The organism is Clostridium paraputrificum AGR2156, from assembly GCF_000424025.1.
In the GTDB taxonomy this organism is placed as follows: Bacteria; Bacillota; Clostridia; order Clostridiales; family Clostridiaceae; genus Clostridium; species Clostridium paraputrificum.
The window spans coordinates 137346-195016 of record NZ_KE384122.1 but is presented as its reverse complement, the minus strand read 5'-3'; the positions used below and the strand labels follow the sequence as shown (position 1 = coordinate 195016).

The following is a 57671-nucleotide window of genomic DNA, read 5'->3' as shown; positions in this document are numbered from 1 at the left end:
GTACTTATATATAATAAAAATATTAATGTTACTGTATATACTATTGCTACTCCTAAAGAATACTTTAATATCATCAACAAACCTAAGGGAATAAAGCTTAAAATCACTCCATAAATCATTCCTTTTTTTGTATCCCATTTAATATCTTTAAAAATTCCTACTAATGAAATTAAGAATATATTAACTGCTAAATCTCTTACATTAATAGATATTGGTCCAATATTAATCCAACTATTAATATTATTTACAGGACTATTAAACAAAAATAAAACTATAAATAAAGCTATTGATAATATATATAAATGCGCAGACTTATTTTTTATTTTTCTATAGTCAAAAAATGATATTAATAGAAATGCTCCTATCCCCAAAGTAGTGTAAATAATCATCTTATTTATAAAAAAATATTCATTTCCCCAATAATTATATGCATTTCCTCTTAATGAATACATAGTAATTATCCCTGTTATAATTAGAAAGGCAACTGTAATTAATATTCTATAATTAAACTTTTCCTTATGAACCTTGTTCAATTCTTCTCCCAAGATATCAGAACTTCCCATATCTCTTAATGCTTTTTCTTCTGCTATTTTTTCACTATCACCACATTTAATATAATCCTTTTTCTTTTCTTCTATATGAGCATATAATTCTTCCTTAATTTGATTGTGTGCTCTCTTACTTTTAATCTTAAGGCAAACAGACTCTAAATATTTAATTATATTCTCTTCTCCCTTTACTTCCATCCCATACCCTCCAAGTTCAACGCTCTTCTTGTGCTTTTATTATAATCAGTACTCTCTTCCTTTTTGGACATATACTCTCTTCCTATATCAGTTAATCTATAATACTTTTTATTAATCTCATCCTCTATCCAGTAAGAGGTAAGTAACCCTTCCCCCTCTAGTCCATGAAGTATTGGATATACTCCTCCTTCTTTTAAAGTAAAACTCCCCCTAAATTTAATTTCAATTTCCTTCAATATTTCATATCCACACATATCTTTTCTGCTAATCAAAGTTAATATCATAATATCTATATCACTATTTGTAGTTATTCTTTCTTCATTAACTCTTTTTAAAATATTAGTTAATATTTCGTCTTTAGAAATTAAGTTTTCATCTATTGATTTCTTTATTAAATCTTTTTTATTCATAATTATCACCTACAAATTAAATTCCTTATTTATTTCTTTCATAGTTCTATAGAGCCTATTTTTTACAGTAGACTCATTAACCTTTAATATATTAGCTATATCTTTTATTTTTAAATCCTTGCTAAAATATAAAATAAATATTTTAAGAGTTAATGAGTCCTTATCCTTTAAATATTTCCATATAGAATCACAAAGTAGCTTTTCATCATAGTTGTGTTCAACCTTTAAATCTGTTTTTAAATTAAGAAACTCTTCCTCGCTCTCTGAGGAAAAAACAGGAATAAAATTTTGACTGAGCTTTAAAATACCGTAATGTCTATATACCTCATTTCTTGCAATCCTAATAAGATACTTTTTATAATCTTTTATATTTTTATTTGATAATGCTCTATAAAACTTTAGGTATGTATTTTGAACCAAATCGCCTACATCATCTATATTTCTACATTTCGATAATATATATTTAAAAATATCCTCATAGGTTTCGTTATAAACTGATACTAATATCTCTTCTGAACTTACTTCACTCATAGCTTTAATCTCCACGCGCGTTCCCACCCTTCACTTATAATGATGATAAAATTGTATATTTAGTTTCATTATAAAATAAAATTGTGATAAAATATTATTTCATATTATAAAATCCTAATTAAGGAGGATAAAAATGATAATAAAAGATATATTATATGGAGAATTCCAGGTAGAAGACATATTTGAGATTTTAATAAATACAAAGGAAATTCAAAGATTAAAAAAAATTCATCAAGGTGGAGCTAGTTTTTTAGTTAATCCAAAATTGAATATTACTAGATATGATCATTCTATTGGAACTATGCTATTAATTAGATTGTTAGGTGGAAGTATTGAAGAACAGATTGCAGGACTTTTTCATGATATTTCACATACTGCTTTTTCTCATGTTATTGATACTGTTTTAGATAATAAAAAGGAAGACTACCATGAAATTATTTTAGAAGATGTAATAAATAACTCAGATATCCCCAAAATATTAGAAAGCAATGGTTACAATTATAAAGATATTTTGCTTCATCATGAAAGGTGGAACATATTAGAAAAATCAGCTCCTAAACTTTGTGCAGATAGAATAGACTATACTCTTAGAGATATGTATAACAATGGGATAATTACTATTGAAGATATAAAAAAATTTCTAACTAATATTAGGGTTATTAATGATGAAATAGTAGTTACATCCCTTGAAACAGGCGAATGGTTTGTAGAAACTTATTACAAAGAAGTTCTTGATTTCTTTATGGACCCTTTAAATATATATTCTAATTATAAATTTGCAGAAGTTTTGAAATTAGCCTTAAATAAAAAAATAATAACCTTAGAAGACTTTTTAAAGGATGACAATTATTTATTAACTATTTTAAGTTCCTCAAGAAACTCTGAAATAATTAATTTACTAAATTCTATTTCTCCAAATACAAAAGTAGTAGAAGATGACTCAAACTATGATATATACAAAGTCAATAAATTAAGAATAATTGACCCTACTATCTATATAAATAATACACTAAATAAAATATCTAATTTATCTTCATACATTAGACAGACAAATAAAGACGCAATCAAAAAGTCCCTTAAGGGATCTTATATAAAAATAGAAAGGAGTTAGTCAATTGGCTAACTCCTAAAGGCTATTTATTATATTTTTTTAAAATTCTTATATAATGATTAGCTTCTCTTATAACATGGTCAGAAAGAAGAGGCAATATTATTGATCTAATTTTACATTCTAATATTCCCTTTGTTCCATCCTTCTTAAAATCTCTTAGCTTAATAGTTTGTGATAAAGTATCATCAGTAACACTTAACTTTGTATCATCTGTAATACTTTCAGCTCTCTTTATTAACTTTTCAAATTCATTAGCAAATTTATTTGATTTAACAATTAATTCATTTTCGCTAGGATCTAGTAAACCTCTAATAAACAACGCATGTTCCATCATAATCTCATCCCAAAATAATTCTGTTTTTCTAATATCGCTCTTTTCTATATCTTTATTATTTTCTAATTCTTTTATGTATGCTCTATAAGTCTTTGCTTCCTCTATTAAATGTTCATTGAACATTGGATAGTTTAGTGTAAATAGTTCGCAACATAAAACATCACTTAATATCTTTATCTTAAACTCAATTAATCCATCTAGTAATTTTATAGCTCTATTATTGATATTCTTTATATAACTTATAATTCTGTCATTATCATTTTTATTCACTTTGCATTCAAGCTTATTTTCCATCAAGGTAATTTTAGTATTTATATCTATTCCTGTATAATATCTTGTTTTCTTTTCTGCATCCAAAGTATATTTAGTAATAATTTCTCCAGAATCTAATAGCTCTTGTCCAATTCGCCCATTACTTACTTTTACTACATCCTGTAATATCTTTTCAAACTTAAACTTATAGTTATCAGCTATCTTTGCTAACTTTTTATTTTTATCTGTAAATCCCACCTCTAAAAAAATTGAATGCTCTTTCATAATTCTAGCCCAAAAAAGATGCAATTCTAGTGATAAGTCAATGTACTTTTCCTTACTTATCATAATTCTCCTCCAAATAATTTTCTTATAATATATTTATTAAAAAATCTTATTTTTGTGTTAAGAAATAAAAAATAAAAGTAGCCTAACTCTACGTTAAGCTACTTTCATTTTTTTTGTATCGTTTTATAATATAAGCCCTAAAATAATTGCAATAATAAGTAGTCCATATATACCTAAACTTAATCTAAGGAAATTGTTTTTACTACTCCCCCTATACTCATTAACTTCTAATTCACTGTTCTTACCCTCTATATAATGGATAAATTCCTTTACTTCAATAGGCAAAGATTTACTTGGAATAAATATATCTTCCTTAATATCTCTTAACTTAATAATTAATCCAGAATGGATCTTTATTATCTCTGTTATTGATTTAAGTGGTGCTTCAATATAGGAATATTTATTTTCTCTACATATTTTATTCTCATCCACTTTAAAAGAATATATAGTATCTATATCAACAAATTGCTTTTTATATTTTTTCATACCTATCTTTTTTCCTAATAAACATATAAGAATTACTATAACTGTTATTCCTAAAAATAATAATAAAATAGCTGTAGTAATATTAGATGCAAATTTATATTTATTAAAAAGCTTAAATACGTTTATAAATACCAGTATATACCCTAATAACTTTACACAACAGGACATATAGATTTTATTAACCACAGCACTACCTACCCTATAGTTAATATACTCCCTATATTCAAATTCATTTTCAGAAGGTGAAAATTTAAAATTCATTGTAGTACCACCTCACCTCTTTATATTTTTCTATATCATAAATTATTACATCTCTTTCAACATTAAAACCATCAAAAGTCATAATACGGTTTAATACACAAGAATTTTTACTAACAAATATTATATAGCCATCATATATTCTAACTTCTTTAATTCCTTCCCATGAAATTTCTATTAATGTTTCATTCTTCTTAATAGTAAGTCCCTTTTCATTAAAATTAATTTCAAGTTCTCCATGGGATTTCTTCAAGTCTATAACTACTTTATTTATATACTTTCCATATATCGTTACCCCTAAAATTATCTGTAGTACAATTAAAGCTAGAAGTATGTATATAGGATAAGATGTTTTTAAAAACATATCTTTAGTAGCAAAATAAAATAACAGAGCTAATATTATATTCACCATAGATACCATTGATACTATAAGCGGAATCAAAAATTTTCCATGAGCTTTTTTAATCATATTTATACTATTGGGATCTGTTAACTGTTTATATGAATACATTATATTCCCCCATCCATAAATTCTCTTATCACTTTTATTGTATCAGCTATATCCATTTTTTACAATTTATACTACCTATATTGCGTTTTGGAAAATTAAAAGAGCTAGTATAAACTAGCTCTTTTAGTACTATCTTTTAAAAGTAATTTCTTTTTCTTCTTCTAAATTTATAAATGACTTACTTGGTAATGTTTTAGCAATTACTCTACCTTCTCTTATAGAGTATAAAACTTCTACTCTTCTTCTTACTGCATCATAACCACTTTCAGCATTTAATAAAATTAAATTACCTGGCTTACCTATTTCTATTCCATATTTATCTTCTATATTTAATGTTCTTGCACTATTAGTTGAGATAAACTTTAGGGATTCATTTATATCATCATATCCCATCATTTGACATACATGTAACCCAAAATGAACTACTTCTAACATATTTCCTGTTCCCATTGGATACCATGGGTCAAAGATATCATCATGTCCAAAGCATACATTAATTCCTGCTTCATCAAGCTCCTTAACTCTAGTAATACCTCTTCTCTTTGGATATGTATCAAATCTTCCTTGTAGGTGAGTATTAACTAAAGGATTTGAAACAAAATTTATTCCTGACATTTTTAAAAGTCTAAATAACTTATAAGTATAAGCATTATTGTATGATCCCATTGCAGTTGTATGACTAGCTGTTACCTTGTTCTTAAGACCTGTTTCTAAAGCTCTTGTAGCTACAACCTCTAAGAATCTTGATTGTTCATCATCAATTTCGTCACAGTGAACATCAACTAATACATTATATTTTTTTGCTAATTCAAAAATCTTATTTATAGATTCAACTCCATACTCCCTTGTAAATTCAAAGTGAGGTATAGCACCTATTACATCTGCACCTAGCTTTATAGCTTCCTCAACTAGTTCTAATCCATTTGGATATGAAAGAATTCCTTCTTGAGGAAAGGCTACTATTTGCAATGTAACATAATCCTTAACTTCTTCTCTTACTTCAACCATTGCCTTTAAAGCAACTAAACTCTCATCTGTAACATCAACATGTGTTCTTATGAATTGAATTCCGTTTGCCACTTGCCACTCTATTGCCTTTTTAGCTCTAGTTTTTACATCTTCTTTAGTTAAAAATTCTTTTCTTTGAGACCACCTTTCAATTCCTTCAAAAAGAGTTCCACTTTTATTCCACTCAGGTTCTCCTGCTGTTAAAGTGGTATCTAAGTGAACATGTGGTTCTATAAATGGAGCAGATGCTAAAGCTCCATTTCCTTCTATAACCTCTTCCCCTTCTAATGCTTCTAAACTTGAATCTATTTCTTTAAACTTTTCGTCTAAAATTCTTATATCAAATGATCCTTCTCTATCTAAAAGTCTAATATTTTTGATTAACATATTATCATCACCTTATTTATTAGTTATTTTTGTTCCTACTACATAAACTAACATTGTTGTTATAATTGCGTTTAATGCTATAACTCCTACTGTAACAACATTTGCAACTATAAATCCTGCTAAGAAGGATACTATAGCCACCCAGTTTATATTTTTGAATTCTGTTTTTTCTATAGTATCATACTTTCTTTTCTTTACAAAGAAGTAATCTGCTATTAATATTCCACCTACTGGAGGTAACATTGAGTTTAAGAATGTTAAGAATGCTGTAAAGTTATTATTTAACCATATTGCACCTACAGTTCCTATTAGCCCTCCTATGATTACCATATGTTTCTTAGGTAATTTTGTTATATTTGAAAGTCCTAATGCAGCTGTATATATTGCATTATCATTTGTTGTCCATATATTTAAACCTAGTACCAATATTGCTGGTATTACTAACCCTTGTGAAAACATAACATCTGCTATATCTGAATTTCCTGTAACCATTGCTCCAACTGCTCCAAACAAGAACATTAATGAGTTACCTATAAAGAATGCTATTACAGTTGTTGAAACTGCAACCTTCTTATTCTTTGAGAATCTTGCAAAGTCTGGCGTAGCTGTTCCTCCACTTATAAAAGATCCTACACATAATGTTACAGCTGTTACTAATGCCATCTTAGTTGTTGGCTCTATATTCATTAATCCTTGAACTCCACCAACTGAATTTGTTGCCATTATAGCTGATGTACTACCTAATATTGCTATGGCTGGTACTGCTATTGCACTTAATATTGTAAGTGACTTCATACCAAAATAAGCTGTTGCTGTCATTAGTATTCCTGTAATTGCTACTAATAAGTATAGATTTACATTAAATCTATTTGCTACTGGTATTGCAAACATTGCTATTCCAACACCAAACCAACCTATTTGAGTAATACTTGTTACAAATGATGCTAAATATGAACCCTTTTCACCAAATGAATACCTAGCAAGTAAGTGCATTGAAAGTCCAGTGTCAGCTCCTATATAAGCTAATGCTCCTGTATAACAAGCTAGTATTAAATTTCCTATGAATACTGCTATAAAGAAATCCTTTAGTGGTAAGCCTGTCCCTAAATTCCCTCCTGTTAACATACTCGCTGAGAAAAATGTAAATCCAAGCATAACCACAAACATTGAAAAGAAACCTTTCTTATCTTTTTTATGCACATGCTCCAATGCATAATCACTATCATGATTTTTTGTCTTTTGTTCCATTTTTTATCCTCCTAAATTTTATATTTAGGAAAACCAGTACTCATATTTAAAAGAAAAGACCTTTCTTTTGTAGAAAGGTCGTTTCACTTAATAAAAAGATATACACCCATGTATCTTTTCATTTTAACTGTGCCGTATAATTTCGACCTTATTAATCTCTCTGGATTTAATTTAAAGGACTAGTTTTCTTGGATTCATTATATATCTATTTGTCGAATTCAGTCAACATGTTTATATTTAATTATTCATTTTTAATAATATTAAATTTTTCCTTGTAATTATATAAAAAATAGAGATAGCCTAATATTAAGCTATCTCTATTCTTTATAATAATAAAACTAATGCTTCTTCTTTAGCATAAATAGGAATCCACCAACCATCATAGCTATACCATTTACAGCTACTATAGGCCATACGTTATTTCTATCTCCAGTTGTAACAGTTCCATTAGTTCCACTACCATTTCCTTGTCCAGGAGTCTCCCCTGGTTTTTCAGTTGGAGTATCAACTGGTGGTTCTGGATTTGGATTTTCTGGTTTTTCAGGTACTTTTGTATTATCCATTGCATCCTTTAACGCCTTCATGATACCTGTTATTTCATCTTTTGAGCCATCTATTAATGCATTTTTTGCTTCTTCAATTTGCTCTTTTAATGTTTTCCAAGCATCAGATTCATAATTTTTCTCTTCTAACTTTTCAGCTTGTGAAATTAACTCTTTCAACTCAGATACATCAACTAGCTTATCATCTATTGATTTTAAGCTTTCTACTGCTGCATTTACCTCATCTTTACTTGCATCTGATTTGTTTAATATTGTTTTTGCTGATTCTACTGTACTAATATATTCACTCCATGAATTTACTGTATAATTTACTTCATCATGAGGAACTAAATTATTAATAGCTTCTTTTAATAATGTTAAATCTACTAATGCTTCAACTTTTCCTGGTGCTTGTGATATTATTAATTGAATTTCTTCATCAGTAGCCTTTGGATTATTTAGTGTATCGATAACACTATCAATAAACTCTTTATAAGCATTCCATGATGCTTCTGTATAAGATTCTTCATCCTTCTTATTAAATTCATCAATAATACTAATCAAAGCTTTTCTATTCTCATCTAATGGAATTAGATTTGCAAATGCATCTTGTAGTTGAGCCATTATTTCTGTTACTTGCTCTTTTGTTGCTGCTGGATTTGATAATACTTCATTTCCTTTTACTAATGCATCTTGTAACTTATTATAACTTTCTTCAACAAATAGATCTTTATCTAATGCTTCATATTCTTCTACCTTTAATTTTAAATCCTTAATATAAACAAGAGAGTTCTTAGCAGAAATTAAAGTCTCTGTAGCATCATCAACTTGTTTTTGTGTTGCATTCTCAGATAATAATATATCCTTTGCACTATTATATGACTCTGTATATGCTTCAAAACTATTAGCTGTATAATCATCCTTTGATTCAGCAATTGTTTCATATTCAGCTATAGCAGATTCTAAATCTACTTTTGTTACAGTATTTACCAATTTTGCATCAGCCCATACAGCATGATCATTTGAATCTGCACCATTAGTTTCTGTAATAAGTGATACTGTTTTAGCTCCACGAATATCTACATTTACTTGAACTGAAGTTTTAAACATCACACCATTTTTACGGAATACCTCTTTACCATCAACCTTTACTACAAAGTTAACATTACTATTACCACCTTGTTCCATTCCAATTCCTGCAATTGCAGTAAAGTTTGTAGCATCTTTACCTTCAACATTAATTGTTACTTCGGAAGGTGCATGTGATCCAACACCCTTTTTAAATGGAGTCTTAACTCCATCAACCCAAACACCTAAAGGACTACCACATGTACAAAGATCCCTTTGGTTTGAACTGTATCCGCCCTTATCAACTATCCATTCCATATCACTTACATACATTTGATCTACTAAACTAAACTTTATAGTATATACCTTTTCTATACCATAAGATGAAGTTGCTTTAATTGTAGCTACAGGATTTTCCTTTGTAGCTTGAGTAATTTCTAATTTTACATTTTCATCTGTAGCAACAGCCTCTACATTTGGGAATGTAATATCTTCTTTATTAAATAAATCATAACTATATTCAGTTCTTAAAGGCTCAAATCCATCTAAAGAAACACCATCTAAAGTTATATTAGTAACTGGCATTATTGAATTTGGATTTAACTTACTATTTTCCATTCTCTCTTTTACAAATTCACTATCATTAGATGCAGCTTTTGTAATTGGAGTAATTCTAAATGAATGTGTATAAGTTTCACCTTTATTTAAAATATATTCACTTAATGGACCTGGACCACAACTTGCATTACCAAGACCTCTTTGAGCATAATCTACTGTTAATACTGTATCCTTAATAGTAGGAACTTGGTATGGATGACCTAGATTCTTCCAGGTATTGTGAATATCTTCAGCCCTATAATGTAGCGCACTTGTTTCCATCTTATCCTCGGCAACTACCATTATACCTTTACCATTTTCACCATTGGTTAAAGCAGTCCATCTAACATCTGTCTTATTTCCATTCTCTTGTGGTCTAACATATTTACTTGAGAAAGAATTAGTTACTGTATCCTTATAAATTCCAATCTTAGCCCCTGTATTTCTATCGATATAATTTTCTTGAGGCCCTCTACCATAATAAGTGATGTTTTCATATCCTTCTGGAACTATCATCTTCATACCAACTCTAGCAATTTCGCCAACTGCATTAGAATTTGCTGGTGTAAAGCTATTGCTTACTACAATATCACCATTTGCATAAATTATATAATCAATTGAGTTTGGTGAATCTATTCCTTCAATAGTTCCATCTACATGTACTGAAACCACCTTATCTTTTACATCTACAGTGTAATTATTAACCTTAAAGTTATCAGCTGCATTTTTCATACCATCTGTGAAGTTTGGATCATTACTTACTCTTGCTCTCCAGTAATTTGGCTTTGGTCCTTCCTTTAATAAAACCTCTCCGTTTACTGTATAATTTGTTATATATCCAGTATTTTTATCAACTGTAACAGAGAATTTATCGCTGTTTTCTCCACCAGTAATAACTGTTGAATCATCTTTTTCTTCTACATTTATTGTATTATTTTCACTTACATCAATAGATGGACGAGCCACTTCTGGTGTATAGTTTAACATAAGTTGTTCGAAAGCTATCTCATCACCCTTATGTCCATAGTATTCTCCTGCCCATGGTTGATCTTCTTTTAGTGTTACACTAAATTCTAATATATAATCAGAACCTTCTACTATTTGCATTTCTGGTAAATCTAATTGAATAGTCTTTTCTTCACCAGGTAAAATATTTTTTTGCTCTTCTGAAAGCTTTCCTTGAGCTTTAATTCCATTATCAATTAAAAGCTTCCAACTTATATCGTATTCATTTAAGTTTGTATTTAAGAATTCGTTTACTATTCTAACTGTTCCATCTTTAGCTTGTCCATCATCATAGAATGAAACTTCTTGATGTACTTTTTTAACTTCATATAACTCATCAGATGGAGTTCTGTCTGCATTCATTAATCCATTTGCACAAAAATCATTATCAGTAACTTTTTCTCCCCAGTCTCCACCATATCCAAAGAAATATTCTCCTTCTGGGTAATTTGTTGTTTCTTCTCTAACTTCATTTTCATTAAAATTCATAGAATATACTATATCTTCTTGAGGAACTTTGTAGTTTTCTTGAATTTCTTGTTTAGTAAGCGCTTTCTTTAAAACCATCACGTTATCAATCAAACCGTTAAAAGTACGCCCATTGTATTGTGGGTCATCACCAATTCCTATATTGTAGCTTGCACTATCTACCGGAGTATTCTTTGATATACTCTTTTCTCCAACCATTTCTCCATCTATATATAAAGAATATTTGCCATTTGCATATGTGCCCACAATATTAGTCCATTTTCCTATTTTTTCACTAGGGAAGTCAACAGTTAAAGTACCACTGCTCCATCCATCCACGAAAAATTCTATTTTATTGTTTGCTTTAGATATTTTTAAATTATAACCATTATCACCTTTAGAAATGATAGCTTGATCACTTCCTGTCATTCCATCTAACTTCACCCATGCTGATAATGTTAATTCGTCACTATTTGCATTTACACTTGGAACAAAAGTTTTTCCTCTTAAGGCTTTTCCTTCTCTTCCATTTTCCAATGTTCCTTTTATTTCTGATTCAGTTCCATCTGCATTTTTCACGTAATACTTTGTAGTATTTTTAATCTTAGTAGCAATTGACTGATCCATCCAATCCCATATGAATCCACCTTGGGCATTTTCATAATTTCTAAATACATCCCAGTACTCCTTAAAGTTTCCTAGTGCATTTCCCATAGCATGTGCATATTCAGATTGAATATAAGGGGCTTTATTATTGGTATTAGTTACGTGTCCAACTACTGATGATACTCCCCAGTATTGTGATGAATAAATATCAACCATTGATTGTTCTCTATTTCCCTTTGTATAACGATTATCTCTTTCATATTTTCTTAGTCTTGATGGATCACGTTCTAAAATCCATTGAGTAGAATTATAAAAACAATAACTATCATTCATAGGGTAAGTTCTATAAGTTGCTTCATTTCCTAAAGACCAAATTACAACAGATGGATGATTCTTATCTCTTTCCACCATATTTATTGTTCTATCCATCACAGAGTTGTTCCACTCTGACTCACCTGATGGTATATCAGCTTCAATTGCTCCTTTATGTGATTCAATGTTTGATTCATCACATATATATAAGCCTAATTCATCTGCTAATGCATAAGTATATGGATTATTAGGATAATGTGATGTCCTAATTGCATTAACATTGAATTGTTTCATTGTTACTAAATCTTCTTTTATATCTTCTCTTGTAAGAGCTCTACCATTTATATGGTCAGTCTCATGTCTATTAGTTCCTCTAAACATGATCTTTTTACCATTAATTTGAGCTTGCTCTTGACCTGCTTCATTTATATCAACTTTATCAATTTCTCTAAATCCAACTCTTTGACAAGTTGTTTCAAGTACATTACCATTTTCATCTTCTAATTGAATTAACAATCTATAAAGATTTGGTGTGTCTGCAAACCACTTTTTAGGGTTAGTAACCTCTTTAGAGCCTGTACCCCTTTGTCCCTTATCATCTGCTCTCTCTTCAACTGTAGCTTTTCCTGCGCTTACTTCTACATCATAAGAAAGTGGTTCATTCCAAAGTTTCTTATCACTATCTATTTCATATAAATCAGCTTTTACTGTATACTTACCAGACTTTTCTGGACTTAAACTTCTTACGTCTGTTTCTAATGTAAGTACAGCATCTTTATATTCTTCATCTAAATCAGTTTTTACAAAGATATCACGAATCTCTACATCTGATTTTGAATATAAAAATACATCTCTAAAAATACCACTTAAACGAATGAAGTCTTGGTTCTCTAAATAGCTTCCTGTTGACCATCTATATACCTCAACTGCAATTGTGTTTTCTCCTGGTTTAAGATATTCAGTAATATTAAATTCATCAGCAGTATAACTATCTTCAGCATATCCTACTCTTTCTCCATTTATATATAAATAGAATGCTGATTCTACACCTTGGAAAGAAACAAAGGTTTGTCTACCATCCCAGTCCTCTGGTAAAACGAAAGTTCTCTTATATTGGCCAACGCTATTTTTAACAGTTGGTGCAACAGGCTTATTCTTTCCATTTGTATTATAGTTTACTGATTCATAATTTGCCCAAGGATATGTCTGATTTGTATAAATTGGTGTGTCATATTTAAAATCACCATTTTCATCTCTCTGAGTTTGTATATTACTTGGAACTTCAATCTTATCCCAGCCTTCTGTATTCCAGGCCTCTTTATAATTTTTAGCTTCACCACCTCTTAAATCGTTTTCACGATCTGCAGGTTTTTCAGCCCATTTAAAGTCCCATGTTCCATTCAAGCTTTGATACCACTTTGAACCTGTTTCATCAAGATTATCTAATGCTGACTTTTCATGCTTCAATGCCTTTTCAATAGTTTCATATGGAGTAAATGTAGACCTTGCTGACTCACGATTTACTTCTATAGTGCTAATTTGGTCATACCATTCTTCTCCTGCAAATTGCGTATCTACCGCTTTTACAAATTTCATTGAACCGAAATCTACTACAGATAATACTAGAGTACTTGCTAAGAGTAATGAGGTAAATCTTTTCGTATTTTTAAAATTCCTACTTTTCATATTTTCCTCTCCTAAATCTTCCTAGTTTTATTTTCTAATATTACTCCTTACCCTACTATGAACTTTTTAACACTTTCTATAATTAATAGATATGATTTCGAATTAATTTATTATTTTTAATCTCCCTCCTCTCTTTACAAAAATAAATATCATATCTATGGTTTCCCACAGTTTAATTATACCTTATTTTACATTTATTGTATATATATTAAATACTTTTCCCATTAAATTAAAGTATGAATCAAAATATATAATTCTATTATCTTTATTTACTCACCTAATATGATTTGCCACTTATTTTAACTAGTAATATAATATTTTATTATAATTCTAGGAGGATTGATTTTATGAAACAAATAAAATTGTGTATTACTATAGCATTGTTATTATTTTTTCCGCTAACACTATATTGCTTTATTCCTACTAGAATTACTCCTAAAAAAGAGTTATCTAAAGATGACATTAAAATAAAAGTTCATTTACAAGTAACAACAGGTCCCCTTTATTACTTAAAAGAAGATAAAAATAAGCTTTGGAATACTATTAAAAATACTTATCCAGATGCTAATCCAAAATATATACAACTTACTGGTAATCTTCCTAATTATGCTGTAGATGATCCTGTCTTATTAGGAGACTTTTATATATATGGAAAAGTTGTTGGAACATATAATGATTCTGCTGAAGGTAAGATTCCACTATTTAATGTTAAATATTGTGACGCAAGTCTTGCTCCAATATTTAGAAATAATTCATTAATAGGACGATTTTCAATACTTTTGTTATTTCTTCCCCTTGTGACTTTACTTCTGCTAATATTACTTATAGTTATTCTTTTTAAAGAATATAAAAGTAAAAATAGTTAGCATTTCACTAATACTTATATATTTCATACATCTGCAATATATAATCAATAATTTCCTTTGACAAAATATATCTTAATTTCTATGATGATTCTAGTTTTTTGTTTTATATAGCATTTAGAGGTATATATGCTTCTAAATAACCTCTTCTTCTCTCACAACATAATATGGTGCATTTCAATTTTGACATTATAATAGCTAACGTATATACTAAAAACACAAGTTAGCTGATGCAAACTTAAAACTTAATATCGCGGGATGGAGCAGTTGGTAGCTCGTTGGGCTCATAACCCAAAGGTCGTAGGTTCAAGTCCTGCTCCCGCAACCAAAAAAATCCTTACATTTTGTAAGGATTTTTTATTTTATTTTAATATAGCCCTTAGCATTACCACGTCTATCAAATAGAATTTAGAACATGCCATAAATTTTAATTCCTTTATAACAAATGAACAAATACTATCATAAACTATACTATTACTTTAAAAGCTGGTGATTAATATTAAACTATATGAAGGTCTTAATTTAAAACATCTTACTCTCTTAGGGCAAGGCTACCAGGGTAAAGTATACAAAATCAACTCATCTAAATGTATCAAAATTTTCAAGAAGAGAGAAGTGTGCTTTGACGAAATAGAAACTTTAGTTATGTGCCAAAAAGATTCTCACTTTCCCAAACTATATTCCTTTGGGGAAGATTATATTATTAGAGAATATATAGATGGTATTGAACTGGATAAATATTTATCTAAAAATAAACTAACCTCTTATATCTGTGAGAATATTATAGCTATATATAAAGCTATGAATTCAGTTGGTTTTAAAAGATTAGATATAGCTTTGTTTCACATATTTATAACACCTTCAAATAACTTTAAAGTTATTGATACAGCCAGAGCTATGAAAAAAGAAAGCATATACCCATCTATACTTCTTAAAGGCCTAGACTCTTTAGGCTACAAAGATGATTTCCTATCTTATGTAGAAAAACATGAAATTGAACTTTTTAATAAATGGAAGGAGGAAATATGAGATTTATAGTATTTGGTGATTCTAAAGGAAAAACTCATGGAATTAATTATAAAGTTCTAAATAACATTCTTTATAGAACTTGCAAATTAAGCCCTCAACCTGAATTTATAGTTGTATGTGGTGATAGCATTGCTGGTAGTACTAATGAAGACATATTAAGATCTCAGTTAAAAAACTTTAAAAATATCTTAAATAAATATCATCCAAATAAACCAATATTGCCTGTTATAGGTAACCATGAAGTAAATATAACTCCACATGATAATAAATTTGAACTTATATTTAAGGAAGTTTATAATGACTTTACCCCTACAGAATACTTAGATGAATATAATAAGACCGTTTATTATTTAGATTTAAGCAATACCAGATTAATAGTTTTAAATACCTTTCATTATAATGAAATACACAAAATAACCAATAATCAACTAAAGTGGTTTGAAAAAATTTCTGCTGAAGAAAAAAGTAATAAGTTCCTTTTTCTCCATTCTCCAGCTTTTCCTACTGGTGCTCACCTTGGTCATTGTCTTGATCTATATCCTAAATTCAGAGATAAATTTTGGAGTATAGTTGAAAAGAATCATATTGATATAGTAATCTCTGGACATGAACATAACTATTCCAGAAGAATAATACCACACTCTAACATTCCACAAATAATTTCAGGAGGAGCAGGTGAAAAACTTCGCAATAAATTTAAAGACAAAAAAGGAGTAATTGTTCCTCCTATAGATAAATTTCACTTTTTAGTTGTAGATATTAACGATAAATTAATAGAAATTTCTGCTATCAGTACTAAAGGTTCTATTTTAGATACTTTCACCATAGATAAAAAATAGTAATATAAAATAACCCAACAGCTAATTATAACTGTTGGGTTATTTTATATAGTAAAGCTTCACTTATATTTTTATAAAACATCTGAAATTAAATCAATAGAGTCATCTTTAAAAATAAAAGTACCTAGTATTCCGCCTATTATTGCTGGGACTATCCAATTAAATCCTAATCTGTCAAAAGGAAGTGCATGAATAAAGTTTATACTAATACCTAAACTATCTATAACAGTAAGAATACTTACAAGCAAAGTGGCATAAGCTGCACCTTTATATATAGAATTCTTAGTAAATATATTTTTAAAAGATACCATTAAAACTAAAACAAGAGCTACTGGATAAAGTATAGTTAATATTGGAGCTGCTATAGAAATTATTTTATCAACACCAAAATTAGAAATAACAGCACTAAAGACACAAATCAACATAACTAAATGCTGATATTTAATTTTTTTATTACTAAGTTCTTCAAAATATCTAGCTGTAACAGAAGTTAAACCTATAGATGTAGTAAGGCAAGCAAAGGCAACTACTACGCTTAATAAAATTCCTCCAGATGAGCCTAGTAAACCTTTTGTTATAGCAATTAGTAATGCAGTTTGAGATATACTAGCATCATAAATATTAGAAACAGTAGCTCCTAAGTACGCTAATCCAGAATATATCAATATAAGACCTACAGCTGCTACTAAGGAAGATTTTATAGTAAGGCTTGTAACTTCTTTTTTATCATTGTATCCCTTGGCTAAAAATGTAGCTATAATAAGTGTAGCTATCCCTCCTGATCCAAGTGCATCCATGGTTTGATACCCTTGAGAAAGTCCTGTTGAGAATAAACTTTGTAAATCACTAGCACTACTTAAGTCCCCCAAAGGAGATAATACACCTTTTGCTATTAATGCAGCTAATGTAAGTAGAAGTATAGGAGTTAAAAACTTACCTATAATATCAACAACCTTATTTGGCTTAACTGTTAAAATAAATGTTAAAGCAAAAAATATAATAGAGAACATAACAGGACCAATTGAATTAGTTAATGGAGCAATACTTATTTCGAAAGTTGTTGCACCAGTTCTTGGAATAATAAGTATAGGCCCTAAACAAAGCATTATAATAACCTCTAAAGCAAGTCCAAACTTCTTACCTGCCCTTCCTAAAACAGCTTGATAAGAACCAGCCCTTGCAATAGCAATAATGGATAAAAGTATCATACCTACATCTGAAATAATGAAGCCTAGGTAACTTACTAACCAGCCACTTCCTGAAGTCATACCTATGTATGGGGGAAATATTAAGTTTCCTGCTCCGAAAAACATTGAAAATATTGCAAATCCTACAATAATTATATCTACCATTTTTTTCATAATGTTACTCCTTTTCTTTTTCACACTCAATCTATGTATCCATAAAATTTTGCTAATAATACTAGATATTAAAAAAGCCACATAGATTTAATCTATGTGGCTTAAATAACAAGTTTACTTACATAATATATTAAACTTAGCCATCATAGATACAAAACCAATGGTCTGTACCTATGATGATTATTTTTATCACAAATACAGACCTAACTAAAATAGCTAAATTCAAAATAGATCTTTAATTTTAAACTGTCATTTACATTTATGCTACCTATCATGTTAATAAACTCCTATATAGTCAATACTTGTTTTAATATTATATTAATAATTAAACCTTGTCAATTAAATATTTATATCCTACTTGTATTCTAATGCTACAACAAACTTTTTATATCCAAGACTTAATATTTTTCCTAACAAACTGTCTAAATGTTTGTGGTTCTTTATTCATAATATCTTTATATACAGTAGTCACCTTTTTTGCCGTTCCCATTCTTGTCATCATATAAAGCATCTCCATAACTGTAGAATACTCTTTATCAAGTCCACGAATTTGTATCCAATATTGTTTTGCTAAACTCGGTTTAAGATTAGCATATGTTATCTCTCTCCCTAGTTCCTCACTTAATATTTTCGCAACTTCGTTATAATCAATGGCTTCTCCCCCTGTTATAGAATACCCCTTATTTTTATGTTTTTCTGGTTCTGATAATACCTTTGCAGTTATCTCTCCAATATCCTCTGCATCTATAAAACTTGTAAGTGCTTTTTTTACTGGAACTACTATCCTATTAAACTCTTTAATTTCAAAAGCGTGTACTCCACTTATATTTTGCATAAAGAAACTTGGACGAATATGACAAAACGGTAATTCAGCTTTTTCAATATATTTCTCTATTTTATAATGTGGTGGAATAGGATTTCTTTCTATACCAATTAATGATAAGAAAGAAACTAACCTTATATGCTTTATATCTTTTAAAATATCTATGAAGGGTTTTAAATCTTCCGGTTTACCTAAATGTGGTGGACGCATAATAAAAACTCTATCAACTCCATCCAATGCATCTTTAAAAGTTTTAGCATCAGTAAAGTCAAAATATACATTTTTAGTTTTATCTCCAAACTTTTTATTTAATGCTTGAATATCAATATCTGCACATACTACATTTTGCCCATTTTCTATAGCATATTTTGCTACATATCCTCCAACGTTGCCTAACGCTCCAGTAATCATTATTTTCCCCATTATTCTTTTTCCTCCAATAAAATATTATTTGCTTTCCCTAATAACTCTATTAATTCCTTATAATCATTCTCACCCATCTTATCACTTAATAATTTCATAGTTTTAAAATATTCATCATATGTTTCTTCAACTAAATCTATAGCCTTTTGAGTTGGTTTTAGTATAAAACTTCGTTTGTCTAATTTTGATTGTTCTTTTATTATGTATTCTTTTTTTAACATTGAATTAACCATTGCAGTAACATTTGGTTTTGTTACTTTAAAGAATTCAGCAATTTTTATAGAATTTATAGGTTCTTCTGATTTTACTAAATAAATAAGCATCCCCATTTCGCTAGCTCTTATTGGTAGTTCTCTTTTTATATTCATATTTATACGACAAAATAAAGTTACTTCTTCTGCTCCTTTAATAAATTGTTCCATATGTCCATCATTATGCTTTTAGGAAGTATATATAAAATATTTACCATATAGTACTTACTTAATACAAAAACTTTTCATCTCCTTGTATTCTCCCTAATTCATTAAAAATAACTTTAAAATTATTAATCCACTGATAACAATATGACTAATCAATAACTATATTAGCTTTTATATTTCTTGTTTCATATATAATATCAAAGTTTGTATTTCCCCCACCAAATTTTAAACTTTCCATGTTTTAATCTATAGGTATTTCATACAATCGCATTTTAAATGCTATTTTATCCCCATCATACAATGTACCTTTTGTAATTTCTATAATATCGTATGGTAAGACTAATTCGCATTTGCCATTCATAGAATCTCCCCCTCAATATACTACTATATATTATATAAATTATTTAACTTATATCTTATTCCATATTTCACCATGTTATAAATAAAAACGAGCCAGATATTATTCTAGCTCGTCTAAATCATAGAAATTATGTAGTAACTTTATCCTTAACTCTTCACTAAAATGCTTTAAATACATTAAACCATTTTAAGAGTCCACTCTTCACAATTCCAAATTTCAGTAGCAACTTCTCTATAGAATTCTGGTTCGTGAGATACAAGTAAAATTGATCCCTTATATTCCTTTAAAGCTCTAGCTAATTCATCCTTAGCATCTTGGTCTAAGTGGTTAGTAGGCTCGTCAAGGATTAATATATTAGTTTCTTTATTTATGATTTTACATAATCTAACCTTAGCAGCTTCTCCACCTGAAAGAACCATAATTTTAGATTCTAATTGCTTTGTAGTTAATCCACACTTAGCTAAGGCAGCTCTTATTTCATATTGAGTAAATGAGGGGAATTCTGACCATACTTCTTCAATACAAGTGTTAGTATTTCCACTTCTATCTTCTTGTTCAAAATATCCTATTTCTTGATAATCTCCTCTTTCTACTTCCCCACTTAATGGATTTATAAGACCTAAAAGACTCTTAAGTAAAGTAGATTTTCCAAGACCATTAGCCCCAACTAAAGCTATCTTTTGTCCTCTTTCCATATAAAGATTTAGTGGCTTAGTTAATGGTTTGTCATAACCTATTACTAAATCCTTAGTTTCAAATATAACCTTTCCTGAAGTTCTAGATGGCTTAAAGTTAAATTCAGGCTTTGGCTTATCCTTTGAGAGCTCTATTCTTTCCATTTTATCAAGCTTCTTTTGTCTTGATTTAGCCATGTTAGATGTAGCAACGTTAGCTTTATTTCTAGCAACAAAGTCTTCAAGTCTTGCAATTTCCTTTTGTTGCTTTTCATATGCTTGTTCTAATCTCTTCTTATTTTCTTCATATATTCTCTTAAATTCATAATAATCACCAACGTATCTAGTTAGCTTTCTTTCTTCAACATGATAAATTAAATTAACTACTTCATTTAAGAAAGGAATATCATGTGATATTAATATGAATGCATTTTCATAATTTTGCAAGTATCTCTTTAACCATATAATATGTTCTTCATCTAAGTAGTTAGTAGGCTCATCAAGTAAAAGAATGTCTGGGTTTTGTAATAATAACTTTCCTAAAAGAATCTTAGTTCTTTGTCCACCTGATAAATCATCTACATCTCTATCTAACCCTAAGTCTAAAAGCCCAAGCCCCTTTGCCACTTCTTCAACCTTTGCATCAATAACATAGAACCCATTATTATCTAATAGGTCTTGAATTACAGCTGTTCTTTCAAGCATCTTTTCAAGCTCTTCTGGTGTACAGTCTCCCATCTTTCCATATAGAGTATTCATTTCTTCTTCTAAATCGAAAAGATATTTAAAAGCATCTCTTAACGCATCTCTTATAGACTGTCCCTTTACTAAAGCTGCATGTTGGTCCATATATCCAACTCTAACATTATTTGACCAAATTACTTGTCCCTCATCTGGCATTAATTTATTTGTTATTATATTCATAAATGTAGATTTACCTTCACCATTAGCTCCAACAAATCCAACGTGTTCACCTTTTAATAATCTAAATGAAACATCTTCAAAAATTGCTCTGTCACCAAAGCCATGATTCATATTCTTAACTGTTAAAATACTCATATGTTCCTCCAATAATCTTATCTTACTTGCTTTTTATATTATAAATGATTTTTCTATAAAATAAACTGGAAAATCCATATATTTTACTGTATTTTTTTATTTTTTATAAGAAATATTAGTGAAACTAACATTAAAATTATAACCATTGTAACAATTAGTCCACCTTCTGGTCCAAAAGTCCCTCCATTTAAAATAGAATTACCTACAAAAGTCATTTCATAAAGCTTAGGTGTCGTTATTCCACTTACAGGCATTCCATATATGCATCCTTGAAAGAAGTTCCAAGTTATATGAAACCCTGTACTAAGCCAAATACTCTTTGTTTTAACATACATAAATCCAAATAAAATTCCTACTAAAAATATATTAAGAAAAGGAATAAGTGAAAATCCATTATTACCATAATGCATTAATGAAAATATAACTGCTGAAACCATTACGGCAAACCACTTATTATTATTGCTTACTTCCATTGCTCCAATTATATAGCCTCTCGAAAGCAATTCTTCAGCAAAACCAACAAATATAAATAAGATAAAATAAACAACTAAACTTAGTGAAAATCTCGGTTCTAATAAGCTATTTACTAAAACTCCACTTTTACTAATTATTATCAGAATAAAAGCTAATGTAATAGCTGCTATCCCCATAACTAATCCTAGTATTAGATTCTTTACTTCTTTTTTATTTAAAGCCTTTAACCCAATCAGAGACAAATCCTTCTTAAATAATACTTTCCATGACAATATTGGTGTAAGAATCAAAACAATTTCCTGGGAAAACATAAGTATAATATATATATTTTCTCTTATAGATCTAGAAATGACTACCAGACTACCTATTATATTTGCCATTATAAATAATAAAATATACTCAACCAAAAATAAGATAAGTATTTTCCATCCAGAGCGAACTTCTCCTTCTTCATTCTTAAAAACTTTCATCATATACCTCCCATAACTCTATACTATTTACATATATATTACCATTTATAAAAATATACCAAATCAAAAGGTGGGGTGGATATTTATTTTGATTGTTCCGTCGCAAGCTCCAAGTCACATGGAAATAAATCTCCCCCTCACTCGTACTAAAGGTAAGGAAATTATAAAATTATTATCCTTGATTTTATAATTTTTTAATATAAAATTGTAATAATACCTTTGATTTATAGCAAATTAAAATTTTTTAATTTCCTAAACATAAAAAAAGAGAAGTTGCTATTGCAATTTCTCTTTTCAATGATTCTTTAGTATTGGTAGTCACTTGTATTTTCACAAAGTTTAATTTGTAAAACTTGATTATCTCTTAATTTCTTATAGGAACACAAAAAGTCACTAAGCTCTAAATCAGCTAAGTCTATTTTTCCTTCACTATAAATAAGAACATTTTCTTCATCTAAAACTATTGTTACATTATTCTTTTCATTTCTGATTTTATATCTTGATATAGCTTTAGTTTCTATTTGAGAATTATACTTTTCGTTAAAACTCATATTTTTTCTTACCTTTTCATAATCGCTACTAATCTCTGATACATTTATTCCTGCTGACTTTAATTGTTCATCTATCATTGATGAATCAAAGCCATATCTCTCCATAAGCTTCTTTTGTATGTTAAAGAATTGTTCTTGAGTTATATTATTTTCTTCCATGTATTTATATATATTTCTAGTAAAATCAGCCATTGTGATTTTACCTTGTGCCATATCATAATATAAAGAGTACATATAATCTTCAAGTTTATCTACAAGCTTATCTTCATCTTTTTCTTTTGCCTTATTTCTAAGCTCGTTAAAATCAATGATTCTATCGTCCATAATATCACTCCTTTTTGTATATTATATAATAAAAGTTTACCTTTAACTACAATGTTTATAAAAAAATAAGGAAAAGCTTATAATTAGCTTTCCCTTATAATTTATTAATTAACAGATTTTATTTCTGTCCAAGCTTCATCATATATCTTCTTTACATCACTTGGAAAATCAACATATATTTCACATCTATCCATTATTTCTTTAGGCATATATGCATTAGGGTTATTTCTAACCTCTTCTGGTTGTTCTAGTCTTGCTTCTCTATTTGGTGTTGTATATCCAATTTCATCAGCAATTCTTAAAGCACTTTCCTTATCACTTACAAAGTTTATAAACTTTTCAGCCCCTTCAACATTTGATGCATTGTAAGGTATGCATAGGCTATCAATCCAGAAGTTTGCTCCTTCCTTAGGTACAACATATACTAAGTTTGGATACTCGTCTTGTAGATTTAATCCTTCTCCAGACCAAATCATATTTATATCAGATTCCCCTGCTGGAATCATTGTTGTTCCATTATCAACCCCATATAATGGGCTAACTAACTTTCTTTGATCTAGTAATAATTGTTTTGCCTCTTCAATTTCTTTTGCATTGGTTGTATTTAAAGAGTAATTTAACTTCTTTAAAGCAGCTCCCATTGTATCTCTATATGTATCAAACATAAAGATCTTTCCTTTATACTTTTCATTCCAAAGTATATCCCAACTGTCAACAGGTTCTGTTACTACATCCTTATTATAAATTAGCCCTACTGTTCCAAACATATAAGGAACTGAATACTTGTTGCCTGGATCAATATCAAGATTTAAATATGCCTCATCCATTTGAGAAATATTAGGAATGTTATCCTTATTTAACTCTTGAACAAGATTTTCTTTAATCATTCTTGGCATTAAAGCGTCAGATACTAAAATAACATCGTATTTTACTCCTCCATCTTTAATTTTTTGATACATTGTTTCCATATCATCAAAAGTAGTTATGTTAACCTTAATACCAAACTTATCTTGAAATTCTTTTATAGTTTCTTCATCTATATTCTCCCCATAGTTAAGAAAGTTGATTTCTTTTGAAGAATCTTTATTACATCCTATAAAAAAGGTACCCATTATAACCATACAAATTGATAAACTTAATAATTTAAATAACCTTTTCATTTTGTACTTCCTTTCATTCTATTTAAACTTTAAATATTCTTTTGGCATTATATCATTATTTCAAGTATATGTTCAATAGATAAGTAATATTTATTATTACTTCACAAAAATTAAAAAACTGTTACAAAGGACTTAACCTTTTGTAACAGTCGATATAAATAACTATTTTTTCTTTTTCTTTTTATTAGATAATACCATTCTACTTTGAACCTTTACCTTTGTAGAAGGTCCCTTTGCTGCATTCTTATATAACTTATAATGTGCATAGAACCCTATTAATAATAATGGAATGTAGAATGTTGCAAGAACTCTAATATATAATGCTACTGGAGCTAAGAATGAAGCAACAAAAAGCATTATGTTCACATTATATCTGTCACAAAGCCTATTATATAATGTAATTGCATAAATAGACCAAGCGACAGAAACAATTGCTCCAATTATAGTGAATGCCATATTATCTACTATAGTAGTGGATACCGAACCTGTAATAAAACTTACAATAGCTAGTATAATCATTATCATATTACCACCAGCCACTTTAATTACCATATATGAATTTGCAAAAGGTATCCAAGCAAGCCATGGGCATTTTACTTTTTCTACCTTTGCTATCTTATAAATTGCTAATGCTGATAATACATAATTTACAATTCCAAATAACATATTCATAACTGCCATTAATCCTATTAATGATGTTGTTTCGTACATTATAAACCCTCCCATACTTTTGTATAGATATAATCATATCATATTTATTTATACGTCAACAAGTTATAAATCAATATTCATTATAATTAATTATATCCTTTACATTTTTTCTAATCTTCCTTCTTGTAACATCACTTGATGGATATCCTAAGGATATAACTAACTTAATTTCTCTGTTTTTAGGAATACTTAAAAGTTCCTTTATTAACTTTTCCTTAAACCATCCCATCATACAAGTTCCAAGACCAAGCTCAGCAGCTCCTAAACAAATATGTTCACAAGCTATACCTATATCTAAAGAGGTATAGTCCATTCCTTTAATCTTTTCACCAATTCCTGATACTAAATTTCTCTTCTCTGCTACAACCACAATAAAAACAGGTGCTTCAATAGCAAATTTATTTAGCCCCACTAATGGATCATACAAGCCCTTAACTAAACTTTCCTTTTTATTCTCGTCATCAACAACTATGAACTTCCAAGGTTGAGCATTACATGCAGATGGAGCAAGCCTTGCCCCCTCAATTATTTTTTCTATGAACTCTCTATCAACTTTTTTATCCAAATATCCTCTATCGCTTTGTCTTTTACTAACTAAATCAAAAAAATTCATTTTCCAATCAACTCTCTTCATAAAATTCTCCACATCTTCATTATAAAGTTGTTTTTTTTAATCATCAATTAAAGGCTAACCCTTACATTTCCTATTTATTTAAATATTTATATATTGTTATATTTATAAGAATTTTTGTTTTAAAAGAATTTTTCTAAGATTTATTATTTATATTAATAATATTATTTTTATTTTTAATATAAAGTGGGGTGGATATTTATTTGATTCTTCCGTCGCTGTTCTTAAAGTCACATGGAAACAAATATCAATTCCACTCATATTGAAGTTAAGGAGATAAAAAAAGAAGAACTACACTCAGTTCCTCTTCTCTCTAAAAATTATTTTTTCTTTCCTGTTAAGAAAATATATGATCCAGCTATTACTCCAGCTCCTCCTATGAAGTTACCAATTGTAACAAAGATAAGATTCTTAGCCATAGCACCTAGAGCTAGTCCACTTCCTGCTGGTATTAACTTAACTATTGCAAATAATCCCATGTTCGCAATACTGTGTTCATATCCTGCTGTCATAAATGCAAATACACACCAAAGAATCATCATTATTTTTCCTGATTCACTCTTCATCTTATAACACATCCAACAAGCTAAACAAACAAGAATATTACAGAATATTCCTCTTATAATCATCTCAGGTGCAGTAAGAGATATCTTGCTCTCAACAGTTTTAATCATATAGTAAGCAGTAGATTCATTTATTAATCCACCTTCTACAAATAAAACTGCTGCAATAATTGAACCCAAGAAATTTCCAAGCCAGCTAAATCCACATATCTTAGCTACATCAATCCACTTAGTTTCTTTTTGGTTTGCACCAATTACCATTGTCATTGTATTACTTGTAAATAAATCAGCTCCAGCAAAAACTATTAAACATAATGCAATACCAAATGATAATCCCATTACTATTTTTGTCCATGGTGAATCTGCAGTACCTAAAAGTCCACCTATAACATAGGCCAACATTGTACCAAAACAAACATATAATCCACCAAGCATTGAAGATAAACCATATTTTGCAAAGCTATCTTCTAACATATCCATTTTCTTTCTCGCAGAATGCGATATTGTCTTTAGTTCATTGATATACATACGTACGCTCCTTAGTAAAAATAATTCCCTTAAAATATCCTTAAAAATTTTATAATAAGACAAGCTATTTATCAAGTATCTTAATTAGGCTTTTTAGGTATATTTCTCTAAATTCATATCTTTCTCCTAAAGAGGTATCCTGCTTATTTACTTTAAATCCATTTAATTCTAATTTCGAACACCAAGACTCTTTATTCTCTCCAAATATATCCACCTTAGCATGGTACCCTGACACTATTAAAAAAGAGGTTACTGTTAAGGAGTTTACATTATCTTTTTTAAGTTCTTCTACTATTTCATCAAAAGTTGGATTTCCTGCTAAAGTTGCAAAGTATATTCCTTTTATATTTCTCTTTTTAAGTTCCTTTCTAACTAACATAAATGGTACGTCACAAGTATTTTTAATACCATGCCCAATAAAAAGTATAGGTTCATCCTTCGGCTTTATAGATATAACTTTTTCAATAATATCATCCATTTTACTAAGACCACCACGCTCCTCTAAGGATAACAATGGCTCTGCTATGGTCATAGATTTAAATTTATCTTTATAGCTCTCAGCAATCTCTTCAATATTATCTTGTTCCTTACCTCTAATAAGATGAAGAGGAAGTATTATTACTTCCTCCACACCCTCTTTATATATTCTTTTTAAAGCTCCCTCTAAACTATGAACTTGTATATCATGCTTTAAAAGTAACTTTTCTCTTATATGTCTAGAAGTAAAGACTTTAATTACTCTATAATCTGGAAAAGCTTTATTTATATCTCTTTCTATTGGGTCAATACTATTTTCTATCCCTTTTCTTTCAGATGTTCCAAAAGAGGTTAATAATATGACCTTTTTCATTTTACTCTACTTCCTTTTTAATAAATTCTTCAAATGCTTTTAAGAATTTAAAAACATGTGTAATATTATGTGTTGTTGATAGGAATGATGCCTCATATTGTGATGGTGCTATATTAAAGCCACTGTTTATCATATGAGTAAAGTATCTCTTAAATCTTTCTTCATCACATTCCTTAACTTGGTCATAAGATGTTACTTCCCCATCTTTGAAGAATATAGTAAACATTCCACCTGCTCTATTTATAGTAACTGGGAAATTATACTTTTCTTTAATCTTATTAATACCATCCTCCAGCTTCTTACCTACATTTTCAATGTGATTATAGTATTCTGGATGATCGTATAGTTGTCTTAATGTTGCAAGCCCTGCTGCCATTACTATTGGATTTCCTGACATTGTTCCAGCTTGATATACGCCACCTAATGGTGAAAGATGTTCCATAACCTCTTTTCTACCACCATATGCACCACATGGAAGTCCTCCTCCCATTATTTTTGCATATGTTACTAAGTCTGGTTTTACATCAAAAAGACTTTGAGCTCCTGTAAATGATACTCTAAATCCTGACATAACTTCATCAAATATAAGTAAGGCTCCAAATCTATCACAATACATCCTTAGCTTTTTAATAAACTTTTCTTGTGCTTTAACAACACCCATATTACCTGCTACAGGCTCTATAATTACTGCTGCTATTTCTTTACCATAATTTTTGAATAATTCTCTAACTTGATTTTCATCATTATAAACACCAATTAATGTGTTCTTAACACTTTCTTCTGGTACTCCAAGAGATCCCGGGATTCCTTCAGTTAAAACCCCTGAGCCTGCTTCTACTAAAAATCCATCAAAATGTCCATGATAACATCCAGCAAATTTAATTATTTTATCTCTTTTTGTATATCCTCTTGCAAGCTTTATAGCGCTCATAGTAGCTTCTGTACCTGAGTTAACCATTCTTACCATCTCTACATTAGGCATAGTTTCACAAAGGAACTGAGCCATTTCTAGTTCTAACTTAGTAGGTGCTCCAAAGGCTAATGCATTTTCTGATGTTTCTTTAATAGCTTTCACAACTCCATCATTGCAGTGACCTAATATTAAAGGTCCCCAAGCTAAAACGAAATCTATATATTCTTTTCCATCCTCATCAGTTATTATTACACCTTTTCCCCTCTTAATTACAGGAGGATTCATTCCCATATTTCTATAAGCTCTAACTGGACTATTTACTCCACCAGGCATATATTTCTTACTTTCATTAAAAATGCTTTCATTACTCATATAAATTACTTTCCTTTCCTAACAAAAATGAAGAGTAAAAGATTAGCATTAACCTCTTATCTTCTTTGCTGCATAAATTGCATAATAGGTTATTATTATATCAGCACCAGCCCTCTTTATGGAAGTAAGCATTTCCATAACTATTCTTTCCTCATCAATTAGTCCTGCTTTAGCTGCTGCCTTTACCATTGCATACTCACCACTTACACTATAAGCTGCAACTGGAACTATTGTATTATCCTTAACTTCTCTTATTATATCTAAATAAGAAAGAGCTGGCTTTACCATAACTATATCTGCTCCCTCTTCAAGGTCCATCTCTACTTCTTTTAAAGCTTCTCTTCTATTAGCTGGGTCCATTTGATAAGTCTTTCTATCCCCAAACTTAGGTGCAGAATCTGCTGCTTCCCTAAATGGGCCATAGAATGCAGAACAATACTTAGCTGAATAACTCATTATTGATACGTTTTTGTACCCATTATCATCTAAGGCTTCTCTTATATAACCTACTCTACCATCCATCATGTCAGATGGTGCTACCATATCTGCTCCTGCTTCTGCATGAGATACTGCAATTTTACACAAATATTCTAAGGTTTTATCATTATCTACATATTCCCCATCTAAGATACCACAATGTCCATGATCTGTATACTCGCACATACAAACATCTGTAATTACAAATATATTAGAATCAATTTCCTTAATTTTTCTAACAGCTTTTTGTACTATTCCATCCTTAGCAAAGCCCTCTGAACCACAACAATCTTTAGTTTTAGGTATACCAAAAAGAATAACTCCTCTTACTTTAGCATCCCTTACTTCTTCAATAATTTCATGAAGTCTATCTAATGAATAATGATAACATCCTGGTAAAGAGCTTATTTCCCTTTTTATATTTTCACCTTCAACAACAAAAATAGGTAAAATAAAATCATCTGGTGAAAGAGTTGTTTCCCTAACTAATGCTCTAATATTTTCATCTCTTCTAAGTCTTCTTCCTCTATTAATCATTTACTACACTTCCTTATTCACAATCTCAACAATTTCCCTTAAAAATCCATCCTCTGAATGTTGCTTACACATAAGCCCATCTATTCCACGCTCCTTTAAAGCCTTGAAAGTAATAGGACCTATTGCAATACATTTCTTTTTCTTAACTTCTTCAATTCCAACCATATCTACCATATTATTCACTGTACTTGGGCTAGTAAATAATACTATATCTACTTCATCAAAGCTTCTTTTATTTTTAACCTTCCCTGGAACTGTATTATAGGTATGAACTCTATCCACTTCTAATGCTAAAGCTTCAATTTCATCCTTTAAGAAAGTTCTACTCTTTGATGAACATGGAATTAACACCTTTTCTCCAGGTTTTAAATCTTCCTTAATAGCTTCAAAAAGCCCCTCACCAACAAATTCTCTAGCCATTTTATAAGCTTGTATTCCTCTTTGTGCTAAAGCTTTCTTAGTAGCCTTTCCAACTACAGAAAATTTAGCTTTTAACCTTCTTATATCGTAATTTTTTTCTATTAAATAGTCAAAGAAAATATTAACCCCATTTACTGAAGTAAAAATTATGTGATGGTATTTATCTAACTTTTCTACATATTCATCTAGGTTTTCTAAGGTTTTCTCAATCTTAATAGAACTTATACTTGTAACCTCTGCACCTAACTTAGTTAGCTTATCCTTTAAGCTTGATGCTTGCTCTCTAGAGCGTGTTACACAAATATTCCACCCAAATAGGGGCTTTTTTTCATACCAAGATAGCTTATTGCTTAAATTAACCACATCTCCCACTACAATAATGCAAGGTGATTGTAGTCCTGCTTCTTTAACTTTATCTACAATATTATCCAAAGTTCCAACAACCTTTTTTTGCTTGGATGATGTTCCCCTCATTACTATAGCTGCAGGGGTATTAATATTCTTTCCATACTTCGTTAAATTTTCTACTATTTTTTCTAAATTACTAAGGCCCATCATAAATACAAGGGTTCCAGTTTCATTTGCTAAAGCTTCAAAGTTTATTTTTTCTTCAACAGCTGTCATTCCCGTTACTATATGAAAACTTTGTGCAATACCTCTATGAGTTATAGGAATACCCGCATAGTTTAATACAGCTATAGGTGAAGTAACTCCAGGAATAACCTCAAAGTCTATTCCCTCTTTTTCTAAAGCTAGAACCTCTTCGCCACCTCTACCAAATACATAAGGGTCTCCCCCTTTAACTCTTCCTACTAAATGACCTTCATTAGCAAGCTTTACTATCATTTCATTTATTTCGTCTTGAGTTTTATAATGAGCACCAGGTTCTTTACCACAATAATAAACTTCACAGTCCTCACTTAAATAATTTAAAACATTATTGGATACTAATCTGTCATAAAGAACTGCAGTACATTCTCCTAATGCCTTTATAGCCTTTAAAGTTAATAATTCCTCATCTCCAGGACCTGTTCCTATTATATACGCCTTACTCATTTTACTACCTTCCACAACTTAATACTTTTTCTGCTAATCTTTTTCCTAGCTCTATGTTTTCTTCTATGGAACCATCTATATCTTTCTTTATTATTTTTCCATTCACCATATAAGTTCCAATCATATATATTTTACTTCCCTCTATAATTGAATAAGCTCCTATAAGGCTATGACAATCTCCATTTAGAGCTTTCATGAAGCTTCTTTCTGCTTCTACTTCTAAACGTACCATCTTATTATCTAAAGCCTTAAAATACTCTTTATTTTTACTATTTTTTAAACACTCTATTCCAAGAGCACCTTGACCTATTGCTGGGATGAATATATTAGGGTCAAAATAGTCTGTTATTATTTCCTCCATCCCTAATCTTTTTAATCCTGCAGAGGCTAAAATTATACCATCTAACTCTTGTTCTTCCATCTTTTTAAGCCTAGTTTGAACATTACCTCTAATAGGTACAATCTCTAAGTCACTTCTTATCTCTTTTAAAAGTGCAGCTCTTCTATTACTACTTGTTCCTATCTTTGCACCTTGCCTTAATTCACTAAAATTAATACCTTTTCGTGAAATAAATGCATCTCTAACATCTTCCCTTTCAGGCATTGCAACAAGTTCAAATTCTTCAGCTAATTGAAAAGGAACATCTTTCATGCTATGTACTGCACCATCTGCTTTTCCTTCTATTAATGCTATTTCTATTTCCTTTGTAAAAAGTCCTTTTCCACCTATCTTATCTAAAGTTACATCTAATCTTTTATCACCTTCTGTAACAACTAATAACTTTTCAGAATCTATATTTTGTTGTTCTTTTAATAACTCCATAACTCTCTCAGTTTGAACCTGAGCAAGCTTACTTTTTCTTGTTGCTATAATTAAACTCATTTATTTCACCTCATTAATTTATATTGCCTCATATTTCTATATTATATTCTATCATTTACCAAGTCCAATAGGTATTTTTTATCTTTTCAAAAGGCGTTTAATTATATGTAGTTTTAAATACATTTATTGTAATTTATTTGTAAACACTATCCTTATGTAAACTGCTACTCTTAAATTATAGAAAATAAATAAAAAGGGTGAGAAAACTTTATGAAGAATAAATTTATATCTTTTTGTCTTTTGTTAGCTTTACCAATTGCGTTAATATCCTGTAATACCTCAAAAAATGAAGTTATTCAATCTAATCCTTCTCCAAAAGAAGAAGTTACCAGTGGATTACAAGAACAACCTGAAGAAAACCTAATAGAATCTAACATTGCTACCCCATATACCAAAGAACAATCTATAAAAAATAATGATTTAGTTTATTACGCTAAAGAAGAAAAATATGTAGATAGTACTCCTCTTAAAAACTTCTTAGATAATGTAAAAAATAATAAACCTGCTAAAGTTAGATACACTCAATATTATGAAGGCTTACTAGATAAAATGAGAGATGTTGAATTTGACATTAAAGCATTTAAAGTGAAAGAATATGATACTAAATCTCCTGAATTAAAATATTATAACTATACAGTAATAGGAGGGGAATCCATTACTATTGTAAGTAACTACTATAAACTAGAAGGGGATGGAATGAAGCTATTCCCTGTAGAAAACAATAAATAAACTTTTATCAAAGAGAGGGACTGCATAGCAATCCCTCTCTTTAAAACTACTCTCTATATTTAACTCCGCTCCAATAAACATTGTCTTTTACTATAGCATCCTCCGGTAATTCTACTCCTTCAAGAACCCATTTCTTAAATTCCATAAATCCAGTTCTATCAACAATATAACCTACATGCTCTTTTCCACCTGGAGCATTTCTATCTATATATTGTTCAACATATTTGTAACAATTGTTTATAATCTTAACTATACTATCTTCATCAGCCCATATAATAAAATCTTCTCCAAGTCTTGGATTTTTCTTACCTGTCCTTCCCATGATAGTAAGTCTATAATATTTCTTCTTGCTTCTAGTCCAAGCACCTGTAGGACAATTAATTACACATTCCCCACATCCGATACATCTTCTGTGATCTCTAATAACCCTATAGTTTTCTGCATGTAAAGCTTCTGTAGACTTCTTCTTACAAGCTCTTACACAAGCACCACAAGATACACACTTTTCTGAGTCATATTGTGGCATTGTCATACCTATAATACCAAAATCATGCATTCTAGCTTTAATACAATCATTTGGACATCCTGTTAATGCTATCTTAAAATGAAGATCATTAGGGAAAATTTCTTTTTCAATTCTCTTAGCAAAATTAGTAGTATTATAGTTTGCATATGGACAAACATTATTTCCTATACATGCAGATACATTTCTTGTTCCTGCTGCTGTATATCCCTTACCTGGGATTTCTTGATTTATATCTAATCCCTCTATAATAGGTTGTAATAATTCATTAACCTTGTCTATATCTGAAAACTTAATTCCTGGTATTTCAAACCCTTGTCTAGTTGTTAAATGAACAGTACCATTTCCATAAGTATCAGCTATTTCTTGAATTAATCCAAGATACTCTGCTTTTAAGTGTCCACCTGGAACTCTTACTCTTGAAGCAGTAATTCCTCTAGTTTTTGTTATTCTAAAAGCGTTCTTTTTTAACTTTTTAGTATTTATATCCATATTAACTACACCCCTAATCTCTTAAAAGTTTGCCTTTGGAATAATTAAATACTGGTCCATCTAGACATACATATGTATCATCTATTCTACAGTGTCCGCATTTTCCAAGTCCACAACACATCTTTCTTTCATGTGATATCCAAATGTTTTCTTCCTTCATTCCAAGCTTTAAGAACTCAGCCACAGTAAACTTCATCATCATTGGAGGTCCAACTACAATAACTTGTGCAGTATCCATATCTTCAAACTTAAGTTCTGGAATATACTTTGTAACTAGTCCAACATTTCCTTCATACCCTTCTTCAGCAGAATCTACTGTTAAAGTGAAGTTTATATTCTTTTCCCACTCCTTCATGTCTTCCTTAAATAACATATCCTTAGGAGACTTAAATCCTGCTATAACTCTTGTACTTGTTGCATCTTGAGGATTCTTTGAGAAGTAATCTACTATTCCCTTTACTGGAGAAAGTCCAGTACCACCAGCAACTATAACAACTTCTCTTCCTTTATAGTTTTCTACATCGAATCCATTTCCATAAGGTCCTCTTAAAAATAACTTATCTCCCTTATATTTAGTGAAAACTTCGTTTGTTACCTTTCCTACTTTTCTAATAGTTAAGTCAACATAATCTTCTCCTATTCCACTAACTGATATTGGAGCTTCTCCAAACTTAGGAATAGAAACTTCAAAGAATTGTCCAGGCTTTACATTCCCTTTAAATGACATTCTAAATGTATATTCTATATCTGTATGTTTAATAACATCTAAAACTTCTGAAACAAATGGCAAATATTCATTATGCATACTACTTCACCTCATCCATAGCTTTTTCTAACTTATTAATACAATTTGAGAATGATATATACTCTGGACAGATATCATCACATCTACCACATCCAACACACATGTGATATCCCCATTTCTTCTTATAATCATAAACTTTGTGAAGAACCTTATATCTCATTCTTTCACCCTTAGCTCTTCTAAAGCTGTGGCCACCTGCCATATCTGTATACCCGTCAACTTGACATGATGCCCATACTCTTCTTCTTTCTCCTACCTTGCCATTATCTCTGTAAATAACATCTTGCATTGTAAAGCACGTACATGTTGGACATACAAAGTTACATCTTCCACAGGCTATACATCTTTGAGAATATTCATCCCACATCTTAGAATCCATTACTGATAAGTCTAAATTTTCAGGGATGTTAACCTTTACTTCATTCTTTTCTACAAATTCAGGTATAACATTAATATCTTCTTCAGCAAATATTTTTACTAATTCTTCAATTTCTTTATCTTTAACATCTAATAAAACTTCATTTCCATCTACTTTTATGTAACAATCATATTCATCAGTTTTATTAGTTCCCATATCTACACAAAAACAATTTTCAAAGCTTTTTTCGCATCCAAACACTATAAACTTTGTCTTTTCCCTAATCTTTTTATAATAAGGGTCAACAAATCCATTTCTTAGATAGATATCATCTATTCTTTTAACTCCATGTAAATCGCAGCTTCTTAGGAATACTACTAAATTCTTTTCTTCTACCTCTGCTTCTTTCACCTTATCTTCTGTAAAGAAGAATAAAACTTGTGTTATTGGTAAAAGTACTTCCTTATATGAAAAATCTGATTTTTTATCAAATTCTATTTCTTCTATTTTATTTATCTTTCCATATCTAATTCTATCTGTATCTGAAAAAGTTCCTTCTCCTTCAAAAACTTTAGGAGCATATACTTCACTATTCTTTTGTAATTGAACTATAAGCTTATTCATATTTTCTAGAGTTAATCTATATCCCATATCCACATCTCCTTACAGAAAACTTGTCTTTGTTCTTATATCGTTATTATAATAACAATATAAAAAAAACTCTGTGATAATTCTCACAAAGTTTAATTATTTTTAAAATATTTAGCTAGTTTATTTTTATCTTTTACAATGATTTTTTTACCATTTAATACTATAAGTTCTTCTTTTTGCAATACTTTTAACGCTCTAGAAATAGTTTCTCTTGGAGTTCCAAACATATCTGCAAGATAAGTAATACTTATATTAAGCCCTATCTCAACTCCATCTTCAACCTCCACTCCATGGTCTTTAGCAAGTTTCCATAGCTTTGCAGCAACTCTCTTTTCAATCTTAATAGGAGTAGCATTTTTTATCTGTCTATATAATCTTCTTACTTTTTTAGATAATGAATTAATTACTACAGTAGTTAGTTCAAAGTCCTTTGACATAATTTTTACAAATTCATCTCTATCAAAACATAAGATTTCACTATCTTCAAAAGCCTCACAACTTATCGATGCTGGTAAATCATCTAATACAACATCATTTATTATTTTTCCTTCTCCTAGTATAAAAATAATTCTTTTATGGGCTTTTTCACCTATCTTATATAATGTAACCTTTCCTTTTAAGACAATAAATATTGTGGTTACCTTATCTTTATCAAAAAATATATGTTCACCTTTTTTATACTGCTTTTCTATACATAAGGAAGTAAGGGAATCTATTGTTTCTTGCTTTAATCCAGAGAATAATTCTAAATCACTTAATTTTTTACTCATTATTAAAATCCTTTTCCTTAAAAAACATTTTTAATATTATATTAGATTTTTTTATTTTATAAAAGAAAAAGAAATCTTCTGTAGAAATAAAATCTGTTAAAACTTTTTTAATACTACTATCTTTACACCTATTTCTTAATATAGTAGTATAACCAATAAAATCATCATATTTTAATAGTTCTTCTTCTACCTTTTGCGCTATAAATCTACTTCCTTTAGGATTTCCTCTTCTTGTATTAACACCAACAACAATATTTTTCAAATCTTTTTGCATTGGTATTGACCCCATTCCTTCCATAAATTCTGTTGAATCTATGTATATCCTACTTTCTTCTTCGCAATCTCTCTTTATTTCTTCTTTTTTATTCTTATCATCTATAGCTATAATAACCAAATGCTTATTTTTTATAAAGTTTTTATCATATTCTTTTTTATATATTTGTATATTTTCTCCCTTAAACTGTTTAAATTCTTCCCCTATTTCTTTTGCTAAGACCTCCACTAAGCATCCTTGATTAAAAAAATGCTTTGCTTTAATAAAGCCACCTCGTCCTGCTCCAATAATGCCTACTCTTAGTTTTTTTGAAAATACTGATATTAAAGAAAACTCTATTCCTCTGTTAAGAATATCTTCCTCACTATTCTTAAACATTCTTCTTCACTTCCTTCAAGGGTCTCATTTTTTATGACTTCAATAGCTCTATTAATATAAGCATCTGAGGTACTTTTTAATAACATTTTTACAAGCCCTTCATCTTTTAGATCCCTACTTTTATTTTGATAAGTATTTAATCTTTTTGAGTATACCTCTTCGCCTTTCATCTTTAATTCTTTTATAATTGGCGAAATCTCTCGAAGAGCCTTCCATTCCATATATTCCTTTAAATATTCTTCATAAATATACTTATATTCTGACATTCTTTGAACTCTTAATGCTTTATTTTCGTCATCAACTTCACTTATTTCATCAATATTATATACTTTTACTTTATTTAATAATCCAACTTCTACTTCAACATCTCTTGGTACCGCCATATCAAATATAGATAATGTCTCTCTTCTTTCTACAATATCATCTTTTAAAACAACAGCATGTGGAGCATTAGTGCAGGATATTATAGAATCTACTTCTTGAATAAATTGATTTTTTTCTTTGAAATTTATAATTTTTACATTTTCCTCATGTAAATCCTTAATTTTTCCCGGCTCTCTAACTACTAAATATATATTTTCCACCTTATGTGATAAAAGATATTTAACAGCAAGTCTTCCTATTTCTCCATAACCAATAACCATAACTTTTTTACATTTTTCTTTTAACATAATAGAAATTGCAACTGAAATAGATGAAACTGGTATCTCAAACAATTTTGCTTCTGTTCTAAACTTTTTACCACAGGTTATTCCTTCTTGAAATAATCTTCCTAACTCTCCACTACATGTACCTTCTTCTAAGGATTCAATATAGACATTTTTAATTTGCCCTAAAATTTGATCCTCACCTACTATTCTTGAATGATAGCCACAAGCAAGCCTAAATAAATGTCTATATGCTTTTTCCGCTTCCACATAAAATATAAAGGGCTTTAATTCATCATTCCACCCTATTGTTTTAAAGATTACGTCTATCACTTCTTCTTTATTTAGCTTACTATCTACATATATTTCTGTTCTATTACATGTTGTTAATATTATTACTTCATCAAAATATTTCATTAATTCATTTAATATTTCATTTTTTCTCTTCTTTTTTATAGTAAAGGCTTCTCTAATTTGAATTGGTATATCTCGCCTTATTCCCATTAAACTAATCATGATTTCACTCCAAAATTTTTCAAATAATATTATTATTTTATCCTATTTTCTTTATTGTATATTAACATACAGCTATTTAAAATGATATAAAAATAAAAGATAATAAAGATGACCTCTTGTTTTTTCATCTCTATTATCCTATTTTATATATTAATGCACATTTTATATACTATGTAAAATGTCATTAATAAATTTTTCTTGTCCTATTCTATCCATAGTCTTACAGATTCTTTCTCCAGCCACACCATTTTCTTTATAATAATCCATAATATTATCAACTACGCCAACAATATCATCTTCGCTAAAAATTCTTCCTAAAGATGTTCCAAGACTCATTCCTCTTCCAAATCTTCCACCAACAAAAATTTCTGCTCCTTTTTCCCTAGCAATAAATCCACCTGTTCTACAAGCTCTTACACATCCACCACATTTCACACATAATTCCTCATTGAAGACAATTTTTTTATCCACTAATTCTAAAGCCTTTTGTCTACATGCTTTTACACAAAGTGAGCATCCGACACAATTTTCCTCTACATATTCTGGCACAGTTCTTCCCATTATTCCAATGTCATTTAAACTCGCTTTTGCACAGTTATTGGCACATCCCACAATACCAATTTTACATTTTGCGTGAGTATCAGTTCCAAAATATTTTTCTTCTAGTTCCCTACAAATTCCTTGGGTATCAATATTTCCATGTAAGCATACAGTGCCCTTACAAGAAACAAGTGGTCTAACCTTCATTCCAGTACCACCATGTCTCAATCTCAGTTTTTGAGATTCTTCAATTACATTTTCAACATCTTCATTTTTAATCCATGGAACTTCAATTTGAAGTCTAGTTGTAACACCACTATATCCTTTTCCATATTTATCTGCTATATAATTTATATTTGCTAATTCTTCAGTAGTAAAATTCCCCGCTCTACTTAAAAACCTTACAGCAAAATGTTCTTTATCATTTTGTAATAAAAATCCCAATGCTTTTAATTCTTTTTGTCTTTTTTGATTTACTGCCATACCATCTATCCCCCTTGACAAATATATAACAATATTTTAGTAGATTTTTCATAATAGTTCCAATAATAATACCTTATATATGTTATAAGCAACTAGTTATATAGGATATTTTTTTAACTAATGGAAATAATATGATTATAAATTTGTTGAGGTGATATATAATGAGAATTCCAAAACATATAGGTATTATTCCAGATGGTAATCGAAGATGGGCAGTAAAAAATGGGATGACTAAAGATAAGGGGTACGCTCTAGGCATAAACCCAGGTCTTATTCTATTTAAACAGTGTAAAAAATATGGTATAGAAGAAATAACATTCTATGGATTCACTGTTGATAATACAAAGAGACCTAATGAACAAAAGTTAGCATTTACAGAAGCATGTATAAATTCAGTACAACTTTTAACTAAAGAAGACTGTGAAATATTAGTAATGGGAAATACAAAATCTACTTCATTCCCTAAAGACCTTATCCCTTTTACTAAACGTAGAACCTTCGGAAAAGGTGGTATGAAGGTAAACTTCTTAATTAATTATGGCTGGGAATGGGACCTAAACGAATTAAAATCTGCTGATGAAAAAAAGAAGAATATATATAATAATATTCACTCAAATGATATTTCTAGAATTGATTTAATTATACGTTGGGGTGGTAGGAGAAGATTGAGTGGGTTCCTTCCTGTTCAATCTGTGTACTCTGATTTTTATGTAGTAGATGACTTTTGGCCAGACTTTAAACCTGAACATCTGGATGAAGCTTTAAATTGGTACAATGAACAGGATGTAACCTTAGGAGGATAAAAATAAAAAAGGTAGGAGATATTTATTTCCTCTATACTTAAGGTAATGAAATTAAAATTTTATACTGGTCTAAACGTTAAAAAGGTCCTGTACCCAGGACCTTTTTAGTATTTATTCATTCTAATATAAAATATAGTTTTGTCATCATTTTTTCTTTTTACTATAGAAATTTCACCATTATGGTTTTCTACTATTTTCTTAGCAATAGATAATCCTAATCCAGAACCACCATCGCTTTTTCTGCTAGAATCTCCTCTTACAAAAGGATCAAAAAGTGTATCTTTTATATCATCCGGTATTCCTACTCCATTATCTGAAACTTCTATAACAATAGATCTCCCCAAATCCCTAAGCTCTATTTTTAACCTAGTTCCTGATGGATTATACTTTAAAGAATTATCTATTAGATTACTAATAACTCTCTTAAACAATCTCTTATCTATCTTTAACTCTATTACTATTTCTGGAATATTTACTACCAGATCAAATTCTCTTTCACTTATTTCATCAAAGTATTCAGCAATTAACTGCCTTAAAAACTCACAAATATCTACAACTTCTAATTTTAGCTTATACTGAACACTCTCTAACTTTACAAACTCAAAAAGGTCATCTACTAATTCCCCAACCTTTTCTGATTTGTTGTATATAGTTTTATAGTATCTCTTTCTTTGTTCCTCTTCTTCTATAAGATTTTCATATAATGCTGCTGAAAATCCTCTTATTGTAGTAATAGGTGTTTTAATATCATGAGATAAGTCTATTAACATTCTTGTTTTGCTTTCTTCAAGTTTTTTGTTTTCTTCTCTACTTGCTTTAAGCTTATCAATTAAATAATTAATTGTATCACTTATTACTATAAACTCTTTCTCCCCATCTAAAACTAACTTTTCTTCATAATCACCTTCTATAACTTTTCCTAATGCATTATCTATTTTACTTAATGGCTTCTTAAACTTCTTAGCCGTCCAAATACTGTAGGCTACAATACTAATTATAAAAAATACTAGTGCTATACTTATAACCTTTATATAAAGTTTAAATAATGGCTTTCCTAAACTATAGGGTACAGAAAATATATTAATAGCTAAAGAAACTTTATCTTCTGGTACTCTAATCAATATAGTTTTAAAATCATTATCCTCTTCTACTGTGTCAACTAACACAAAATATCTTTCATCTTCATCACTCATACTAATTGCCTGCAACAACTCAAATTCAGAGTAAGAATCCTTTAACAATTCATATTTGGGTACTTTCCCCATCCTATGAATAACATTTCTTTTACTATCTAAAACTTCAATAAAACCTTCAAGTTTTATTAATACATCTTCATTTAACTTAGAGTAATCATCATATTTACCATGAAGCAAATCTAATACTGGCGCCCCTCTGTCCTCCATAGACTTGGACATTTTATATCCTAAATAGGTGTATGCTAAGAAAAATATACTAGCTAATATTATTACAAATGTAATATAATTTTTAAATAAAGAGATTAAGAGTTTATCATTTCTTTTTCTCATAGTACTCTACCTTTTTTCGAACTTATATCCAAGACCCCTAACAGTCTTTAAATATACAGGATTTCTAGAGTCCTCCTCTATCTTATCCCTAAGTCTACTAATATGCACCATTATAGTATTGTCACCACTTAAGAACGCTTCATTCCACACTGCTTCAAAAATTTGATTCTTTGTTAATATTCTACCTGCGTTCTCCATCAAGTACTTTAATATTCCATACTCTATAGATGTTACTTCTACTTCTTTTCCTCTAACTATAAGTTTTACATTATATGTATCTAATTCTATATCTCCTATAACTATCTTAGGAGAAGCATTCTGTTTAGCGCTTAATTTATATACCCTTCTTATCTGAGCATTAACTCTAGCTACTAATTCTAAAGGATTAAATGGTTTTGTAATATAATCATCTGCACCTAAATCTAGGCCCAATATTTTATCAGAATCTTGATTCTTGGCTGATAGCATTATTATTGGTATATTGTATAGTTTTCTTATCTCTTTAATCACCTTATACCCATCTACACGAGGCATCATTATATCTACAATTGCCAAATCAAAATTAGTATCGTTTTTTACTTTTTCAATGGCTTCTTGTCCATCACTTGCTTTTACCACACTATACCCTTCTTTTCCTAAGTATAGCTCTATTAACTCTAATATTTCTTTTTCGTCATCACAAATTAATATCTTATAATCCATTTTATCTCCCCTACTTCCACGATAAAGCATAAATAAAGAAAAGTCCTACTATGGACTTTTCTTTATTATACAATATCTTACACATTTGTTAAACGAAACTTTTAACAAATACTATTAATATTAGAATAGGTGTAACATACTTTATTACAAACGTCAACAAACTAACTACTTTTTGATTTTTTAATCTTCCTTTATTAGTTAATTGCTCTATTATAAAATCTTTTGATACCCCATATCCTAAAAGAAGTATCACTAGCAACCCATTAATAGGCAATAATATGTTAGAAACAAACTTGTCTAATGAATCAAATATTGTAAACCCAAAAATCTTTATATTTGCTAAAACTCCATCTGGATTAGCTGATAATGCAGCTAGTGAACCAATTAAAACAATAATTAAAATATTTATTATTATAGATTTTTTTCTTGAAATTTTCAGTTCTTCAGTAAATAAAGCTATAAGAACCTCTAATAAAGATATAGTTGCCATAGTTGCTGCCATAGCGGCTAATCCAAAGAAGATTATTGATAAAATACTTCCTCCTGGCATTTTTGCAAATATTAATGGCACGGTATTAAATAATAATCCTGGTCCTTCAGTTGGAGCTAGTCCAAAAGAAAAAACTGCTGGAAAAATAGCAAGTCCTGCAAGCAATGATACCCCAGTATCAGCTATAGCAACCTTTCCTGCTGTTCCGATTAAATTATTATCTTCAGTAAAATAACTGCCGTATGTTACCATAGTACCTGTTCCTACAGACAACTTAAAGAAAGCTAATCCTAAGGCTGATAAAATTACACTTACTGTTACCTTAGAAAAATCTGGCTTTAATAAAAATTCTATACCACTATATGCACCTGGAAGAGTTAAACTTCTTAATACGCATAGTATTAATAGTCCCATTAATATTGGCATAAGTACTTTGGTTAACTTTTCTATACCACTTTTAACTCCCATACCTAATATAGAGCCTGCAACTACTAAAACTATAACCTGCCATATAATCGGCGAAATAGGTCCTAAGCTTGTACTGTTAAAAATTTGTGCAGCCTCTTCTGCTGTAACTCCTTTAAGTACACCAAATAAGGCTTTAAAAACATATGAATACACCCATCCTGCAACTACTGTATAAAAAAATAGCATACAAAATGTTGATAATACCGCTATATATCCTATTGATTTAAACCTTCTCTTATCTGTAACTTTTGATATAGCTCCACATACATTTTTTCTTGTTCCTCTACCTACTATAAATTCGCTTATTAATGTTGGTAAACCAATCAATAATACACACCCTAAGTAAACAATTATAAAAGCTGCTCCTCCATTTTGACCTACAACATACGGAAACATCCATATATTACCTAAACCTACAGCTGAACTTAAGGTAGCAAAAAACACAGTAAGACTAGATGAAAATTTTTCTCTCTTCTGTTCCACGTAATCCACTCCATTTTCTTTAGTATAATTCAAATTATATATTAAAAATTGGAGTAATTATAATATTTTTATTTAATTTTGTCAAATTTTATTCTTTATTGTAACAATATTCTAATAAAGATATCTTTTCTTTAATTCTCTTCTCTTTGTCTTACTTAATCCATACTCTACCTCTAAGTACTTATCTATGTTTTCATATTTATCCCGTATTTCTTTAAATGACGCTTCTATATATTCTCTTCTTACTTCTAGCATCATATTTAATAGCTCAAAATGTTTAGGATTATTAGATAACTTTTTTATGGATTTAACTATTTCTTCATTTTTACTCTTTCTATATTCATTACTTAATAAATAATCCTTAATTACAGTTTCTTCTGGAACTCCAAGAATTAATAAGATAAGTGCAGAAGCAAACCCAGTTCTATCCTTTCCAGCAGTACAATGAAATAAAATAGGCATTCTTTCTTCATTTTCCATACAATCTATTAATTCTTTATAAGCAAGATTATTAAAAACAGCACTTCTATATCCATTCATAAGAAACTTCTTTCCATCAAAATGCTCTAAATAATTTTGATTAAAAATAGATATCATATCAAAGTTTCCATTATTATTATCTAACTCGGACATACCAGAAATATTTATATATTTAAGCCCTTCAATATAAGGATCAGGTGAAGATAACACCTCGCCCTTAGACCTTAAATCCAAGATTGTTTTTATACCTAAAGCTTTAAAATATTCAATATCTTCTTCTGTTAAATCTGATAATTTATCTGACCTATAAAATGTGTTCCATTTAACTCTTCTGCCATCTATAGTTCTATATCCACCTATATCCCTAAAATGATGTACTCCTACAAAGGGAAGTATTTTTTCTCCAACTAATTCAGAATTGTACCCCTCAGATTTTAAAAGAAATAATAATCTTCTTTTATTATCTGGATCTGTAAATATAACCTCATTACTATTCTCAATTCTTTCTATTAATAGTTCCTCATCATCATTTTCTAAATATATTTTTACAAGGGAATTTTTAGGTTCCTCCCATGTTATTTTCAATTTATTATTAGCTAATCGTATGCACTTTGCTTCTTCAAAATACTTCATAATTATTCCTCTTTAATCATTTCTAATATCATTAATATTAAATGGTGTATTTTGATATACACAATAATTTAACCAATTTGCAAATACTATATGGGCACTGCCCCTCCAAGACATCGCTGGCTCTAAAGTTGTATCATCATTTGGAAAATAATTTTCAGGAATACAAATTTCCAATCCCTTTTCTTTATCCCTAAAATATTCATCTTTTAGGGTTTCTCTATCATACTCTAAATGTCCTGTAATAAATACCTTTCTATAGTCACTTGTAGAAACAATAAATACTCCCGCATCATCAGATTCTGAAAGTATTTCTAATTCCTTAACCTTTTCTATATCCTTACTCTTTATTTCTGTATGTCTTGAATGTGGTGCAAAAAAGGTATCATCAAGCCCCCTTGTTAATTCAACATTTTCCTTTAACACCCTATGAGCAAAAACCCCAAACATCTTATTTTCTAATGGATACTTTGGCACTCCATAATGGTAATATAACCCTGCTTGAGCTCCCCAACATATGTGTAAAGTTGAATAAACGTTGCTTTTACTCCACTCCATTATTTCCTTTAATTCATTCCAATATGCAACATCTTGAAATTCCATCTGCTCAACAGGTGCACCTGTAATTATTAATCCATCAAACTTCTCATTTACAACCTCATCAAAATAGCTATAAAACTTATTTAAATGCTCTAATGGCGTGTTGTGAGATGTATAACTTTTAGTTTGTAGTAACTTAATTTCCACTTGCAATGGAGTATTGGACAAATATCTTAATAATTGATTCTCAGCTTGAATTTTCTTAGGCATTAAATTTAAAATTGCTATTTTTAATGGTCTTATATCTTGTGTTTCTGCCCTTTCATCATTCATTACAAATATATTTTCCCCACTTAATACTTTGTATGCTGGTAACTCCCTATTAATTTTTAATGGCATAATGTCATCCCCCTTTTTATTTCTTTGATATAATTACTACCATAATAAAACTATTATATCTTCCAAGAAGTGGTTATACAAATCATTTCCTTTTATGATATAATTATATGGAAATATTTGGAGGTGATTGCATGAATAAAACTATTTTAAAAGGTTTTATTGGAACTTATACAAATACGGACAGTAGAGGAATCTATAATTTTGAATTTGATTGTGAAAACAAAGTTTTTAAAACACATGCTTTAGCTTATGAAATCGAAAAACCATCTTATCTAGCTGTAGATAAGGAAAATAATATTTTATATTCAGTTTCTAAAGATAATGATTTAGGAGGAGTAACTTCTTTCAAAATAAAAGAAAACCTATCTCTTGAAAAAATAAATTCTGTTCTTGAAACAGAAAATCCACCTTGCTATATTAATTTTTCTAATAAACAGGGCTTAATTTTTACTGCAAACTATCACCATAATAAAATTAATGTCTATCCTATTGAAGATGATCACAGAATAGGTAAACCCATAAAGACATTAACCCACACCAATAATACCCCTCATATTCATTATGCCAACCTTGACCTAGATGAAAACTTTCTTTTAACAGTAGACCTAGGACAAGATTATATTAATCTCTATGAGATTAAAGAAAATGATTTTATTGAAAGAGAAGATTTAAGAGTAAAATTTAGTAAAGGTTGTGGACCTAGACATTTAGCATTTCACCCAAATGGTAAATTTATCTATGTTTTAACTGAATTATCTTCTGAAATAGCCTCATTTCAATATAATAAGGGGTATTTAAAGCTAATAAATATACTTTCAACACTGCCAAACAAATATACTGGGGTAAAATCTGGAGCTGCTATACATATTCATCCAAATGGCAAATTTATTTATACTTCAGATAGAGGAAATAACTCAATAGCTTGCTTTAAAATAGATAATGCAACTGGATCCTTATCATTAGTAGAGCATAAGCCTACCTTTGGATCATGCCCTAGAGATTTTGCTATAAGCGAGGACGGCAAATATATACTTATTACTAATCAAGATTCCTCCTCTTTGGTTATTTTCGAAATTTCTGAAGACACTGGTAGATTAATTAATCATGTTGGAAGTATAGAGGTCCCATCCCCTGTTTGCATTAAATTAATATAAGTATAATTTTACCTTTGACATAATCCATCTCTGTAGTTATAATCAGAAACAATATCAACCTATAAGCTCAATAATATGGTTTGAGCGTATCTACAATACTACCGTAAATAGTATTACTAGGCTAATTAAGTATATATGCCTCATGGGTTGAATAAAATTAATAGAGGTGGATTATATGAACAAATTTAATTTTATTGAACAAATAAAAGGGGCAAATAAAAGTATCCCTTGTGATTTAGTAATAAAAAACATATCTATAATTGATGTCTTTGGACAAGAAACCTTCATTTCAGATGTAGGGATTAAAAATGGGTATATTGTTGGAATTGGAAAATACCATGGAAATGAAATTATCGATGGTACTGGCAAGTATATATGCCCTGGTTTAATAGATGCTCATGCTCATATTGAATCTTCCCTAACCACTCCAGTTGAATATTGCAAAGCTGCCCTTCTTCATGGTGTAACTTCATTAATTGCCGATCCCCATGAAATAGCAAACGTTCTTGGATTAGATGGTATAAAACTTATGCTAAAACTAAGTGAAGGACTACCCTTTAACTTTTTCTTTATGCTTCCTTCTTGCGTACCTGCAACTTCTTTTGAGAATTCAGGTGCAATTTTAACAAGTAAAGATCTATCTAAACTCTATTCTAGTGATGGAGTATTAGGGTTAGCAGAAGTTATGGACTTCCCTTCTGTAGTTAATTGTGAAGAAGATATGATTAATAAATTATATGATGCTAAAATTCTTAATCTTAGAATAGATGGACACGGTGCTGGATTAAATATAGAAACTCTTAATGCTTATTGTACTGCAAATATAAGAACTGACCATGAATGTCATCTGGAAAAGGAAGTAACTGATAGAATTAGACGTGGAATGTATGTACTAATTCGTGAAGGTACTGTAGCTAAAAATTTGAAGGAATTAATAAAGATTGCTTCAATAAAAAATAGCCGAAGACTTTGCTTCTGTACTGATGATAGACACATAGATGACTTAATATTAAATGGTTCTATTGATAGTTCTATTAGATATGCAATAAAGACAGGTTTAAATCCAGAAACAGCTATTCAAATGGCATCACTAAATTCTGCTGAATGTTATAAACTGAATGACTTAGGCGCTATTGCTCCTGGCTATAGAGCAGATTTTATTATTCTAAATAATTTAGAAAACTTCCAGATTCAATCAGTTTACAAAGATGGACAACTTGTTGTGGATAATGGTATCCTTGTTGAAAATAATATACCTACCCCTAAAATTGAAACAACAAATAGTTTAAATATAAAGGTTCTTTCAAAGGATAAGCTAGATATTACACTATGTAACAAATCCATTATTAATGTAATTAAAGTAATTCCAAACAAGCTAGAAACAATACATTTAAGAGAACCTATTTCTTCTCTAAGTGATAAATTTATTCCTGATATAGAAAAAGATCTACTTAAAGTTGCTGTTATAGAGCGTCATAAAGGAACTGGAAATATAGGGCTTGGAGTTATTAATGGAATGAAATTAAAAAGCGGAGCTATTGCAACTACTATAGCTCATGATTCCCATAATCTAATAGTAGTTGGAACAAATAATTCAGACATGCTATTTGCAATTGAAAAACTAAAAGAAATTGGTGGAGGAATTATTGTTGTTGAAGATGGTAAAGTACTTTCTTCTATAAAGCTAGAAATTGGCGGGTTAATTACTAACCGCTCTATTGATTCAATAATGAATGATTTAGAAAGACTTCATAATTCTATAAAAAAGATTGCTCCAACAATAAACTTTAACCCATTCTTAACTCTTTCATTTTTATCTTTACCTGTAATTCCAGATATAAAGATTACTGATAGAGGAATATTTGATGTTAAGAAATTTAATTTTATAGATACAGCAGAATAAGATTTGTGTTAATAGTGAATTGTTATAAGGGTTTCAATATCTTGTTACTAAATATCCATTCAACTTTTCACTATTAACCAATTAATTGACTTACCTTTACATAAACACTATTATTATATTTATTTTATTGGTATAATTTCCTTATAATACAATTTTATTTTGGTGATTTTAGGGGGATTGTTTTTATGTACGTTATAAAAAAGGTTAATTCAGAAAATTTTGATTCAAGCACTTGGGATAATATTGAAGCTATCAATATTAATAACTATCCATGGGACACTACTGGATATATGCCTAAAACCAAAGTTCAACTTTGCTACACAAATGAAGAAATAAGAGTTAAATTTACCTCTTGTGAAGAAAAAGTTAGAATTGAAGTTAAAGAATTTAATGGACCTTCATGGTATGATAGCTGTGTAGAATTCTTTTTCTTACCTGAACCTGAAAAAGATAAAAGATATTTTAACTTTGAAATAACTGCTAGGGGGAACCTTTTACTTCAATTAGATGACAAACCGCCAGTAAGACATTGTATGGATTATATAAACCCTAATTATTTTGAAATAAAAGCAGATGTTAATGATAAAAATATTAACGACTTTGATAACTTTAAACCTTGGACTATAGAATATAAAATACCTTTTGACTTTATAAAGGCCTTTTTCCCAAGTTTTGAAGCTAAATCAGGTAAAATTATAAAAGGAAACTTTACTAAGTGTGGAGACAAAACAACTACTCCTCACTTTGGAACATGGGCAGATATCACAGTTCCAGAACCTGCATTCCATGTACCTCAATTCTTTAAGGAAATAGTTTTTGAATAATTTTAAAGCTATCTAGTTTACCTAGATAGCTTTTATTTTGTTCGTGCATTGATTTACTGTTAAAAAAAGTATATAATTCCTGTATTGAATTTTTTTTACACTTAAGGAGGAGTTATGCCAAGTTTAATTTTGGAATAAAAACCACTAAGATATAATGATATAAACTTGATATAAGCGCCAACTAAAGCCATATTCTCTTAATTAACGAAGATATAAAAGATATTTTTGTACATTAATTTTTGACGATTTTTTGACGACAAAATTTAAGACTAGGATAATAACTATATCCTAGTCTTTAACATAATTTATTATTTTACCATTTTAACGCTTCTTCTCTCTCTTCCATTAGAAGTTTCAATTCTTCTATATCCTCTAATGTAGCTCTATTTCTTATAAAACATCTTGCACTAGTCCTATTCCTTAAATAATTTGCATGATCTCTATTTTTTTCTCTCCATCTTTTATCTGCATTCCTTTGTGATTCACTTGTTTTCCCCATTTTAACCCTCCTATTTTATTAAAAAGATTAACCATTATTGTTACAAAAATTAAACGCTTTGTTGTTTTTATTTTTTTAATATTATTATATATTTGTAACTCAAGGTCAATATTACATATATATTCTTAACAAGAATTTAATAAAAAAACTAGTAAATAAAATATTACTTACTAGCTTTCTGGGATTCTATGAATTTAAAATAAATATAATTTCAAAATGTTTCCTAATTATATGTTATTCAAGAGTAGTATATTTGTTATATTCATTGTAAAATTCCCCCTATACAATCACTATTGATTTTGCTATACTATTGGTGAAATACATACTTCCCTAGAGGAGGAATTGTCTACATTTTTTTCATAAACAAAAAAGGACTAGATAAATCTTATAGGTTAATCTAGTCTCTTTTATATATAAATTTAGGCTTTGAAACTATAGCGTTTATATTATTTACAAGAATTATTTTTTTATGCATTGAATATATTATTATAAAGGTATCTACTCTTATATTATATAACATAAAAGACAGTAAAAAAGGATTTTATCCCCCTTTGACTTACTGTCTTTTTATATTAAGTATAGTACAATGCTAGCAATTAGTATAACCAAATACTTATATAAATATAACATTTATAAACCAATCCTATTTTCGTCATAATTAGAATGAATTTATTGACTTTATTACACTTTTATGCTATTTTGTAATTAATATAATAAACCAGTATTAATTTTTATTAAATTAATACTCCAATCGTATAAAAAAGAGTGAGTAATCCCCTATGTGATTGCTCACTCTTTTATTATAAGTACAATACTATTAAGAAATATATTTAATTATTAATAAACTATATACCTATTTATACTAAATTTAGTTTTTCATTGATTTTTTACTATTCTTATGATATTTTTTTATTGAAGCAACAAGCTTGTATTAATTTGATTGAAAATTAATACATATGAACACCATATATAAATAAAAGGAGCGATTAATCTTTCCACATTGTGATTAGTCGCTCTTTTTATATACAAAAAGATAGTGCACAAAGATTACTCCTTATACACTATCCCTTGTGAATTTTTAGATGTATCTAAATTATACTACTTAGTTAGTATATATGTCCAGCATGCAGGCCCTAATTGACTATCGTTCTTAAATCCTAATTTAGCATTTAAATTTACGACTGCTTGGTAGAAGCTATTCTTTCCTTTAGATGGTCCATATTCTCCATCTATAGGCCCATTATATAATCCTAATGCTTTCATAGCACTTTGTGCTAAAAATACATAAGTCCCCTTTGCTCCATATTTTAATACGTTCTTCTTACAATTATTTAACAATTTTCCTTCCTCCTTATTTTCACATAATTCGTTTAGCTTAGCTGTTGTTGCTGGTCCACAATATCCATCTGGATTTAATCCATTATCTTTTTGGAATTTAAGTAGAGCATTATAACTATACTCACCCCATATACCATTAGCTCCCCAGCTTCCTAGGTCATACCCTAGGCTTATAAGTTTAGCTTGTACATTCTTTGCTCTATTTCCTATAAAGTTTTTAGATTGTTCTATAGTTGCAACATAAATAGGTTTGTTATGATCTACCTCTATTGAAGTATCACCAGTATTAATCCACTGTATAAACTCTTTCCATAGGTTAGGATTTTGAATCATCTTTCTAGGGCATCTCTTATAAGTAGCATCATAATGCCTTTTTACTCTGTCCATTCCCCAGCCATATTTTTCTAATAAGTACCTATTTAATTCTGCTGCATTCTTTCTAGCTTTATTGTAATCTGAATCTGGATTAACACATATTTCTATGCTGATGTTATTCCAATTTGTAATTACTCCGTAATTTGCATCTCCTACGGACCATGGACCATCTGTAAGCTCTAAACATTGATAGATTTCTTTCTCATCTACATAAAAATGAACAGAAGCATCTCCTAAATTCCCATTAAATTGAGCTTTAGCATGATTTCTTGCTCCTGCTCCTTCACTATAGTTATCTGTTTCATGGTTAACTATATATTTAGGATTATTTTTTCCTTTATAACACTTATGTGACTTCAAAAATTCTTTATTTATTGTAAGCATCTTTTTCCTCCTTCTTCACCCCGACATTAATGTCGGTACCAAAATTAAAAGAGTAGCCTATTTGACTACTCTTGTTTTAACTCCTTCTTTTCCCCTTCTTTAAGTTGTGCTAATGCATCCTTTAACTTTTCTGGTATTGGTAATCCTAAACCTGCACAATTCTCTAATAAGCTTATACCCTCGTTAGCAATGTAGAAATAACATACTAATGTTCTAAATACCCAGTTACCAGTATTCAATAGTCTATCTAATAATACTGCTACAATAAGAACCACAAAGATAACCGCTTTTCTAGCTATTCCTTTTAGTCCTACATTAGAACTTACTTCTTTATTTATGTAGGCTCTTAACAATCCTGTGATGTAATCTAATACTATAAAGAATATAAGTACCATTAAAGCTGTATCCCAACTTCCAAATAACCAAGTAAACATTGTACCTATAAAGGCAACTCCCATTTTAATACTGTTAAAAATCTTTTCCATCTTTCTTTACCTCTTTTCTTCTTTATTTTTATATACAAAAAAGAGAAGTTACAAAACTCCTCTTTCATGTAAAATCTCTTTAACTTTGTTTATATATTTATCTGGTACTTTCTTAATACCATTATTACCGTCAAGACTTCTTTCTCCTGCTTCTACTAAATCTGCATATATTTCAGCCATTATAATAAACCTCCTTCTACTATTTCAGCTAAAGCTAATTTAATATCTAGTAATTCTTTTGACACTTTTGGATTATCTTTATCACTTTCAGTAACAGGAACAAAAGATTTTAACGTTTCATCATACCTCATATTGTGATTAGTAACCACATCATCTTTATCCACTATTAACTCTAAATAATTAGGAAACATTTCTTGTAAAGGCTTGAAGCCTCCTTCTTGAAAAATTATTTTTTCAACTAAATTATTAGTTAACTTATTGATTAATACATATCTCATAACACACCTCTAATAATATTCTATTAATGCTGTTAAGTTATCACACACATTAGTAGCATGGTCAAGATATACCATAAGAGTGTTAAGTTCTCCTATATATAGTTTAGAAGCACCATCACACCTTCTTGAACCTATACTTTCTCTATAAGTGTTAAATACACTAACTTCATAAAGCCATACAGAACCATCAGGCTTAATCTTTGTAAAGTCAAAAACATATTTAGCTTCTTGACTCATAGTCCAGCCATCTGTCCATTTACCATTTATAGCATAATGCCAAGAATCTGTACCCATTTTGTTGCTAGTCATAAAAGATACTTTGACACCATTCTTTAATTTAGTTTTATCAAAAACAACTGTTCCTGACTTCACATTTCCTAAAAATCTAATTTCCCTATTTGATTCAGGGATTGCTCCTATTTCTGTTGGAGTTGGTTTATTTCCTTCATGATATATCTTTCTCCATGGATTCCAAGATGTTCCTATACCAGCTCTAAATTTTAATTGTTCAGAAACTACAGTAGATGAAGGATTAGACAATTGCCAAGCACAATATCCATCACTCCAGCCTTTTATAGTTACTCCACTTCTCCAACCATCTCCATATTGATTATTAAAAAATGTAGTTATAGCCCTATCTGTACAATCATTAGGAGTAGGATTTGTATTTCTAACATCAGAGACCGATATTGAAGGATGTGAATGGCTTGATGAAGCTGCCCCAATATCTGCTGGTGTTGGTTTTCTTCCAGTATGATAAACAATGTTACCACCTACTTGTACATTTGTAGCATTTAAAGTTCCTGCAATATTAGCATTTCCTTTAACCTTTAATGAATTACTACTATCAGCAGCAACACCATTAACCCCTACCCCATATTTATTTATAAACATAATAGGTAGATTTGCACTAATTTTAATAGTTGTTACTTTATTAGTTACCATATATCCAGTATCATCATTATAAGTAACCTTTAGATCATAAGTATTTGAATCAGTTAATCCAGTTAATTTAAGAGTTTGTGAAGTTTGAGCTACTGATAGATTCCCACTAGATATTACTGGAGTGGTTGCACCAGATTTATAAACTGACCATGTTCCTTTAGTATTAATATTAGGAATAGATGAATTTGATTTTATAGTAACTATTACATCTGCAGTAGTTGCTGCTCTTGTAATTGTACCTTGTGTCAGCGATGGCTCATTGTAAAAATGTAAAGTTTGTGCAGATGTTGTTGCTTCTGAAAAGTTATCTGAATTATAAGTAGATATTACTCTAACCTTATACTTGAATTGTTGAGATACTGTCTGAACTGGTACTGCATGATTATAATAAGTCGTTCCAGTAGGTAAATCTGCAATTTTAGTCCATCCTCCAGAGCCATAAGCTACATATACTTGATAAGTTACTGCTTCCCCTAATTTACCAGTAACTGAACTCCACTTAACTCTAGTAACTTTAGTTCCATCTGGAATAAAATATTTGTTTGTACTTGATGCAATACTTAAATAGTTTGTAGATTCAGTTTGTACTAATGATATGGAAGCAGAAGTATTATTCGGATTTACTTGTAAATTAACATTGATAGCTTCTGACGAAGTTTTAGTAGTACCATTAGAATTCCTACTTGTTAATGTAAAATTTAAAACTCCTTTACCTTTATTAGTAGTTGTAGCAAATACCTTTTTTATATCATCAAACCTTACGTATGGTTGAGTTGATGCTGGAGTTGCTTCTCCAGTTCTCCATATCTTTAGATTAATAGGTGATGCAGCAGTTATATTAGGATTATATACAGTTATCCCATTATCACAACTTAATGTTTTTGTAATTGTAACACCACTTTGAGTATTAGATGCTCCAGAATAAGTAAATGCAATGGTAGTTGTACCAAAAGCAATTGAAGATGTTGAAGAAATATTATCTTGTATGAATTTATTCTTAGTTATTGTTGGAGAATAAATATTAGCACTCCAAGCCCCTACACTATCATAAGCATCTACTACATATTTAAAAGTAGTCCCTTCTCCATAGCCACTAATATTATGAGTATAACTAGTTGAAGCTCCTCTATAAATTTCAGTATACCCTCCTCCATTTATAGATACTCTAAATCTATATCCAGATAAATTTGTATCAGATGCAGCTGGAGTTTTTATAACTAGTTTAGTAGTATTTTCTGATATAGTTCTGTTTGAAGTTGAACCATCTATAGATACAGTTCCAGATAATGAGGGAGGAACATTTGTTTGTGATACTGTTAATGACCCAGTTTTTGTAAAGTCCCAATGAGTATACCCTATACTATCTGTTTGTATTCCTACTGTTATTGATTTAGAGCTGGTAGTACCAACATTAGTTGTAGCAGTATACGTAAATGTTCTAAAACCATCAGAACCTCTCCAAGCTTCACCACCTTTTACAGACATCCACCCACTCCAAGAACCATTTACATTAGCTCTCCATTGAACAGGATAAGCGTAATATGATGTACTATATTGACCTGCTTTTAATTTTAATGTTATTTTTATTGTTCTATTATTACCACTTCCTGAAGTTTGTTCTGCATAAAATTCATAAGACATTCCAGGACCGCTTCCATGTATTCCACTTGCTATTAAAGCCATATATATTTATCTCCTTTCTAAATCCAAAATAAAAAGGAAGGCTTATAACCTTCCCTTAATTAGCATAAAATCCCCAGCCATCCCAGCTAGAATTTTTAACACTTCTCATTTCAATTTGTTGAACTGTTGAATTAATCTTCTCACATATAGTTAAATCTCCATCTATATCAACTTTGCACTTTTCGGCATAGTTTTTTCTAGTGAAGCTAAAATCTCCTCTTTGTCCTTGGTTTCCTTCTGCATCTATAACTAAAGTTCCCAACTTATCAGAAGCGGTCGACCCTCTAAAAATATGATGACCTTGTGAACATCCAATAATATTTAAGCCACCATATGCTCCAGAACTCTTATCTATTGATACAGAAGCTTGGGCTGAATTAACCATAAAATTAGTATCTTTTAATTCTAGAGAATTGTTACCAGTAGAATATTTAACTTTATTATTAATAGTAACATCTGTATTAAAACTACAACTTGTTTCTGATAGCTTTACTTTATCCTTAATAGTTAATATACTATCTTTTACGTGTAGGTTATTACTTTCTATCTCTCCATATAGAATACCTGCTAAAGTTGCATTAGTTGCGTATAAATCACCATTCTTATTAACTCTGAATTTAGCAGATGCTCTATTTTCATAGCTTCCACCAGCCCATATTCTAACATCTGTTGCAGCAGTACCAGTATTAGTTACTCCTGCATCCAATACATCTAAAGTACCTCTAATTGTTGCTTGATTAATTTCCGCAGTTCCATCTGTATTTATAGTATATCCAGATTTACCTTTTACATAGTTAGAAGAATGTAACCACCCATTAATCTCTACAGTACCTACTCCATCTTTTCCATCTACTTTACCTATAGCAAATACTGGTTTACCATCTGCACCATTTACAGTTAATCCAGATAATAAATCTATCTTATCTGCCTTTATAGTATTAGTAGCTATCATTCCACCATTTATATAAGTCTTATCTCCTTGAACATTAAAAATAGGTTGAAGTGTTTTATCTAATGTATCAAAAGTAACTAATCCATTTATATCTAATCTTTCAGAGCTAATCTTACCAGTAGTTATATTTGCTGCATCAATTTCAACTGCCTTTAAGCTCTTAATAAATGCATTATCACCTACAAATAATTCATCTATATTTAATTTTGAGCTTCCTATTGCTTCATCTTTAATTTTATCTGTAGTTACTACATTGTTATTTAATCCTTCTGGAGCTAATACCCCTTTTTCAGAATCAA

Annotated in this window: 52 protein-coding genes, 1 tRNA gene and 1 riboswitch (2 of these 54 cut by a window edge); of the genes, 10 read left to right on the top strand and 43 right to left on the bottom strand. The window is 29.6% G+C overall.

The window, feature by feature from the left end:
• The 3 genes in view from G594_RS0115685 to G594_RS0115675 are tightly spaced (at most 9 nt apart) and all read right to left on the bottom strand, a layout consistent with a single transcriptional unit that may run on beyond the window.
• On the bottom strand, window positions 1-746 hold the 5' portion of the coding sequence (locus tag G594_RS0115685) for an FtsW/RodA/SpoVE family cell cycle protein (RefSeq protein ID WP_027099406.1). Its footprint begins 508 nt before the window's first position; only the first 746 of its 1254 coding nucleotides appear in the window; it begins with the start codon at window positions 744-746; the stop codon falls past the left edge of the window.
• Window positions 737-1156, bottom strand: a complete 420-nt coding sequence (locus tag G594_RS0115680) for a PadR family transcriptional regulator (protein WP_051196055.1) — start codon at window positions 1154-1156, stop codon at window positions 737-739. Before G594_RS0115680 ends, G594_RS0115685 begins: the two co-directional genes overlap by 10 nt.
• Window positions 1157-1165: 9 nt before the next feature.
• On the bottom strand, window positions 1166-1702 hold the full coding sequence (locus G594_RS0115675) for an RNA polymerase sigma factor (protein WP_242829741.1): 537 nt from the start codon (window positions 1700-1702) through the stop codon (window positions 1166-1168).
• Between the two features lie 118 nt (window positions 1703-1820).
• On the opposite strand from G594_RS0115675, the gene G594_RS0115670 reads away from it, so the two are divergent.
• On the top strand, window positions 1821-2798 hold the full coding sequence (locus G594_RS0115670) for an HD domain-containing protein (RefSeq protein ID WP_027099403.1): 978 nt from the start codon (window positions 1821-1823) through the stop codon (window positions 2796-2798).
• A 22-nt stretch (window positions 2799-2820) separates the two neighbouring features.
• Here G594_RS0115670 and G594_RS0115665 read toward each other — a convergent pair whose 3' ends face one another.
• From G594_RS0115665 to G594_RS19220, 6 genes are all read right to left on the bottom strand, one after another.
• Entirely contained in the window at window positions 2821-3732 is a 912-nt protein-coding gene (locus G594_RS0115665; RefSeq protein ID WP_027099402.1) for a DUF2935 domain-containing protein, read from the bottom strand.
• Between the two features lie 123 nt (window positions 3733-3855).
• The gene (locus G594_RS0115660) at window positions 3856-4479 is read right to left on the bottom strand and encodes a hypothetical protein (protein WP_027099401.1); all 624 of its coding nucleotides are present in this window, start codon (window positions 4477-4479) and stop codon (window positions 3856-3858) included.
• Window positions 4469-4987, bottom strand: coding sequence for a hypothetical protein (locus tag G594_RS0115655; RefSeq protein WP_027099400.1), 519 nt, complete (start codon window positions 4985-4987; stop codon window positions 4469-4471). The genes G594_RS0115660 and G594_RS0115655 overlap by 11 nt, the downstream gene beginning before the upstream one ends.
• A 129-nt stretch (window positions 4988-5116) precedes the next feature.
• Entirely contained in the window at window positions 5117-6382 is a 1266-nt protein-coding gene (locus tag G594_RS0115650) for a cytosine deaminase (protein WP_027099399.1), read from the bottom strand.
• A gap of 12 nt (window positions 6383-6394) precedes the next feature.
• Entirely contained in the window at window positions 6395-7630 is a 1236-nt protein-coding gene (codB, locus tag G594_RS0115645; RefSeq protein WP_027099398.1) for a cytosine permease, read from the bottom strand.
• A 338-nt stretch (window positions 7631-7968) separates the two neighbouring features.
• Window positions 7969-13914 carry a glycoside hydrolase family 2 TIM barrel-domain containing protein gene (locus tag G594_RS19220; protein ID WP_027099397.1) on the bottom strand — a complete coding sequence of 1982 codons (5946 nt, stop codon included), beginning with the start codon at window positions 13912-13914 and terminating at the stop codon, window positions 7969-7971.
• Between the two features lie 347 nt (window positions 13915-14261).
• Between G594_RS19220 and G594_RS19215 the strand changes: the two genes are divergently transcribed.
• The 4 genes from G594_RS19215 to G594_RS0115620 all read left to right on the top strand — a co-directional run bounded on the left by G594_RS19215 (window position 14262) and on the right by G594_RS0115620 (window position 16645).
• Window positions 14262-14780 carry a hypothetical protein gene (locus tag G594_RS19215; protein WP_051196054.1) on the top strand — a complete coding sequence of 173 codons (519 nt, stop codon included), beginning with the start codon at window positions 14262-14264 and terminating at the stop codon, window positions 14778-14780.
• 249 nt (window positions 14781-15029) lie between these two features.
• A tRNA-Met gene (locus G594_RS0115630) sits at window positions 15030-15105 on the top strand.
• A 317-nt stretch (window positions 15106-15422) separates the two neighbouring features.
• On the top strand, window positions 15423-15806 hold the full coding sequence (locus tag G594_RS19210) for an RIO2 family protein (RefSeq protein ID WP_034867115.1): 384 nt from the start codon (window positions 15423-15425) through the stop codon (window positions 15804-15806).
• Window positions 15803-16645, top strand: coding sequence for a metallophosphoesterase family protein (locus G594_RS0115620; RefSeq protein ID WP_027099395.1), 843 nt, complete (start codon window positions 15803-15805; stop codon window positions 16643-16645). Before G594_RS19210 ends, G594_RS0115620 begins: the two co-directional genes overlap by 4 nt.
• A 71-nt stretch (window positions 16646-16716) precedes the next feature.
• Here the strand turns inward: G594_RS0115620 and brnQ are convergent, their stop codons facing one another.
• The 15 genes from brnQ to hemC form a co-directional block, all read right to left on the bottom strand.
• Entirely contained in the window at window positions 16717-18006 is a 1290-nt protein-coding gene (gene brnQ, locus G594_RS0115615) for a branched-chain amino acid transport system II carrier protein (protein ID WP_027099394.1), read from the bottom strand.
• Window positions 18007-18391: 385 nt separating this feature from the next.
• A complete protein-coding gene (locus tag G594_RS0115610) occupies window positions 18392-19252 on the bottom strand; it encodes an NmrA family NAD(P)-binding protein (RefSeq protein ID WP_027099393.1) in 861 nt (286 codons plus the stop codon).
• Window positions 19252-19620: a MarR family transcriptional regulator gene (locus G594_RS0115605; RefSeq protein ID WP_242829740.1), complete on the bottom strand. Its 369-nt coding sequence runs from the start codon at window positions 19618-19620 to the stop codon at window positions 19252-19254. Before G594_RS0115605 ends, G594_RS0115610 begins: the two co-directional genes overlap by 1 nt.
• A 588-nt stretch (window positions 19621-20208) precedes the next feature.
• Entirely contained in the window at window positions 20209-21765 is a 1557-nt protein-coding gene (locus G594_RS0115590) for an ABC-F family ATP-binding cassette domain-containing protein (RefSeq protein ID WP_027099391.1), read from the bottom strand.
• A gap of 83 nt (window positions 21766-21848) precedes the next feature.
• Entirely contained in the window at window positions 21849-22709 is an 861-nt protein-coding gene (locus tag G594_RS0115585) for a CPBP family intramembrane glutamic endopeptidase (protein ID WP_027099390.1), read from the bottom strand.
• Between the two features lie 305 nt (window positions 22710-23014).
• Window positions 23015-23584, bottom strand: a complete 570-nt coding sequence (locus tag G594_RS0115580) for a DUF3867 domain-containing protein (protein ID WP_027099389.1) — start codon at window positions 23582-23584, stop codon at window positions 23015-23017.
• A gap of 104 nt (window positions 23585-23688) precedes the next feature.
• On the bottom strand, window positions 23689-24744 hold the full coding sequence (locus G594_RS0115575; RefSeq protein WP_027099388.1) for an ABC transporter substrate-binding protein: 1056 nt from the start codon (window positions 24742-24744) through the stop codon (window positions 23689-23691).
• 162 nt (window positions 24745-24906) lie between these two features.
• Complete coding sequence (locus tag G594_RS0115570) at window positions 24907-25455, bottom strand: hypothetical protein (RefSeq protein ID WP_027099387.1); 549 nt, start codon at window positions 25453-25455, stop codon at window positions 24907-24909.
• Between the two features lie 70 nt (window positions 25456-25525).
• Window positions 25526-26068 (bottom strand): nitroreductase family protein, encoded by a 543-nt coding sequence (locus G594_RS0115565; RefSeq protein WP_027099386.1) that lies wholly within the window; start codon window positions 26066-26068, stop codon window positions 25526-25528.
• Between the two features lie 338 nt (window positions 26069-26406).
• Window positions 26407-27177: a formate/nitrite transporter family protein gene (locus G594_RS0115560; RefSeq protein ID WP_027099385.1), complete on the bottom strand. Its 771-nt coding sequence runs from the start codon at window positions 27175-27177 to the stop codon at window positions 26407-26409.
• A gap of 64 nt (window positions 27178-27241) precedes the next feature.
• Complete coding sequence (locus G594_RS0115555) at window positions 27242-28027, bottom strand: sirohydrochlorin cobaltochelatase (protein ID WP_027099384.1); 786 nt, start codon at window positions 28025-28027, stop codon at window positions 27242-27244.
• A gap of 1 nt (window position 28028) precedes the next feature.
• Window positions 28029-29312: a glutamate-1-semialdehyde 2,1-aminomutase gene (gene hemL / locus G594_RS0115550; RefSeq protein WP_027099383.1), complete on the bottom strand. Its 1284-nt coding sequence runs from the start codon at window positions 29310-29312 to the stop codon at window positions 28029-28031.
• 48 nt (window positions 29313-29360) lie between these two features.
• Window positions 29361-30326 carry a porphobilinogen synthase gene (hemB, locus tag G594_RS0115545; RefSeq protein WP_027099382.1) on the bottom strand — a complete coding sequence of 322 codons (966 nt, stop codon included), beginning with the start codon at window positions 30324-30326 and terminating at the stop codon, window positions 29361-29363.
• A 3-nt stretch (window positions 30327-30329) separates the two neighbouring features.
• Entirely contained in the window at window positions 30330-31802 is a 1473-nt protein-coding gene (gene cobA / locus G594_RS0115540) for a uroporphyrinogen-III C-methyltransferase (protein WP_027099381.1), read from the bottom strand.
• A 4-nt stretch (window positions 31803-31806) separates the two neighbouring features.
• The gene (gene hemC, locus G594_RS0115535) at window positions 31807-32685 is read right to left on the bottom strand and encodes a hydroxymethylbilane synthase (RefSeq protein ID WP_027099380.1); all 879 of its coding nucleotides are present in this window, start codon (window positions 32683-32685) and stop codon (window positions 31807-31809) included.
• Window positions 32686-32895: 210 nt separating this feature from the next.
• On the opposite strand from hemC, the gene G594_RS0115530 reads away from it, so the two are divergent.
• Window positions 32896-33414 carry a hypothetical protein gene (locus G594_RS0115530; protein ID WP_027099379.1) on the top strand — a complete coding sequence of 173 codons (519 nt, stop codon included), beginning with the start codon at window positions 32896-32898 and terminating at the stop codon, window positions 33412-33414.
• Between the two features lie 46 nt (window positions 33415-33460).
• On the opposite strand, the gene asrC is transcribed toward G594_RS0115530, so the two are convergent.
• The 7 genes from asrC to G594_RS0115495 form a co-directional block, all read right to left on the bottom strand.
• A complete protein-coding gene (gene asrC / locus G594_RS0115525; RefSeq protein WP_027099378.1) occupies window positions 33461-34429 on the bottom strand; it encodes a sulfite reductase subunit C in 969 nt (322 codons plus the stop codon).
• 13 nt (window positions 34430-34442) lie between these two features.
• Window positions 34443-35234, bottom strand: coding sequence for an anaerobic sulfite reductase subunit AsrB (gene asrB / locus G594_RS0115520; RefSeq protein WP_027099377.1), 792 nt, complete (start codon window positions 35232-35234; stop codon window positions 34443-34445).
• Window position 35235: 1 nt separating this feature from the next.
• Window positions 35236-36243 carry an anaerobic sulfite reductase subunit AsrA gene (gene asrA, locus G594_RS0115515; RefSeq protein WP_027099376.1) on the bottom strand — a complete coding sequence of 336 codons (1008 nt, stop codon included), beginning with the start codon at window positions 36241-36243 and terminating at the stop codon, window positions 35236-35238.
• A gap of 92 nt (window positions 36244-36335) precedes the next feature.
• Window positions 36336-37013, bottom strand: a complete 678-nt coding sequence (locus tag G594_RS0115510; RefSeq protein ID WP_027099375.1) for a Crp/Fnr family transcriptional regulator — start codon at window positions 37011-37013, stop codon at window positions 36336-36338.
• Window positions 37006-37665 carry an NAD(P)-dependent oxidoreductase gene (locus G594_RS0115505; RefSeq protein ID WP_027099374.1) on the bottom strand — a complete coding sequence of 220 codons (660 nt, stop codon included), beginning with the start codon at window positions 37663-37665 and terminating at the stop codon, window positions 37006-37008. Before G594_RS0115505 ends, G594_RS0115510 begins: the two co-directional genes overlap by 8 nt.
• A complete protein-coding gene (gene hemA / locus G594_RS0115500; protein WP_027099373.1) occupies window positions 37623-38828 on the bottom strand; it encodes a glutamyl-tRNA reductase in 1206 nt (401 codons plus the stop codon). The genes G594_RS0115505 and hemA overlap by 43 nt, the downstream gene beginning before the upstream one ends.
• 162 nt (window positions 38829-38990) lie before the next feature.
• On the bottom strand, window positions 38991-39851 hold the full coding sequence (locus tag G594_RS0115495) for a 4Fe-4S binding protein (RefSeq protein ID WP_027099372.1): 861 nt from the start codon (window positions 39849-39851) through the stop codon (window positions 38991-38993).
• A 161-nt stretch (window positions 39852-40012) separates the two neighbouring features.
• On the opposite strand from G594_RS0115495, the gene G594_RS0115490 reads away from it, so the two are divergent.
• Complete coding sequence (locus tag G594_RS0115490) at window positions 40013-40654, top strand: undecaprenyl diphosphate synthase family protein (RefSeq protein ID WP_027099371.1); 642 nt, start codon at window positions 40013-40015, stop codon at window positions 40652-40654.
• A gap of 104 nt (window positions 40655-40758) precedes the next feature.
• Here the strand turns inward: G594_RS0115490 and G594_RS0115485 are convergent, their stop codons facing one another.
• The 5 genes from G594_RS0115485 to metA form a co-directional block, all read right to left on the bottom strand.
• On the bottom strand, window positions 40759-42180 hold the full coding sequence (locus tag G594_RS0115485) for a HAMP domain-containing sensor histidine kinase (protein WP_027099370.1): 1422 nt from the start codon (window positions 42178-42180) through the stop codon (window positions 40759-40761).
• Between the two features lie 6 nt (window positions 42181-42186).
• Window positions 42187-42882 carry a response regulator transcription factor gene (locus G594_RS0115480; RefSeq protein WP_027099369.1) on the bottom strand — a complete coding sequence of 232 codons (696 nt, stop codon included), beginning with the start codon at window positions 42880-42882 and terminating at the stop codon, window positions 42187-42189.
• Between the two features lie 88 nt (window positions 42883-42970).
• The gene (locus tag G594_RS0115475; RefSeq protein WP_027099368.1) at window positions 42971-44323 is read right to left on the bottom strand and encodes a sodium-dependent transporter; all 1353 of its coding nucleotides are present in this window, start codon (window positions 44321-44323) and stop codon (window positions 42971-42973) included.
• A gap of 111 nt (window positions 44324-44434) precedes the next feature.
• Window positions 44435-45436, bottom strand: a complete 1002-nt coding sequence (locus G594_RS0115470; RefSeq protein ID WP_027099367.1) for a tyrosine-protein phosphatase — start codon at window positions 45434-45436, stop codon at window positions 44435-44437.
• 12 nt (window positions 45437-45448) lie between these two features.
• Window positions 45449-46372 carry a homoserine O-acetyltransferase MetA gene (gene metA / locus G594_RS0115465; RefSeq protein WP_027099366.1) on the bottom strand — a complete coding sequence of 308 codons (924 nt, stop codon included), beginning with the start codon at window positions 46370-46372 and terminating at the stop codon, window positions 45449-45451.
• Between the two features lie 131 nt (window positions 46373-46503).
• On the opposite strand from metA, the gene G594_RS0115460 reads away from it, so the two are divergent.
• The 3 genes from G594_RS0115460 to G594_RS0115450 all read left to right on the top strand — a co-directional run bounded on the left by G594_RS0115460 (window position 46504) and on the right by G594_RS0115450 (window position 50253).
• Complete coding sequence (locus tag G594_RS0115460; RefSeq protein ID WP_034866969.1) at window positions 46504-47526, top strand: lactonase family protein; 1023 nt, start codon at window positions 46504-46506, stop codon at window positions 47524-47526.
• Between the two features lie 37 nt (window positions 47527-47563).
• Window positions 47564-47665: riboswitch (purine riboswitch) on the top strand.
• A gap of 36 nt (window positions 47666-47701) precedes the next feature.
• A complete protein-coding gene (ade, locus tag G594_RS0115455; protein WP_027099364.1) occupies window positions 47702-49429 on the top strand; it encodes an adenine deaminase in 1728 nt (575 codons plus the stop codon).
• A gap of 185 nt (window positions 49430-49614) precedes the next feature.
• Window positions 49615-50253: a carbohydrate-binding family 9-like protein gene (locus G594_RS0115450; RefSeq protein ID WP_027099363.1), complete on the top strand. Its 639-nt coding sequence runs from the start codon at window positions 49615-49617 to the stop codon at window positions 50251-50253.
• 313 nt (window positions 50254-50566) lie between these two features.
• Here the strand turns inward: G594_RS0115450 and G594_RS0115445 are convergent, their stop codons facing one another.
• The 7 genes from G594_RS0115445 to G594_RS0115410 all read right to left on the bottom strand — a co-directional run.
• Complete coding sequence (locus G594_RS0115445; RefSeq protein WP_027099362.1) at window positions 50567-50752, bottom strand: hypothetical protein; 186 nt, start codon at window positions 50750-50752, stop codon at window positions 50567-50569.
• A gap of 1098 nt (window positions 50753-51850) precedes the next feature.
• The gene (locus G594_RS19775; protein ID WP_051196053.1) at window positions 51851-52849 is read right to left on the bottom strand and encodes a peptidoglycan recognition protein family protein; all 999 of its coding nucleotides are present in this window, start codon (window positions 52847-52849) and stop codon (window positions 51851-51853) included.
• A 65-nt stretch (window positions 52850-52914) separates the two neighbouring features.
• A complete protein-coding gene (locus G594_RS0115430) occupies window positions 52915-53334 on the bottom strand; it encodes a phage holin family protein (protein WP_027099361.1) in 420 nt (139 codons plus the stop codon).
• Window positions 53335-53382: 48 nt separating this feature from the next.
• Window positions 53383-53514: a CD1375 family protein gene (locus tag G594_RS20660; RefSeq protein WP_271842128.1), complete on the bottom strand. Its 132-nt coding sequence runs from the start codon at window positions 53512-53514 to the stop codon at window positions 53383-53385.
• Window positions 53514-53792, bottom strand: coding sequence for a hypothetical protein (locus G594_RS0115420; RefSeq protein ID WP_027099360.1), 279 nt, complete (start codon window positions 53790-53792; stop codon window positions 53514-53516). Before G594_RS0115420 ends, G594_RS20660 begins: the two co-directional genes overlap by 1 nt.
• A gap of 9 nt (window positions 53793-53801) precedes the next feature.
• Window positions 53802-56420: a hypothetical protein gene (locus G594_RS0115415; protein WP_027099359.1), complete on the bottom strand. Its 2619-nt coding sequence runs from the start codon at window positions 56418-56420 to the stop codon at window positions 53802-53804.
• Window positions 56421-56475: 55 nt separating this feature from the next.
• Window positions 56476-57671, bottom strand: partial view of a phage tail tip fiber protein gene (locus G594_RS0115410; RefSeq protein WP_027099358.1) — the 3' portion only. Its footprint extends 2215 nt past the window's final position; only the last 1196 of its 3411 coding nucleotides appear in the window; its start codon lies off the right edge, out of view; the stop codon is at window positions 56476-56478.

Bases quoted from the DNA above. Each gene is read 5' to 3' on its own strand.
- G594_RS0115490 (WP_027099371.1), top strand. From the start codon at position 40,013: ATGAGAATTCCAAAACATATAGGTATTATTCCAGATGGTAATCGAAGA.
- codB (WP_027099398.1), bottom strand. From the start codon at position 7,630: ATGGAACAAAAGACAAAAAATCATGATAGTGATTATGCATTGGAGCAT.
- G594_RS20660 (WP_271842128.1), bottom strand. From the start codon at position 53,514: ATGGCTGAAATATATGCAGATTTAGTAGAAGCAGGAGAAAGAAGTCTT.
- G594_RS0115555 (WP_027099384.1), bottom strand. From the start codon at position 28,027: ATGAAAAAGGTCATATTATTAACCTCTTTTGGAACATCTGAAAGAAAA.
- G594_RS0115510 (WP_027099375.1), bottom strand. From the start codon at position 37,013: ATGAGTAAAAAATTAAGTGATTTAGAATTATTCTCTGGATTAAAGCAA.
- G594_RS19215 (WP_051196054.1), top strand. From the start codon at position 14,262: ATGAAACAAATAAAATTGTGTATTACTATAGCATTGTTATTATTTTTT.
- G594_RS0115450 (WP_027099363.1), top strand. From the start codon at position 49,615: ATGTACGTTATAAAAAAGGTTAATTCAGAAAATTTTGATTCAAGCACT.
- G594_RS19220 (WP_027099397.1), bottom strand. From the start codon at position 13,914: ATGAAAAGTAGGAATTTTAAAAATACGAAAAGATTTACCTCATTACTC.
- G594_RS0115445 (WP_027099362.1), bottom strand. From the start codon at position 50,752: ATGGGGAAAACAAGTGAATCACAAAGGAATGCAGATAAAAGATGGAGA.
- G594_RS19210 (WP_034867115.1), top strand. From the start codon at position 15,423: ATGTGCCAAAAAGATTCTCACTTTCCCAAACTATATTCCTTTGGGGAA.
- G594_RS0115480 (WP_027099369.1), bottom strand. From the start codon at position 42,882: ATGGATTATAAGATATTAATTTGTGATGACGAAAAAGAAATATTAGAG.
- G594_RS0115470 (WP_027099367.1), bottom strand. From the start codon at position 45,436: ATGAAGTATTTTGAAGAAGCAAAGTGCATACGATTAGCTAATAATAAA.
- G594_RS0115495 (WP_027099372.1), bottom strand. From the start codon at position 39,851: ATGGCAGTAAATCAAAAAAGACAAAAAGAATTAAAAGCATTGGGATTT.
- G594_RS0115530 (WP_027099379.1), top strand. From the start codon at position 32,896: ATGAAGAATAAATTTATATCTTTTTGTCTTTTGTTAGCTTTACCAATT.
- G594_RS0115610 (WP_027099393.1), bottom strand. From the start codon at position 19,252: ATGGGGAAAATAATGATTACTGGAGCGTTAGGCAACGTTGGAGGATAT.
- metA (WP_027099366.1), bottom strand. From the start codon at position 46,372: ATGCCATTAAAAATTAATAGGGAGTTACCAGCATACAAAGTATTAAGT.
- G594_RS0115570 (WP_027099387.1), bottom strand. From the start codon at position 25,455: ATGTACGAAACAACATCATTAATAGGATTAATGGCAGTTATGAATATG.
- G594_RS0115420 (WP_027099360.1), bottom strand. From the start codon at position 53,792: ATGAGATATGTATTAATCAATAAGTTAACTAATAATTTAGTTGAAAAA.
- G594_RS0115660 (WP_027099401.1), bottom strand. From the start codon at position 4,479: ATGAATTTTAAATTTTCACCTTCTGAAAATGAATTTGAATATAGGGAG.
- G594_RS0115665 (WP_027099402.1), bottom strand. From the start codon at position 3,732: ATGATAAGTAAGGAAAAGTACATTGACTTATCACTAGAATTGCATCTT.
- G594_RS0115430 (WP_027099361.1), bottom strand. From the start codon at position 53,334: ATGGAAAAGATTTTTAACAGTATTAAAATGGGAGTTGCCTTTATAGGT.
- G594_RS0115485 (WP_027099370.1), bottom strand. From the start codon at position 42,180: ATGAGAAAAAGAAATGATAAACTCTTAATCTCTTTATTTAAAAATTAT.
- G594_RS0115565 (WP_027099386.1), bottom strand. From the start codon at position 26,068: ATGAATTTTTTTGATTTAGTTAGTAAAAGACAAAGCGATAGAGGATAT.
- G594_RS0115605 (WP_242829740.1), bottom strand. From the start codon at position 19,620: ATGAATATAAAAAGAGAACTACCAATAAGAGCTAGCGAAATGGGGATG.
- G594_RS0115650 (WP_027099399.1), bottom strand. From the start codon at position 6,382: ATGTTAATCAAAAATATTAGACTTTTAGATAGAGAAGGATCATTTGAT.
- hemA (WP_027099373.1), bottom strand. From the start codon at position 38,828: ATGATTAGTTTAATGGGAATAAGGCGAGATATACCAATTCAAATTAGA.
- cobA (WP_027099381.1), bottom strand. From the start codon at position 31,802: ATGAGTAAGGCGTATATAATAGGAACAGGTCCTGGAGATGAGGAATTA.
- G594_RS0115585 (WP_027099390.1), bottom strand. From the start codon at position 22,709: ATGAAAGTTTTTAAGAATGAAGAAGGAGAAGTTCGCTCTGGATGGAAA.
- hemL (WP_027099383.1), bottom strand. From the start codon at position 29,312: ATGAGTAATGAAAGCATTTTTAATGAAAGTAAGAAATATATGCCTGGT.
- asrA (WP_027099376.1), bottom strand. From the start codon at position 36,243: ATGGGATATAGATTAACTCTAGAAAATATGAATAAGCTTATAGTTCAA.
- G594_RS0115575 (WP_027099388.1), bottom strand. From the start codon at position 24,744: ATGAAAAGGTTATTTAAATTATTAAGTTTATCAATTTGTATGGTTATA.
- hemB (WP_027099382.1), bottom strand. From the start codon at position 30,326: ATGATTAATAGAGGAAGAAGACTTAGAAGAGATGAAAATATTAGAGCA.
- G594_RS0115670 (WP_027099403.1), top strand. From the start codon at position 1,821: ATGATAATAAAAGATATATTATATGGAGAATTCCAGGTAGAAGACATA.
- G594_RS0115620 (WP_027099395.1), top strand. From the start codon at position 15,803: ATGAGATTTATAGTATTTGGTGATTCTAAAGGAAAAACTCATGGAATT.
- brnQ (WP_027099394.1), bottom strand. From the start codon at position 18,006: ATGAAAAAAATGGTAGATATAATTATTGTAGGATTTGCAATATTTTCA.
- G594_RS0115680 (WP_051196055.1), bottom strand. From the start codon at position 1,156: ATGAATAAAAAAGATTTAATAAAGAAATCAATAGATGAAAACTTAATT.
- hemC (WP_027099380.1), bottom strand. From the start codon at position 32,685: ATGAGTTTAATTATAGCAACAAGAAAAAGTAAGCTTGCTCAGGTTCAA.
- ade (WP_027099364.1), top strand. From the start codon at position 47,702: ATGAACAAATTTAATTTTATTGAACAAATAAAAGGGGCAAATAAAAGT.
- G594_RS0115590 (WP_027099391.1), bottom strand. From the start codon at position 21,765: ATGAGTATTTTAACAGTTAAGAATATGAATCATGGCTTTGGTGACAGA.
- G594_RS19775 (WP_051196053.1), bottom strand. From the start codon at position 52,849: ATGCTTACAATAAATAAAGAATTTTTGAAGTCACATAAGTGTTATAAA.
- G594_RS0115460 (WP_034866969.1), top strand. From the start codon at position 46,504: ATGAATAAAACTATTTTAAAAGGTTTTATTGGAACTTATACAAATACG.
- asrC (WP_027099378.1), bottom strand. From the start codon at position 34,429: ATGGATATAAATACTAAAAAGTTAAAAAAGAACGCTTTTAGAATAACA.
- G594_RS0115505 (WP_027099374.1), bottom strand. From the start codon at position 37,665: ATGTTTAAGAATAGTGAGGAAGATATTCTTAACAGAGGAATAGAGTTT.
- G594_RS0115560 (WP_027099385.1), bottom strand. From the start codon at position 27,177: ATGTATATCAATGAACTAAAGACAATATCGCATTCTGCGAGAAAGAAA.
- G594_RS0115580 (WP_027099389.1), bottom strand. From the start codon at position 23,584: ATGGACGATAGAATCATTGATTTTAACGAGCTTAGAAATAAGGCAAAA.
- G594_RS0115415 (WP_027099359.1), bottom strand. From the start codon at position 56,420: ATGGCTTTAATAGCAAGTGGAATACATGGAAGCGGTCCTGGAATGTCT.
- G594_RS0115655 (WP_027099400.1), bottom strand. From the start codon at position 4,987: ATGTATTCATATAAACAGTTAACAGATCCCAATAGTATAAATATGATT.
- asrB (WP_027099377.1), bottom strand. From the start codon at position 35,234: ATGCATAATGAATATTTGCCATTTGTTTCAGAAGTTTTAGATGTTATT.